Below are 55,970 nucleotides of genomic sequence, written 5' to 3' on the forward strand. Positions count from 1 at the left end.
CTTGCGGCCGACGATGTAGGTGTCGACGTCCTTGCCCTCAGCGCGCAGCCGCTCGGTGAGCCGCTCCGCCTGCTTGATGGCGTTCGAGGAGTAGCCGCCGGCCAGACCGCGGTCGCTCGTGATGAGCACGATCGCGGCACGGGTCGGCGCCTCGACCTCGGTGGTCAGGGCGTGCCTGGTGTTCGAGCCGGTGGCCACCGCGGTCACCGCACGGGTGAGCTCGGTCGCGTACGGCATCGATGCCGCCACCTTGCGCTGCGCCTTGACGATGCGCGAGGCGGCGATCATCTCCATCGCCTTGGTGATCTTCTTGGTCGCCGTGATGGCACGGATGCGACGCTTGTAGACCCGGAGCTGCGCTCCCATGAGTCAGGTCCCTTCCGTCGTCACTTGGAGACGTTGACGGCCGGTGCGTCCTCGCCCAGGAGCTTGCCGTCCGAGGTCTCGAACTGGCGCTTGAAGGCGGTGATGGCGTCCGCGACCGACGTCAGGGTGTCGTCCGACATCTTGCCGCCGTCGGCGATGGAGGTGAGGAGGTCCTTGCGCTCGCGGCGCAGGTGCTCCAGCAGCTCCGACTCGAAGCGACGGATGTCGTTGACCGGGACGTCGTCCATCTTGCCGGTGGTGCCGGCCCAGACGGAGATGACCTGCTCCTCGACGGGCATCGGCTGGTACTGGCCCTGCTTCAGCAGCTCGACCAGACGCTTGCCGCGCTCCAGCGAAGCCTTCGAAGCGGCGTCCAGGTCGGAACCGAAGGCGGCGAACGCCTCCAGCTCACGGTACTGGGCGAGGTCCAGGCGCAGACGGCCGGAAACCTGCTTCATGGCCTTGTGCTGGGCGGAGCCACCGACGCGGGAGACCGAGATACCGACGTTCAGCGCCGGGCGCTGGCCCGCGTTGAACAAGTCGGACTCAAGGAAGCACTGGCCGTCGGTGATGGAGATGACGTTGGTCGGGATGAACGCCGACACGTCGTTCGCCTTGGTCTCGACGATCGGCAGACCGGTCATCGAACCGGCACCCATGTCGTCGGACAGCTTCGCGCAGCGCTCCAGCAGACGGGAGTGCAAGTAGAAGACGTCACCCGGGTAGGCCTCACGGCCCGGCGGGCGGCGCAGCAGCAGCGACACGGCGCGGTAGGCGTCGGCCTGCTTCGACAGGTCGTCGAAGATGATCAGGACGTGCTTGCCGGCGTACATCCAGTGCTGGCCGATGGCGGAACCGGTGTACGGCGCCAGGTACTTGAAGCCGGCCGGGTCGGACGCCGGGGCGGCGACGATCGTCGTGTACTCGAGCGCGCCGGCGTCTTCCAGGGCGCCGCGAACGGACGCGATGGTCGAGCCCTTCTGGCCGATGGCGACGTAGATGCAGCGAACCTGCTTGTTCACGTCGCCGGAGCGCCAGTTGTCGCGCTGGTTGATGATCGTGTCGACGGCCAGGGCGGTCTTGCCCGTCTGGCGGTCACCGATGATCAGCTGACGCTGGCCGCGGCCGACGGGGACCATCGCGTCGATGGCCTTGTAGCCGGTCTGCATCGGCTCGTGGACCGACTTGCGGACCATGACGCCGGGGGCCTGCAGCTCGAGGGCGCGGCGGCCTTCGGTCGCGATCTCGCCGAGACCGTCGATCGGGTTGCCGAGCGGGTCGACGACGCGGCCGAGGTAGCCCTCGCCGACGCCGACGGAGAGCACCTCACCGGTGCGCTGCACCGGCTGGCCCTCCTCGATACCGCTGAACTCGCCGAGGACGACCGCACCGATCTCGCGCTCCTCGAGGTTGAGGGCGAGACCGAGGGTGCCGTCCTCGAACTTCAGCAGCTCGTTCGCCATGGCGGAGGGCAGGCCCTCCACCTTCGCGATGCCGTCGCCGGCAACGCTGACCGTTCCGACCTCCTCGCGCGAGGCCGCGTCCGGCTGGTACGACTGGACAAAGTTCTCCAGTGCGTCCCGGATCTCCTCCGGCCGGATCGTGAGCTCCGCCATCTGGGTTCCCTGCTCTCCTTGTTGGGCCTGAAGCTTCTTAGGGGTCTGGGGGCGACCCCCAGGAATCTTCTGCAAGTTCTGCACGGCCCAACCGGGCCGCTAGGAATGCTTTGTTCTTTTGGTGGCTGGTCAGCCGGCCATGCGGCGGGACGCCTCTGCGAGGCGGTCCGCGATGGTGCCGTCGATGACCTCGTCGCCGACTCGCACCGAGATCCCGCCGAGGACCTCGGGGTCCACGTCGAGGTTCAGGTGCATCTGGCGGCCGTACAGCTTGGCCAGCACCGCACCGAGGCGCGCCTTCTGCACGTCGCTGAGCGGAACCGCGCTGGTCACGGTGGCGACCATGCGGTCACGGCGCTCGGCGGCGAGCTTGGAAAGGGACTCGAGTCCCGCTTCCAGGCTACGTCCACGCGGGTGCGTGACAAGACGGATCACCAGGCGCTCGGTGACGGCGTTCACCTTGCCGCCGAGCAGGCTGCGCAGCAGCTCGCTCTTGGCGGAGGCGGTGGCCGCGCGGTCGGTCAGCGCGGAACGCAGCTCGGTGCTCGAGGAGACGATCCGGCCGAACCGGAACACCTCGTCCTCGACGTTGTCGAGCGCGTTGCCCTGCTGGGCCGCCGTGAGGTCGGCGGTGGCCGCCAGCTCCTCCAGCGCGTCCACCAGGTCGCGGGACTGCGACCAGCGGGACCGGACCATGCCGGACACCAGGTCGAGGGTCTCCCCGCCGACCTGGGCGCCGAGCAGTCGCCCGGCCAGCTCGGCCTTGGCCTCGCCGGACTGCGCCGGGTCGGTGAGGACCCGACGCAGCGAGACCTCACGGTCGAGCAGCGCGGTAACGGCAGCCAGCTCACCGGCGAGCTTCGCCGCGTCGACGGACGTGTTGTCCGTCAGCGCGTCGAGACGCTCACGCGCGGAGGCCAGTGCCTCGCGGCTCGCTCCGTTCATCGGGCCGCCTCGGCCTTCTCCTCAAGCTCGCTGAGGAAGCGGTCGATGGTGCGGCTCTGTCGGGCGTGGTCCTCAAGGGACTCGCCGACGAGCTTTCCGGCCAGGTCGGTGGCGAGCTTGCCCACGTCCTGACGCAGCGCCTGGGAAGCGGCCTTACGGTCCGCCGCAATCTGGGCGTGGCCGGCAGCGATGATCTCCTCACGCTGCCGCTGGCCCTCTGCGCGCAGTTCTTCCTTGAGCGCAGTGCCCTGCTCCAGCGCATCCTGGCGCAGGCGCGCGGCCTCGTGCCGGGCTTCGGCGAGCTGGGCCTTGTACTGCTCCAGGACGCTCTGGGCCTCGGTCTGGGCGGATTCCGCCTTCTCGATACCGCCCTCGATGGCCTCGCGACGCTCTTCCAGAACCTTGTTGATGTTCGGGAGGAGCTTCTTCGCGAGGAAACCGAAGACGATGACGAAGGCGAGCAGACCGATGACGAGCTCGGGGATCGGCGGGACGAGGGGGTTACCCGGCTCCTCGGCCGCGAGAACCAGGAGGTTCACATCAGTGCCTTTCGTCGATTCGGACTAGTCGTGGGGTTCGTCAGCTGTAGACGAACGGCATGACCAGACCGATGAGGGCGAGCGCCTCACAGAAGGCGAAGCCGAGGATCTGGTTGGCGCGGATCAGACCGGCAGCCTCGGGCTGACGAGCGAGAGCCTGCGTGCCGTTACCGAAGATGATGCCGACGCCGACACCGGGGCCGATGGCCGCGAGACCGTAACCAACGGAGCTGAGGGAGCCGGTGACGGCGGCAAGGGTCTGGGACATGCCAGTTCTTCCTTCTCTTTCACGGACCGGTGGGGGTTGGCCACCGGACGACTGGGGGTTTGCGGAGCGGGCTGCGCTCAGTGGTGCTCGGCGACCGCACCCTGCAGGAAGCTGCAGGCCAGGAGCACGAAGACGTAGGCCTGAACGGCCTGGATGAAGAGCTCGAACGCGGTCATCACGATGACCATGACGAACGACACGCCCGCGTAGGCGATGCCGATCCCGTTCAGCAGGTACCAGCTGGCGATGGTGAACAGCAGCAGCAGGGTGTGCCCGGCGAACATGTTCGCGAACAGTCGGACCGCGTGGGTGAAGGGGCGGACCAGCACGTTCGAGAAGAACTCGATCACCATGACCAGCGGCAGGATCCCGCCGAGGGTCTTGTCGTAGCCGGTGATGTTCTTGAAGCCGCCGACGAAGCCGTGACGCTTGAAGGTCACCGACATCCACATGACGTAGATGACCGCGGCGAGACCGGCCGGGTACGCGATGACCGCGGTCACCGGGAACTGGGCGAGCGGGATGATCGACCAGAGGTTCATCATCCAGACGAAGAAGAACGTCGCGACCATGAAGGGGACGTACTTCTCGCCTTCCTTCTTGCCCAGCGTCTCGTAGACGATGCCGCGGCGCACGAAGTCGTAGCCGGCCTCGGCGACCATCTGCAGCTTGCCCGGGACGACCTTCGGCTTCCGGAACGCGGCCCAGAAGAAGCCGACGATGATGACCGAGCCCAGCAGGGCCAGCAGCATCGTCTTGTTGAAGTACAGGCCGCTGTCGTCACCGAAGATCGGCTTGAACAGGAACGAGTACAGGGTCGGGCCCGGGAAGCCGCAGCCAGTGCCGTCTTCGAAATGACAATTGATCTCGAAGGCGAGCGTCATGTCAGCAGCACTCACCGCAGGGCTCCTTCAGCGTGGCGCATAGGTACGGCAACCTCGTTGTGTCGGCGCGGCGCGCGGCCGCGGTTCGGCACTGGACTGGTGTAACGGATGGTGGGGCGGCAGTCAGGCATCGAGCCTCGCGATGGAACAGGCGTCAGCTCAGATGCCCGCGCCCGCAGTGCCGCAGTTGGCACCGGACGATAGCAGGATCTCGAACGCCCACTTATCCCGGCCCTACCCTTCACGACTTCGGCCCCGGATTTTCGGGCTTGTCGCCCTTCACCGAGTCCGGTTCGACGTAAAGAATCTTGGCCTTCATATGAGCACGCGTCTGCGCGCCGATCCACACCAGGGTGGTGGCGACGAGCGTGATCGCGAACGCCTTGGGATTGAACAGGGTGGTGTTCTTGAACACCGCGACGAACACGAAAAGCAGCAGGATCTGGGCCGTGTAGAGCATGAGCCCCATGGCCTGGAAAAGATGCGGGAGTGACTTCGCCGTGCGCTGCAGAACGACGAATCCGATGCCCATGAAAAGAATCACGACCAGCGTCGCGACGACGGCCCCGACCGCACCCTTGCCTCCGACGACCAACGCGCTGATCGCTGCGGCGAGAGCGCCGGCGACAGCCGTGGGTACGGCGGCTTGCAGGAGGGATCGGACGTCATCTGACCGCATGGCGGTTTGCTCCGCGTGATGGTGGGGGCACGGGACTCGTACGGGACGAGCGTAAGCCCGGTCCGAGAGAGAACCTCGGGCCAAGGGACCGTCGCACTACGGTCCTTCGGCTCTGTCGCCGGGTTTAGTGAACGGTATCACAAACTATTTGATGAGAGCTTTACCTGCCCGGTGTGCTGACTGTCACACATGAGAGGGACCCTGCGCGTGTGTGCGCGACAGGCATGCGGGTTGTCTGGTAAAGGGCATCCATGTCCGACATGCGATGCCGCTGTCAGCGGGTGGATTCAGCCTTACGCCGGTCGGGGAAGCGCGAACGGGGGCCCACGGCGGTCGCCCCGTTGACGCCGGAGACACCCGCCGCGATCGGCCTGGCGGGCTGCGGCTCCGCGCCCGAGGCATCCAGCGCGGCCGCTTCCGCGGCTGCCTCGGCCGCCCGTGCGGCGTGCCGGTAGCGCGGCGGAACCAGAGCCTCCGCCCACCGCGGGGTGCGGGGGGTGAAGCGCGGCAGGAGCAGCAGGAGCAGACCCACGGCGCTCAGCGCGGCGATCGCCAGCACGATCCACATGGTGGAGGAATGCACCGAATACGCCACCGTGCCGAAGGCGATCAGCCCCGACCAGAAGTACATGATCAGGACCGCGCGGCTGTGCGAATGCCCGAGCTCCAGCAGCCGGTGGTGGAGGTGCCCGCGGTCGGCCGCGAAGGGCGACTGGCCCTTCCACGTACGCCGCACGATGGCCAGGACCAGGTCCGCCATCGGGATCGCGATGATCGTCAGGGGCAGGATCAGCGGGATGTACGCGGGGAGCATCGCGTGCGTCGCGTTGCGCTCGCCCTGCGCGTACAGGGCGAGGGCGTCGGGGTCCACCTGGCCCGTGATGGAGATGGCGGCGGCGGCGAGCACCAGGCCGATCAGCATCGAGCCGGAGTCGCCCATGAAGATCCGCGCGGGATGCATGTTGTGCGGCAGGAAGCCGAGGCACATGCCCATCAGGATGGCGGCGAAGAGGGTGGCGGGCGCCGCCGACTCGATGCCGTAGCCGAACCAGATCCGGTACGCGTAGAGGAAGAACGCCGCAGCGGCGATGCAGACCATGCCGGCGGCCAGGCCGTCGAGGCCGTCGACGAAGTTCACCGCGTTGATGGTGACCACCACGAGGGCCACGGTGAGCAGGTTGCCCTGCCACTGGGTGAGCGAGACCGGGCCGAAGAAGGGGACCGGGATCCACAGGATCGTCAGGCCCTGCATGACCATCACGCCGGCGGAGATCATCTGGGCGCCGAGCTTGATGAGTGCGTCGATCTCGAACTTGTCGTCGAGGACGCCGACGAGCCAGATCAGGGCCGCGCCGGAGAGCAGGGCGCGCGGTTCGTTCGACAGCTCGAAGACGCCGTTGAGGTTCCGCAGGTGGTCGGCGACCAGCAGGCCCGCGCACAGACCGCCGAACATGGCGATGCCGCCCAGCCGTGGCGTGGGCTCTCGGTGCACGTCGCGGGCACGGATCTCCGGCATGGCCCCGGCCGCGATCGCGAACTTCCGCACGGGCCCGGTCAGCAGGTAGGTCACCGCGACCGTGACGCAAAGCGTCAGCAGATATTCACGCACGGGCTGCCCCAGATGTATCGCCGGCCATCTCAGCCCCACACATTAGCTGCGATGTCCCCTCCCCCGAGGACGCGAGGGGGCCGTATCCCGGTTGCACTACGCCCCTCTTGTCCTGATTACTCCCCGTAAGGGGGAAATTCGAGTGCCAGCTCATTGACCTCCGTACGAGTCTTCGCGCCGTCTTCGCGCAGCCCCGCGGCGAACAGCGCCGCGATCCGGCGCATCTCCGCCTCCCCCATCCCCTGGGTGGTCACCGCGGCCGTTCCCAGCCGGACGCCCCGCTGGTCCCCGTACGGGAGGGCGCAGGTGTCGAGGACGATCCCGGCGGCGGCCAGCCGGCCGCGGGCGGTCGGGCCGTCCATGCCCAGCGGCGCCGGGTCGGCGGTGATCAGATGCGTGTCTGTGCCGCCGGTGGTGATGGTGAAACCGTGCTCTTCGAGGGCGCCGGCCAGCACCCGGGCATTGGCGACGACCCGGTGGGCGTAGGTGGTGAAGGCCGGCCGGGCCGCCTCGCCGAAGGCCACGGCCTTGGCGGCGATGGTGTTCATCTGGGCGCCGCCCTGGGTGAAGGGGAACACCGCCCGGTCGATGCGCTCCGCGAACTCCGCCCCGCACAGGACCATCCCGCCGCGCGGCCCGCGCAGCACCTTGTGCGTGGTCGCGCAGACGACGTCGGCGTAGGGCACGGGGCTGGGCGCGGCCCCGCCGGCCACCAGCCCGATCGGATGGGCCGCGTCGGCGATCAGATAGGCCCCGACCTCGTCGGCGATCTCCCGGAACGCCGAGTACTCGGGGTGGCGGGGGTAGGAGATGGAGCCGCACACGATCGCCTTGGGGCGGTGCTCGCGGGCGAGGTCCTGCACCTGCCGGTAGTCGATGAGACCCGTCTCGGCGTCGACCCCGTACCCCACGAAGTCGAACCAGCGCCCGGAGAAGTTGGCGGGCGAGCCGTGGGTGAGGTGGCCCCCGTACGGGAGCCCCATCGCCAGCACGGTGTCCCCGGGCCGCAGCAGCGCGGCGTACGCCGCCAGCACGGCGGAGGAGCCGGAGTGCGGCTGCACGTTCGCGTGCTCGGCCCCGAACAGGGCCTTGGCCCGCTCGACGGCGGTCTGCTCGGCCAGGTCGGCGTATTCGCAGCCGCCGTGGTACCGGTTGCCGGGGTACCCCTCGGCGTACTTGTTGGCGAGCGGCGATCCCAGTGCGGTGAGCACGGCCGCGGAGGTGAAGTTCTCGGCGGCGATCAGCTGCAGGCTCCCGGCCTGCCGCCGCCGCTCCCCGTCGAGCACGTCGGCCATCTGCGGATCCTGCTGCCGCAGCAGGTCCGTGGGCTGGGTGATGACGCTCATGGCACGACTCCAGGTGGTACCGGGTACCAGCCACTGTAGGCCCGCACCCCGCACCGCGCCCTGCGGCACCGCCGGTGGCCGCGGCCCGCGGGGTCAGCGTGAGGCCGTGACGCCCGTCAGGGCCGTGACCACGGGGTCCAGCGCCTGGTTGATCTCGTCGCCGATCGACCGGAAGAAGGTGATCGGCGCCCCGTACGGGTCGTACACCTCGTCCGCGTCCGGCGAAGGCGCCAGCAGCCACCCCCGCAGCGCCGCGGCGGCCCGCACGAGCGCCCGCGCCCGCTCCGCCATGCCGTCGTCCAGCGGCGGCAGCGTGGCCGGATCTATCGCCCGCACCAGCCGGGTGAACTCCTTCAGCGTGAAGGTCCGCAGCCCGGCGGAGTGGCCCATCGAGATGACCTGCGCCCGGTGGTCACGGGTGGCGGTCAGGACCAGGTCGGCACGTATGACGTGCTCGTCCAGCAGCTCGCGCCCGGTGAAACCGGAGGCGTCGGCGCCGAAGTCCGCCAGGACGGCGGCCGCATTGGCCTCCATCGGGGCGCCCTCGTGGCCCCACGTGCCGGCGCTCTCCACGATGAGGTCGCCCGTCACGATCCCGCCCAGCCGGTGCGACAGGGCGTGCCTCGTCAGCCGCTCGGTGATCGGCGAGCGGCACACGTTGCCGGTGCTGACGTGGAGTATGCGGAAAGCGTTTCCCCCAGCTATGCCACGCCCCTCAGGGCTCACGGGGCGACCTCGAGGTCGGGTACGACCTCCCGCAGCTGCTCGGCGCTGAGCGCGCCCTCCCGCAGCAGGACGGGAACCTTCCCGGTGACGTCGACGATCGACGACGGCTGGATGCCGGGCGTCGGGCCGCCGTCCAGGTACACGGACACGGAGTCCCCGAGCATCTCGCGCGCGGCGTCGCAGTCCTCGGGCGCCGGCTGCCCGGACAGGTTGGCCGAGGACACCGCCATCGGGCCGACCTCGGTCAGCAGCTCGATCGCGACGGGGTGCAGGGGCATGCGGACGGCGACCGTGCCGTCGGTGTCCCCCAGGTCCCACGCGAGGGACGGCTGGTGCTTGGCCACCAGCGTCAGCGCGCCCGGCCAGAAGGCGTCGACGAGCTCCCACGCCTGCTCGGAGAAGTCCGTGACGAGGCCGTGCAGGGTGTTCGGGGAGCCGATGAGCACCGGGGTGGGCATACCGCGCCCGCGCCCCTTGGCGGCGAGCAGGTCGTGGACGGCCTCCGGGCTGAAGGCGTCCGCGCCGATCCCGTACAGGGTGTCGGTGGGCAGCACGACGAGCTCGCCGCGGCGCACGGCGGATGCGGCTTCACGCAGACCCGTCTTACGGTCCGTCGCGTCGTTGCAGTCGTATCGCCGGGCCATCAGCGGGCCTCCTCGTGCAGCAGGGGGGTGGCGGGAATCGTCGCGCCGGTCACGGCAGTGCCTTGCGCGCGGTCGCGAAGCGGGGGCGGTTGTTGAGGTCCGGGTGGTCGGCCGCGTCGGCCCAGCCCCGCTCCTCGGCGAAGATCCACGGGACCTGGCCGCCCTGGGTGTCGGCGTGCTCGATGACGACGATGCCGCCGGGCCGCAGCAGCCGGTGGGCGGTGCGTTCGATGCCGCGGATGGTGTCGAGGCCGTCCTCGCCGGAGAAGAGCGCCATCTCCGGGTCGTGGTCGCGGGCCTCGGGGGCGACGTACTCCCACTCGGTGAGCGGGATGTACGGCGGGTTGGAGATGACCAGGTCGACCTGGCCGTCGAGCTCCGGCAGCGCGCTCAGGGCGTCGCCCTGGTGGACGGTGACCCGGGAGCCCTCGGCGTTCTTGCGGGTCCACCGCAGGGCGGCCTCGGACAGCTCGACCGCGTGCACGCGCGAGCGCGGCACCTCCTGCGCCATGGCCAGCGCGATCGCGCCGGAGCCGGTGCACAGGTCCACGATCATCGGCTCGACCACGTCCATCGCCCGGACGGCGTGTATGGCCCAGTCGACGACCGACTCGGTCTCGGGCCGGGGGACGAACACCCCGGGTCCGACCTGGAGCTCCAGGTACCGGAAGAAGGCGCGGCCGGTGATGTGCTGGAGCGGCTCGCGCGCCTCGCGGCGGGCGACGGCCTCCCAGTAGCGGGCGTCGAAGTCCGCGTCCTTGACGTGGTGCAGTTCCCCCCGTTTGACGCCGTGCACGAAGGCCGCGAGCTCCTCCGCGTCGAAACGCGGTGAGGGCACGCCGGCGGCGGCCAGCCGCTGGGTGGCCTGGGCCACCTCGGCAAGCAGCAAGTTCACGCTGGTCCTCCGGGCTGCTGTCGAACGGGGGGTGAAGCAGGGATCAGGGTCAGTGCGCGGCCGCGAGCTTGGCTGCGGAGTCGGTGTCCACGCAGGCCTGGATGACCGGATCGAGGTCACCGTCGAGCACCTGGTCCAAGTTGTACGCCTTGAAACCGGTCCGGTGGTCCGAGATCCGGTTTTCCGGGTAGTTGTACGTACGGATCTTCTCGGACCGGTCCACGCTGCGCACCTGGCTGCGGCGCACGTCGGAGGCCTCCTGCTCGGCGGCTTCCTGGGCGGCGGCCAGCAGGCGCGAGCGCAGGATGCGCATGGCCTGCTCCTTGTTCTGGAGCTGGCTCTTCTCGTTCTGGCAGGAGGCGACCACACCGGTCGGGATGTGCGTGATGCGCACGGCCGAGTCGGTGGTGTTGACGGACTGGCCGCCGGGGCCGGAGGAGCGGTACACGTCGATGCGGAGGTCGTTCATGTTGACCTCGACCTCGACCTCCTCGGCCTCCGGGGTGACGAGCACGCCGGCGGCGGAGGTGTGGATGCGGCCCTGGGACTCGGTGGCCGGAACGCGCTGGACGCGGTGCACGCCGCCCTCGTACTTCAGGCGGGCCCACACGCCCTGGCCGGGCTCGGTGGCGCCGTTGCCGCCCTTGGTGCGGACGGAGACCTGGACGTCCTTGTAGCCGCCGAGCTCGGACTCGGTGGCGTCGATGATCTCGGTCTTCCAGCCCACCCGCTCGGCGTAGCGCAGGTACATGCGCAGCAGGTCGCCGGCGAACAGCGCCGACTCGTCGCCGCCCGCGCCCGCCTTGACCTCCAGGAGCACGTCCTTGTCGTCGCTGGGGTCGCGCGGGACCAGCAGCAGGCGGAGCTTCTCGGTGAGCTCCTCGCGCTGCTGGGTCAGCTCCTTGACCTCTGCGGCGAAGTCCGGGTCGTCGGCCGCGAACTCCTTGGCCGTCTCGATGTCCTCGGCCGACTGCTTCCAGGCACGGAAGGTCGCGATGATCGGGGTCAGCTCCGCGTAGCGCTTGTTCAGCTTGCGCGCGTTGGCCTGATCCGAGTGGACCGAAGGGTCGGCGAGCTTCTTCTCAAGATCGGCGTGTTCGCCGACCAATTCCTCGACCGCCTCGAACATCGGGGGCTCCTGTGGTGAAAGTACGAACGGGGTGACTTGGCGAGACGACGACAAAGGCGCCGGTCCGGCCGCCCCCGAGTGGACAGGGGGCGGCCGGTGACCGGCGCCTGGGTCGCGCTACTTCTTGGCCGCACCCTTGCCGAAGCGCGCCTCGAAGCGGGCCACGCGGCCACCGGTGTCGAGGATCTTCTGCTTGCCCGTGTAGAACGGGTGGCACTCGGAGCAGACCTCGGCTCGGATGGAGCCCTCGGTCAGGGTGCTACGGGTGGTGAACGACGCGCCACAGGTGCAGCTGACCTGGGTCTCGACGTACTCGGGGTGAACTTCGCGCTTCAAGGTGTCTCCTAGATTCGGGAGGGCGCCGGGTCGCAGGAGCCGAATTGCGCACTGCGTGAACCGGGGCCGACAGACCAGTCTGCCAGGACCGGGCTGCCTGTCAAAATTCTGAGGACGCCTCCCTCAACGGAGGGGGGCCGGCATCTATTCCGCGCCCCCGCGGATTCCGTTCGAAAGCCGCCTGAGCAGGGGCTCCCTACTGGACGATGCCGCCGACGGTGCCCTTGTCCCCCATGGACTTCTCGGTGGCCTCGGCCGGGACCGGCTGGTCCGCGAGCAGCGCTTCCCAGACGAGCTTCGACTCCTTCGTCAGCGGGGCGACGCGATCGGCGTCACGCGGGTCCACCGTCACCGGCAGGGTGATCATGTGCATGTTCTGGGCCTCGATGCCCTGCAGGCCCTGGGCGAAGCCCATGAGGGACTTCACGTCGCCGAGCGCCTTGTCGGTGGTGATCGCCTTGGTCGCGGAGTCGGCGAGGTCGACCAGCCGCTTGGGGTTGTCGAACACCCCGATGCTCTTGACCTGCTTGATCAGTGCCTTGATGAAGGCCTGCTGGAGCTGTATTCGGCCCAGGTCGCTGCCGTCGCCGACGCTCTTGCGGGTCCGGACGAGGCCGAGGGCCTGTTCGCCGTCGAGGTGGTTCGGGCCGGCCGCGAGGTCCAGGTGGCTGGCGCCGTCCTTGATCGGCTTGGTGGTGGTCACGTCGACGCCGCCGAGGTTGTCGATGATCTTCTTGAAGCCCGTGAAGTCGACCTCGATGTAGTGGTCCATCCGGATCCCCGACATCTTCTCGACGGTCTTGACCGCGCAGGCGGCCCCGCCGATGGTGTACGCCTCGTTGAACTGCTTGCGCGGGCCGCCCGGGTCGGTCTTGCCCTTGCCGGTGGGGCATTCGGGACGGGCCGTCATGGTGTCGCGCGGTATCGACACGACACTGGCCTGCTTGTGGCCCTCGTAGAGGTGGACGATCATCGCGGTGTCGGAGCGGGCCGAGCCGCCGTCGTCCTGGCCGTACTCGCCATTGGCGCCGCCGCGGGAGTCGGAGCCGAGGACCAGGATGTCCATCGAGCCGTTGTCGACGTTCTGCGGGCGGTCGGTGCCGAGGGCCTGGTCGATGTCGACGGTCTTCAGATTGCCGTTGAGCTTGAAGTAGAAGTAGCCGAGGCCCGCGCCTCCCAGCAGGACCACCCCCGCCGCGCTCCACGCGGCGATGACGAGAGCCCTGCGGCGCTTCGGCGGCTTGCGTCGGCGCCGGCCCGCGGCACGTCGGCCGCGGCCCTTGCTGTCCTCGGTCATGCTGTCCTCAGTCCCTGAGTCCGGTCCCCTGGTCCGTTCCGGCCCGCCGTCCACTCCGCGGGCCCCTCTCACACAGACGGGTGAACGTCCTGCAGGGTTCCAGGGGCGGGGTGTGGTGAAGCCCGCACCGGTGCCCGTGGAGCCGTGTGGAGCCCCGTGGAGGCCCCTGAACGCCCGGCAGCCCCCGCCGCTGGTGCGACGGGGGCTGCCGGGGTGATGCCGTGTGTCAGGCGTCATACGCCCGACGCCGACCTCAGTCGTCGTTCTTGCCCGACGGGGTCGTCTTCGCGATCTGCATCAGGAACTCGGCGTTCGACTTCGTCTGCTTCATCTTGTCGAGCAGCAGCTCGATCGCCTGCTGCGAGTCGAGCGCGTGCAGCACCCGGCGCAGCTTCCAGACGATGGCGAGCTCCTCCGCGTTGAGGAGGATCTCCTCCTTGCGGGTGCCCGACGGGTCGACGTCGACGGCCGGGAAGATGCGCTTGTCGGCGAGCTTCCGGTCGAGCTTGAGCTCCATGTTGCCGGTGCCCTTGAACTCCTCGAAGATCACCTCGTCCATGCGCGAGCCGGTGTCGACCAGCGCGGTGGCCAGGATGGTCAGCGAGCCGCCGTCCTCGATGTTGCGCGCGGCACCGAAGAAGCGCTTCGGCGGGTACAGCGCGGTCGAGTCGACACCACCGGACAGGATGCGGCCGGAGGCGGGCGCCGAGAGGTTGTACGCACGGCCCAGACGGGTGATGGAGTCCAGCAGGACGACCACGTCGTGACCCAGCTCGACGAGACGCTTGGCGCGCTCGATGGCCAGCTCGGCGACGGTGGTGTGGTCCTCGGCCGGGCGGTCGAAGGTCGAGGAGATGACCTCGCCCTTGACCGACCGCTGCATGTCGGTGACCTCTTCCGGACGCTCGTCGACCAGGACGACCATCAGGTGGCACTCGGGGTTGTTGACGGTGATCGCGTTGGCGATCGCCTGCATGATCATGGTCTTGCCGGTCTTCGGCGGGGCCACGATCAGACCGCGCTGACCCTTTCCGATCGGCGACACGAGGTCGATGATGCGGGTGGTCAGCACGCCCGGGTCGGTCTCCAGACGGAGCCGGTCCTGCGGGTAGAGCGGGGTCAGCTTCTGGAACTCCGGGCGGCCACGGCCGGATTCGGGCGCCATGCCGTTCACCGAGTCCAGACGCACGAGGGCGTTGAACTTCTCGCGGCGCTCGCCGTCCTTGGGCTGACGGACCGCACCGGTGGTGTGGTCACCCTTGCGCAGGCCGGCCTTGCGGACCTGGGCGAGGGACACGTACACGTCGTTGGGACCGGGCAGGTAGCCCGAGGTCCGGATGAACGCGTAGTTGTCGAGGATGTCGAGGATGCCCGCGACGGGGATCAGCACGTCGTCGTCGGCGACCTGCGGCTCGCTCGGCGCGAACTCGTCGCGGCCACGACGGCCACGGCGGTCGCGGTAGCGGCCGCGACGGCCGCGACGGCCGTCCTCACCGTCGAAGTCGTCCTGGGGGCCGTTGTCCTGGCGGTCCTGACGGCCCTGCTGGCCCTGGCCCTGGCTCTGGCCCTGGCCCTGGCCCTGACCGCGGCCGCCCTGCTGCTGGCGGTCCTGACGGTCGGCGCGGTCCTGACGGCCGCCGCCCTGGCCGCCCTGCGGGGCCTGACCCTGGCCGCTCTGGCCCTGGTCGTCGGCCTTGGCACCACGGTCACGGCGGTCGCGCTGGCGGTCGCCGCGCTCGGCGCGGTCACGGCGGTCGCGACGGCCGCGGCCCTCGCCGTCCTGACCCTGCGCCTGGCCGGCGGAGACCGCCGTGGCGTCGGCCTTGACCTCGGACTGCGCCGGGGCGGCGGTCACGGTCTCGGTCTTCTGCTCGACCTGGACCGCGACGGGGGCCGAGCCCTCGGGGCTGCCGGAGGGGGCCGTGGCGCGACGGCGGCGGCGCTCGCCGGCCGGCGCGTCCTCTCCCCCGCTCTCGGCTGCGCTCGAGCGGGAGGGGCCCCCTGCCGGCTGGCCCGGGATCTCGATCTGCGCCTGCGCGGCAGGCTTCTCGGCGGGCGCCTCTGCGGCGGCCTCACCCGTACGGGCCTTGCTGGTGGCGCGGCGCTTCGGCTTGGCCTCGGCGGTGTCCCCGGCGGCGGAGGCCGCGGCCTTGGGAGCTCCGCTGCCCGCCTGCGCCTCCTTGATGACCTCGATCAGCTGGCTCTTGCGCATCCGCGCGGTGCCCCTGATCCCGAGGCCCGACGCGACCTGCTGCAGCTCGGCCAGGACCATGCCGTCAAGGCCGGTGCCGGTGCGTCGACGCTTGGGTGCGGCGCCCGCGGCGGGGGCACTGGTGTCGACAGAGGTGTCGGCAGCGCCCATCAGATCGGTGGTGTCGCTCACGAAGGGTCCTTCCCTGGAGCGGACGTCGGCCTGTCTGGCTCGGCGACCGGTTGTGCTGTCCGACAACAGTCCTAGGTGTGGACCGTGCCGGGGCGGTGGTCCGCCGATAGAGATACGGCGGGAGAGAAACGTGCATGGGTGGTTCCGGCGAGAAGCCCCCGAGCTGAAAGCGTGGGAATGTCACGCCGATTCCGGAGCGTGCTCGAAACTGCTGGAAGTGATCAAAGCAGTCGGGGAGGCTCCCGGAAGAAATGTGGTCCCGGATGGGGACACTGAGCACCGAGCCATGGCGGCTTCCGATGCGCACTTGAGACTAACACTACCGGATCCAATAGATATTCCCCCTCTCAATCACCGGCAATCGCGCCCTTCCGCGCGGGCGGCCTGCCCTGGCCGCCCGCCCCTGACCGGCTGCGCACCCCACCGGAACGGCCTTAGCCGCCCTGGGTGCCCAGCGGAAGTACGCTCGCGCCCGCGGCGTCGAGGGCGAGCCGGTTGGCCGCCCATCCCTCGCCCGCGAGCTGCGCGACCTTGTCGGCCGCGCCGTTGTCGACCAGCGCGAGGACCGTGGGGCCCGCGCCGGAGATGACCGCGGGGATCCCGTCCGCCCGCAGTCGGTTCACAAGTGCGACGCTCTCGGGCATCGCCGGGGCCCGGTACTCCTGGTGGAGCCGGTCTTCGGTGGCGGGCAGCAGCAGCTCGGGACGCCTGGTCAGGGCTTCCACGAGCAGGCCCGCACGGCCCGCGTTGACGGCCGCGTCCACGTGCGGGACGCTGCGCGGCAGCAGGCCGCGCGCGGTCTCCGTCAGGACCGGCTTGGACGGCACGAAGACCACCGGAACGATGGATTCGGCAGGCTCCATTCGGATCGCCTTGGCACTGCCGCCGTCCATCCACGCCAGGGTGAATCCGCCGAGCAGACAGGCGGCGACGTTGTCGGGGTGTCCCTCGATCTCGGTGGCGAGCTCCAGCAGCGCCGCGTCGTCGAGCCTGGCCTCGCCGCCTATGGTCACGGCGCGGGCGGCGACGATGCCGGCGCAGATCGCGGCGGAGGAGGAGCCGAGGCCGCGGCCGTGCGGGATCCGGTTGGCGCAGACGACCTCAAGGCCGCGCGGCTGTCCGCCCAGCAGGTCGAAGGCGGTGCGCATGGCACGTACGAGCAGGTGGCTCTCGTCCCGCGGGAGGGTGTCGGCGCCCTCGCCCGCGATGTCGATGTTCAGGCCGGAGTCGGCCACCCGGACGACTACGTCGTCGTAGAGCCCCAGGGCCAGGCCCAGGGCATCGAAGCCCGGGCCGAGATTGGCACTGCTGGCGGGGACGCGCACCCGTACGGCGGCGGCGCGGAACGCTGGACCGGCCATCGTCCGATGACACTCCTTGTGACTGTGCGAGATCTTCGCTCTTCGCTGGCTCGCTGCGAATGTACTGGAGAACGTACGACACCCGAAGGCCCTCGGGGCAGCACCGCAGTCATATGCGCGGTGGCGGATGTAAGTACAGCGTATCGAAGGAAGGTTCTCTCGCGACATAGGGCGCACAGGAGGCGCACGATGCGTGTCGCGGACTTCGACGGCTTCGGCTGCACTTTTGTCGTCGTACGGGGTGAGTTGCCGGGTTCCGGAGGGCCTCGGAAGCCCTCCGGAACCCGGCTCACACGTGGCGTGCGTTACCACCGGGACGACGCGGGGACCGGGCATTGCCGGGTCCCCGCACCGCGGATCCGGCCTAGACCAGACCCAGACGGATGGCCGCGGCCTCGGCGTCCACCGGAACGGTGACCGGCTGCGGAGCGCCGGCGATCGCCCAGTCGGGGTCCTTCAGGCCGTTGCCGGTGACGGTGCACACGATCTTCTGACCGGGGTCCACCAGGCCCAGCTCGGCGGCCTTGAGCAGGCCCGCCACCGAGGCGGCCGAGGCGGGCTCGACGAAGACGCCCTCCTGCGCGGCCAACAGCCGGTAGGCGGCCAGGATCTGGCGGTCGGTCACCTCGTCGATGAAGCCGCCCGACTCGTCGCGCGCCTGCAGGGCGTAGTCCCAGGAGGCCGGGTTGCCGATGCGGATCGCGGTGGCGATGGTGTGCGGCTCCTTGACGATCTCGCCGCGCACGATCGGCGCGGAGCCGGAGGCCTGGAAACCCCACACGCGGGGCGTACGGGAGGACAGGCCGTCGGCCTTGTACTCCTTGAAGCCCTTCCAGTACGCCGTGATGTTGCCGGCGTTGCCGACGGGCAGCACGTGGATGTCGGGGGCGTCGCCGAGCGCGTCGACGATCTCGAACGCGGCCGTCTTCTGGCCCTCGATGCGCACCGGGTTGACCGAATTGACCAGCGCGACCGGGTAGTTGTCGGAGAGCGCGCGGGCCAGGTTCAGGCAGTCGTCGAAGTTGCCGTCCACCTGCAGGATCTTGGCGCCGTGCACGAGGGCCTGGCCCATCTTGCCGAGCGCGATCTTGCCGCGCGGCACGAGCACCGCGGAGACCATCCCGGCGCGCACCGCGTACGCGGCGGCGGAGGCCGAAGTGTTGCCGGTGGAGGCGCAGATGACCGCCTTGGCGCCCTCCTCCTTGGCCTTGGTGATCGCCATGGTCATGCCGCGGTCCTTGAAGGAACCGGTGGGGTTGGCCCCCTCGACCTTCAGGTGGACCTCGCAGCCGGTGCGCTCGGAGAGCACCTGCGCGGGGACGAGGGGAGTGCCACCCTCGCGGAGCGTCACCACCGGAGTGGAGTCCGTCACCGGCAGGCGGTCCCGGTACTCCTCGATGATGCCGCGCCACTGGTGGGTGCGATTGCTGCTCATGGGTCCTTACTCCCCTTCAACACGCATGATGCTGGCGACACCGCGGACGGTGTCCAGCTTCCGCAGTGCCTCGACGGTCCCGGAGAGGGCGGCGTCGGGCGCGCGGTGAGTGACGACGACGAGGGAGGCCTCGCCGTCCTTGCCCTGCTGGCGGACCGTGTCGATGGAGACACCGTGCTCCGCGAAGGTGGTCGCCACCTGGGCGAGGACGCCCGGCTTGTCCGCCACATCGAGGCTGATGTGGTAGCGCGTGACGACGTCCCCCATGGGGCTGACCGGCAGCTGGGTGTACGCGGACTCGCCGGGCCCCGTTGCCTCGGCGAGCTTGTTGCGGGCGACGGCGACGAGGTCGCCGAGGACCGCGGAGGCGGTCGGCGCGCCGCCCGCGCCGGGCCCGTAGAACATGAGCCGCCCGGCGGCCTCCGCCTCGACGAAGACGGCGTTGTACGCCTCGCGGACGGAGGCGAGCGGGTGGGTGAGCGGGATCATCGCCGGGTGGACGCGGGCGGTGACGGACTCGCCGTCCGCGGCGCGCTCCAGGATGGCGAGGAGCTTGATGGTGCAGCCCATCCGCTTGGCGGAGGCGAAGTCGGCGGCGCTGACCTCGGTCATGCCCTCGCGGTACACGTCGTCCAGGCGGACGCGGGTGTGGAAGGCGATGCCGGCCAGGATCGCGGCCTTGGCGGCGGCGTCGTAGCCCTCGACGTCGGCGGTCGGGTCGGCTTCGGCGTACCCGAGGGCGGTGGCCTCGTCGAGCGCCTCCTGGTAGCCGGCGCCGGTCGAGTCCATCTTGTCGAGGATGAAGTTCGTCGTGCCGTTGACGATGCCCATCACCCGGTTGATCTTGTCGCCCGCGAGCGACTCGCGCATCGGGCGGACCAGCGGGATGGCGCCGGCGACGGCGGCCTCGTAGTACAGGTCCAGCCCGTGCCGCTCGGCCGCCGCGTGCAGCGCGGCGCCGTCCTGGGCGAGCAGCGCCTTGTTCGCCGAGACCACGGAGATGCCGTGCTCGAAGGCGGTGGTGATCAGGCCGCGCGCCGGCTCGATGCCGCCGATGACCTCGATGGCGATGTCGATGTCACCGCGTTTGAGGAGGGCGGTCGCATCGGTGGTGATCAGGGAGGGGTCGATGCCCTCGCGCACCTTCGAGGGGCGGCGCACCGCCACACCGGCGAGCTCCACGGGCGCGCCGATCCTCTGCGTGAGGTCGTCGGCGTGCGTCGTCATGATGCGAGCCACCTCTGAGCCGACCACTCCACAGCCCAGCAGCGCCACCTTCAGCGGACGCGTACGCATCATTCGACCTACGCCTTTCGATCTTCCATCAATACCCCGCGCACGGTTTGCGCGAGGGGTGGAACCAGTCTCACTCAATGGACAGCAGTTTCCATCCTCGGTCCAGTGAGTGAGACACCAATTTCATTATCCGAGGTCGAGACGCAGGAGATCTTCCTCCGTCTCCCGGCGGACGATGACTCGGGCCTGTCCGTCACGCACGGCGACGACGGGCGGGCGCAGCGCGTGGTTGTAGTTGCTGGCCATGGAGCGGCAGTACGCGCCGGTGGCCGGGACGGCGAGGAGGTCGCCGGGGGCCAGGTCGGCGGGCAGGAAGGCGTCCTTCACGACGATGTCGCCGCTCTCGCAGTGCTTGCCGACGACGCGTACGAGCATGGGCTCGGCGGTGGAATTGCGGGAGACGAGGGAAATCGAGTACTCGGCGTCGTACAGGGCCGTCCGAATGTTGTCGGACATCCCGCCGTCGACGGAGACGTAGGTGCGCAGCCCCTCCAGCGGCTTGATCGTCCCCACCTCGTAGAGGGTGAAGGCGGTCGGGCCGACGATGGCGCGGCCGGGCTCCACGGAGATCCGCGGGGCGCGCAGTCCGGCGCTCTCGCACTCCCGGGCCACGATCTCGTGCAGGGCCTTGGCGATCTCGTGGGGCTCGCGCGGGTCGTCGTTCGAGGTGTAGGCGATGCCGAGCCCGCCGCCGAGGTCGATCTCGGGCAGCTCCACGCCGTGCTCGTCGCGCACGGCGGCGAGCAGCCGCACGACGCGCTTGGCGGAGACCTCGAAGCCGGCCATGTCGAAGATCTGCGACCCGATGTGGGAGTGGACGCCGAGCAGCTCCAGGCTGTCGTGGCCGAGCGCGCGCCGCACCGCCTCGGCGGCGGACCCGTCCGCGACGGCGATCCCGAACTTCTGGTCCTCGTGGGCGGTGGCGATGAACTCGTGGGTGTGCGCCTCGACGCCGACCGTCACGCGGATCTGCACGGGCTGGCGCACGCCGAGCTCACGGGCGATGTGCGCGACGCGGGCGATCTCCTGGAAGGAGTCGAGGACGATGCGTCCGACCCCGGCCTCGACGGCCCTGCGGATCTCGCCCTCGGACTTGTTGTTGCCGTGGAAGGCGATGCGGGGGGCGGGCATCCCGGCGGCGAGCGCGGTGGCCAGCTCACCGCCGGAGCAGACGTCGACGTTCAGCCCCTCTTCCTTCAGCCACTTCACGACGGCCTTGGAGAGGAACGCCTTCCCGGCGTAGAAGACGTCGGCGTCGGGACCGAAGGCGTGCGCCCAGGCCCGGCACCGCGCCCGGAAGTCCTCTTCGTCGAGGAAGTACGCGGGCGTACCGAACTCCTCGGCGAGCCGGGTCACTTCGATGCCGCCGACGGACACGACGCCCTCGTTGTCGCGCGTGACGGTCCGCGCCCAGACCTTCTCGTCCAGCGCGTTCAGGTCGGCGGGCGGCGGGGAGTAGTGGCCCTCGGGCAGGACGTCGGCGTGGCGGGGTCCGGCGGGGTGCGCGGAACGGCTCATCGGTATCTCTCTTCGCGGTTCACAGTCGTGTCGGTGCGTCCATGCCGAGCAGGGCCAGGCCGCCGGCCAGCACCGTCCCGGCGGCTTCGGCAAGTGCCAGCCGGGCGCGGTGGGCGGCCGAGGGTTTCTCGTCACCTTGGGGCAGTACGCGGTATTGGAAGTCGAGCAGCGCGTCCGCCACCTCGACGAGGTCCCGGGTGAGCCGCTCGGGCGCACGGTGGTGCGCGGCGGCTTCGAGGGCGAGCGGGTGGTCGGCGAGGGCGCGCAGCAGCGCGGGCGCGTCGGAGACCTCCCCGGTCTCGGGGCGGAAGCCCAGCTGGTCGGCGTTCCGGAGCAGCGCCCGGCTGCGGGCGTGGGCGTACCGCACCCGGAAGAACTCGTTGGCCTCACCCTGGAGGAGCAGCAGCTCGGAGAAGACGGGGGTCTCCCGGGGCGGCACGGAGAGCATCCGCCAGTGCGCGGCCGCGGCCCCGTACCGGGCGACGACGTCGGAGTCCCGCTTGGCGAGGGGGGCGACGGGCAGGCTCTCGGGCAGATCGCGCCCGGTGCCGCCCTGGGCGCACACGAGCCGCAGGACGGCACGGCGCACAACGCGCTCGCGCAGCCCGCCCTCGGTCTCGTCGTCGAGGGAGGCGAACATGGCCCCGCCCCGCACGTCCCGGATGACGATGTCGCGCATGACGGCGTCGCGCACGACATCGGGGGCGGAGGGCGCGGACAGCACGAAATTGAGGAACCCGGCTCCCGTGACCTCGACGTGCTCGATGCCGGACTCCGCGCCGAGCCGGCGGGCCAGTACGTCCGCCACGTCACGGGGCGGGCAGCCGGCCGCCTTGGCGACCTGGAAGGCGACGGGGGTGGCGTACTCCCCCACCCCACCGGGCCGGGTCCGCTCGATCACGACCCGCTCGGGCGCGGCCGCGGCGGCGGCCAGCTCCCCGTCCACGACGGCGCAGCGCACGGCGCGTACGACGCAAGGGGAGAGGTCTGCGGGGGTCACGGGACCAGCCTAGGGGAGACGCCGCGTCATCCCACGAAGGGTTTCGCCATGTGAACAGGAGGCCGGGGGCTCAGCCCCTCCCGCGTCCGGCGGGCGCTCCCTTCCTCCCGTCGCGCCGGTCCTTGCGCTCGACCAGCCTGCGTACGACGCGCACGAGCTCGGCGGGCTCGAAGGGCTTCGCGAGGAAGGCGTCCACCCCGGCCGCGATCCCGGCCTCCACCTCCTGCTGCGTGCAGGCGCTCACGATGGCGACGGGCACGTCCCTGGTCCGCGGATCGGCCCGCAACTGCGCGGCCGCCCCGAACCCGTCCAGCCGCGGCATGACCACGTCGAGCGTGATCACATCGGGGCACACACGATGGACCACGTCCAGACACTCGGCACCATCGTTCGCGGTCACGACCTCGAAGCCCTCCAGCTCGAGATTGACCTTGATCAGCTGCCGGATGACCTTGTTGTCGTCGACAACAAGCACCCGGCCTGAGACGCCTGGCACAACTCGAGAGTAGGTCGAGCCGGGCCCCCGCGTCCGGGTTTTTGCCACTTCCACCCCCTGCGGGCGACCCACCCCCTCCTCCCCCGGAAACCCGTTCCTGATCACCCCACGGAAGCTGGTAGTGTTCAACCCGTCGCCGCAACACCAGCGACCGCGCCCCCGTAGCTCAGGGGATAGAGCAACGGCCTCCGGAGCCGTGTGCGCAGGTTCGAATCCTGCCGGGGGCACTTCGCAGGAAGTGCCCAAAGACCCCGCCATCAGCGCCTCAGCTGAGACGGGGTCTTCGCGTATGCGCGGCCAACTGCCATGCTGTGCAGCCGTATGACCGTGCCGTGGCCCGGGGGGATCTCGTGGATGTGAATACGCTCGCCGTCGCGCTCATAGGGGTCGGGGGGACGTTGGGCGGCACTTTGGGTGGGGCGGTGCTCAGCCAGCGGGCTGTGCGGGCTCAGGCGGCGGAGCAGAATCGGCGTGCCGACCGCGAGCGTGACGAGGGGCGCGCCGAGCGGGCGTTCGAGGCCAAGCGTGAGCTCTATGCCCGGCTGAACACCGCGGCTCGCGCCTACCGGGTCGCCGCCCGGGACACCGTCGAAGCCGCCGAACGCGGTGAGGGCGTCGATCCGGCGTTGCTCGACGCCGCGAAGGAAGCCTGGGCCGAGCAGTACTCCCAGGCGCAGATGGCACTGTCGAACGAGGTCCTGGACGTGGCCTCGGCGCTCAACAGGTCGCTCGGAGTGGGGTACTCGGTCGTCAAGGACCTGCCGGACAGTCCCCGGCTCGACGAGGCGTACCGGCGGGCCAAGACGTGGTTCGGCGGCTCGCTGTCCGACGGCGTGTATCTGCTGCGGGTCACCCTGCGCCATGACCTCGGTGTGGAGGTCGAGCCCGGCTTCGAGCAGTCCCGGACGCGGATGCTCGCCGCGCTCGGCAGTGCGCGGGACAGCCTCGCGCACGCACTCGCCGCGGAGCGAGGCGCTGCCCGCGCCGGTCATGCGGCGAGCCACGCCCTTCGGTCGCGGGCGACGCCGTAGATCTGCTCGACCTGAGGTGAGCTGAACACTCCCGAGAGAGGGGCGAGGGCGGAGACCTCCCGTTCCTGGTAGACGCGGATCGTGAGCTGCGTGGCGACGACGTCGAGCGTGAGGACGTCGACGAAGACCAGGACCGGTACGACGGGCACGGCGAAGTCGCAGTGCTCCTCGAGCACCTTCCGCGCGCGGTCGGCCTCCGACCGGCTCTTGATCCCGTACGGCTGGGCCTTGCCGCCGTTGATCTTCACCATGTCGTCCCCGACCCAGACGGTCTTCCGCGGGTGCCGCTTCGTGTTGACGGTGAAGACCCCGCCGGGGCCGATGAGCAGGTGGTCGATGTCGACCTGGCGCGGCAAGGGCACGGAGTGCAGGACGCGCCACCCCTGACGGGTCAGCCGGTCCAGTTCCACCCCGACCCGGCGCTCGCCCGCCAGACCGCTGCGCCACGCGTCCCCGTCGGTCCCGCGCCGGAGCACCCGGGCGACCGCACGCCCCAGGAGACCGGGCCCCGTCCGGCCGAGCCGCTTCCGCAGCTCCTCACCGGGGCGGTTGGAAGCGAGGTCGTACTCCGGTGTCAGCGGGGGCAGCGTCGGCCCGGGGACGGTTTCCGGGGAATCCGACGGAACGTAGGCCGCCCGGCGGGCCAGCGCGTCCAGGACGGCGTCACCGTAGCCCATGCGCAGGAACGTGATCCCTCCTGTCGTACGGTCCACCCACGCCACCGCCGTCCCGTCCGGCAGGTTCACGTACAGACGATCGTGCCCGTACCGCTTCCACGAAGTGACCCGCAACTCGTCCACCCGTCCCCCTGACGCTCACCGCGACCCTCCAGCCATGGCACCAGCGGCTCCCCACCCCCACAAGAGCGCCGGGGGTCAGGTGAGGGTGTTGGTGAGGTGGGGGCCTATGTAGCCGACGAAGATGCCGTGGGTGGCGCAGGAGGCGTCGTGGTAGTGGAGGCGGGGGGCGACCGTGTTGCCGCCGCCGATTCTGATGTGCGCGCCCATGAAGACCCTGCGGGTGGGGTCGACGTGGTCCGGTACGGGGAAGGTGCGTTCCTTGCGCCAGTCGGTCTTGCTCTTCACCGACTTCGACTCGTCCCGGATGATCTTCCGGGGGGAGATGGCGTGCATGCCCTCGGGCACGTCCTCGCACCACTGCTTGAAGTCACGGGAGGTGTCGCCGCCGGCCGCGGCGTCGGCGTAGTCGCTGAGCGCCAGCAGGGCGTCCCACGTCATGCGGCCCCAGGAGGAGCCGTACGCCTGGTCGTCGAGTTCGAGGGTGATCTTGCGGGAGCCGGTGAAGTGGACGCGGGGCATCTCGGCGATCCGGGCGAGGATCTCCGCGAAGGACGCCGGTCCGGCAGGTCCGGGCTCGACCGGCATGTACGCGGCCTCGCCGGCGTGGAGTACCAGGAGCCTCTTCTGGAGGGCCCGTACCTGGGCCTTGGCGCGCTGCAGGTCCCGGTACTGCTCGTCGTACTCGACCGTCAGCAGCGATTCGCCCTGCCGAGCGCTCTGCAGTTCCTGCTTCAGGTCCCGGATCTCGTCGGCCCGGACCCGCTGCTCGCGCCCCGCCTCCTCCAGGATCTCGAAGAGGGCGTGGTTCTCGTCCTTCAGCCGTTCCAGCTCGGACGTCCCGACGCCTTCCTTGGTGCGGGCGCGCAGGAGGGGTACGGAGTCGAGGGCCGGCGGCAGCGGGGCGTGGGTCGCCAGGCTCTGCGGCAGCTGGGCGAGGAGATGGCGGGCCCGCGCCGGGCTCTCGGTGACGGCCTTGCGGGACATCACGCGGTGGCGCTGCCCGTCGGCCGCCCAGGCCGGGTCCACTCCCGGCAGGTAGGTGCGGATCCCGCCGGCGAAGACCTGGTGGTGTTCCAGGGCCCGGTTGAAGTGCGGCTCGGCCTCGGGCGCGAGGACGTAGAGGACGGCGAGGCCGGCCAGCGGGCGGACCAGGGGGTCCACGGTGCCTTCCAGCCACGCGTCGAAGTCCACGCCGTACGGGGTGCTGGCCACGACGACGGGCAGGCGCCGCCGCTCGTCGCACAGCTCGTCGATGACGGAGTCGACGTCGTCGACCTCGATGACCTGCGGCATCCGCGTCACGTCGGCCAGCCCGTCGCGCGCCTGGAGCACGTCGAGCAGGTTTCCGGCGAGCCGGGGGGTCTTGGCCGGTACGGGAAGGGCGTGCGGGTCGTCGGGAAGGTGCTCCACGTCCAGCTGGACCCAGGTCGGGCCGGCCCCGGCCTGCCGGATCACGACGGTCGTCTGCCAGGTCCCGTCCGGGGTGGTCTCCCGGAGCCGCCAGCGTCCGTACGTTCCCGACGCCCCGGTGGCGGAGTCGTGGTCGAGGGTCACGCCCCGGGCTATCTCGTTGCGCCCCTCGGCGAAGGCGTCGATGTCGTACTGCTTGGGCGGCTCCTTCAGCCAGTTCCGCAGCCGGTCGTCGACCTGGGCTCCGGTTCCGACGTAGTCGAGTCCGCTGGTGACGACCATGCGGTAGCGGCGGGTGTCCACGTGGGGCGTTCCTTCCTTGCATACAGACCGCGGTACTGGCTGCCGTCAGGGCCCGGTGGGGGACGCGGCGGACGGCATGGCGCGCAGGAGTTCCGTGACGTCGGCGTGCCAGGCCTTCACCTCGGCCGGAGTGGGCGGCAGTTCGTAGGTGTGGTGGTGGCAGGCGGCGCTGAGGGCGGACCAGACGACGTACCACTGGCGGGCCACCGAGGGGCTCACGTACCAGTCCAGGCAGAGCGCCTTGGTCCGGCCCCTGCTGTGGACCATGCGGGGGCTGACGCTCCGCCAGAAGTCGTCCATGGCCTCGTCCAGGGCCAGCCGCAGCAGGGCGGCCGCGGCGCGGGCGCGCAGTCCGGGCGCGAGCGTGGGCGTCGTACCGGGCGGGGGCGTGAGCAGCTCGCCGGCGGCGGCCACGAGGGGGTGCGGAGGGCGGGTCACCGGTGCTGCACCGCCCGCGCGAGCCGCTCGGTCTCGCGTACCAGGTCCAGGGGGGCTCGGGACGGGGCGGGGGCCTGGTGGGCGCCCGCGTTGCACCGCTCGATCAGGACGCGCGCCCACGGGCCGTGGTCCTGGGCGACCGCGGCGAGCACCTCGGCCGGCGCCATCGTGCTGTCGTAGAAGGCGAGCGCGGCCAACTCGGTCAGTTTGTACGTCCTGCCGATCCTCGCCTCGACCTCGTCGTGGCTGTGCCCGTCGGCGCGCAGCCGGCGCCGCGCCGGCTCCAGGTAGGCGGCCTCCAGCGCTCCCCGGCACATCTGGGGCAGCACCCGGTCGGCGACGTCCGGCGGCAGGTTGCGGTCGCTCGCCACGGCCCGGGCCTCGCCCAGGGCGAGGGAGACCGGGTCGTCGGTCCGGGTGACCCGGACGACGGAGTCGGTCTGCCGCGAGACCTGCATGATCGTCGCGGGGACGCGCAGTTGACGGATGGCCTGCTGGAGCCGGGTGTCGTGGGTGAAGACGACCACTTGCCGGTTGCGGGAGTGGAGTTGGAGGACGCGGGCGAGTCCTTCGACCTTCTCCGGGTCCATGGACTGCACCGGGTCGTCGATCACGAGGAAGCCGTAGGGGCTGTCCGGGTGCGTGGCGCGCGGGAGGAACAGCGAGAGCGCGAGCGAGTGGAGTTCGCCCTGGCTCATCACGCCGAAGGCGGGCGCGTCGATGGTGTCCACGGAGGCGTCGAGCACGACCTTGCGCTGGTTGGCGGTGCCCGCGAGGCTGATCGAGCCGAGCGAGACGCTGCTGCGCTCGCACAGCAGCTTCCAGATGGTCTGCGACTGGTCGGCGAAGGGCCGCAGCCGTTCCTCGCGCAGTTCGTCGGTGACCTTCCTCAGCCACGCGCGCCCGTCCTTGATCTGTTTGACGAGCGGCCGGGCCGCCTCCGCCTTCTCCACCTCGCGCAGGCATTCGGTCAGGCGCAGGGCGAGGGGCTGCCACCGTCCGTCCTGTTCCGCGATCCGGTCCACGGCCTCCTCGCTCAGCTGCCGGCAGGCGTCGGCCATCGCGGCCGCCACGCGCTCGATCCGGTCCGCGAGTGCGCGCGGGTCGGTGACGTCCCGGCAGCCGGCCCAGTCGTGCCAGAGCGAGGCGAACGGCGAGGCATCGCCCTGGAGCCAGCCCGGAACCGGCTGTACGAGGTCCCGTACGGCCCGCACCGCGGCCGCCAGGCCCGTACGGGCGCTCTGCGCCTCGGCGGCCTCCCGCCGGAGCCGTTCCACCTGGTCCCGGGCGCGCGCGGACCAGCCCTCGTCGAGGCGGCTTTCGCCGCCGCACACGGGGCAGTCGCCGGATCGCGGGTGGCGGCGGCGGTGGTCCAGGGCGCGCTCCAGCAGTTCGATGAGCTGCCGGGCGTCCTCGGCGGCGCCGAACCGGGCGTCCTCGGCGACGGCGGCGGCCTCCCGGAGCCGGGTGACCGCGCCCGCGACCTCGTGCGGGTCGGGGCCTTCGAGGCCGGCGAGGCGGCGCAGCCGGGCGAGTTCGGCGCCGTCCGTCGCGATCTGGCCCTTGAGCAGCGCGCGTAACCGGTCGAGGTCGGGGTGGCGTCCGCCGAGCGCCGCCGCGGCTTCGGCGGCCCGCGGGTCGTCGGACTCCGACAGTTCGGCGATGACGGCGCGGACCAGCTCGGTGGCCCCCGTGACCGTGTCGGTGAGCTTCTTCGCGCGGGTCCGGGCTTCGGTGTCGGCGTCGGCGAGCAGGTCCAGACCGAGGATCTGCGCGAGCGCGTCGTGCAGGGCGCTCATCCGCCCGGTGATCATCGCGCCGAGCTCGCTGTAGGAGAGGAACGGCCGGTAGGTGACGAGGTCTTCGGCGTCGATGACCTCGCGGGGGTCCTGCTCGGGCCCGCCGGGGCGGTGGACCACCGTCCGGGAGTCTTCCAGGCCGTTGCCGTGCCAGCTCCTGCGCACGGTCAGCGGAGCGCCGCGGGCGTCGCCGCGCCCGCCTCCGTGGCCGTCGTCGTCGCCGTGGACGTCGCGGTCGCCGTCGAGGCAGAGCTGCACCGACACCTGCGGAGCGCTGTGGTCGTGGAGGTTGCGCCAGCCCTGCTTCCAGATCTGAGTACGGTCCAGCCAGCGGAAGTTGTCCCCGGTGAGCACGATCTCCGCCGCCTCGGCGAAGCTCGACTTCCCCGAGCCGTTGCGGCCGGCGATCACGGTGAGGCCGGGGCCGGGTTCGAGGTCGAGCGTCGCGGCCGGCCCGATGCCGCGCCAGCCGGCGGCCGAGATCGACCGCAGGTACACCGGCCCGGCCCGACCGCCGCTCCTGGTCCGCACCTCGGGCAGCAGCCCGGCCACGAGCTCCCGGGTCGCGGGGGCCAGCCCGGACGCCGCGAGGCGGCCGAGTACCAGGTCGCGGAGGGAGGGCTGGGGCTGGTCACGCACGGCGGCTCCTTGCGGTGGCACGGGTCCTGGTGACGACACGGGTCCTCGGCGGCACGGGGCCTGGGGGCGGCCCTGGTCGAGCTGTCCGCCCATGGTGCCCGAGTCCACCGCCCCCGCGAGGCGGAACCGTCCAGCGCGCACGCGAAGCCTCCGGCCGGTACCCGCCGGGCCCGGTCCCGCCGTTGCGTGCGGCGGTTGCGTGTCACGGTTCCGGTGGTCTGTACGAGGGAGGTGGGGCGGGGTCTGTGGGTTTGGGGGGTGGGTAGGGATGGGGGGCGTGCTTAGGGTGGTTCTGAGCCCGCATTGTGCCGTTGACCTGGCGCTTTGCGGGGAGTGAGCTCGGAGTGGATGGGGCGGCACAGATGCGTGAGCTGGTGGAGACGGCGCGGCAGTGGGTGGCCGAGGGGCGGGCGGGGTACCTGGCCCGGCCCGTGACCGAGCAGGGGTTCGGGCCGCGGGATCCGGCCGGGGCCGTGCTCGTCGATGCGCGGGGGGAGTGCGTCGGCGCCCTGTACCGGGGCGTCTTCGACGCCGAGCTGATCGCCGAGGCCGGGGCCCTGCGGCCCGGGGACACCGCACGGGTGTGCGAGGTGTCGGTGCGGCTGGCCGAGGCCGTGGAGGCGAAGCTGACGTGTGGCGGGCAGGCCGAGGTGCTGCTCCAGCCGCTGTCGGCGATCCCGGCCGAGTGGTGGGAGCTGCTCGGCGAGGGGGTCGGCGCGGCGTTGGTGACCCGGCTGAACGAGGCCGCCGACCAGGCCTCCAGTGAGGTCGTACGGGCCACGGACGTCCCGCGCGACGATGCCGGGCGGCGGGCCGGCGAGCTGCTGGCCGTCCGGCGGCCCGGGCGGGACGCGCTGTACGGGCAGTCCGGGCTGGTGCTGGTCGAGGCGCACCCGTCGGCCCCGTACGTGGTCATCGGCGGCAACGGCGAGCTGGCCGAGATCATCGAGCGGCAGGCGCTGCTGCTGGGCTGGGAGGCCGCGCTGGTCACCGGCCGGGAGGAGGCCGCCAAGCTGATCGAGGCGCGCCGGGACGCGGCGTGCGTGGTCATGCTGAGCCACGACGAGGAGTTCGACGTGCCGACGCTACGGGTGGCGCTGGACGCGGGGGTTCCGTACATCGGGGCGCTCGGGTCGCGGCGCACGACGGCGCGGCGGCGGGAGGGGCTGATCTCCGCGGGGGTGAGCGAGGCCCGGCTGGCCCTCGTCCACGGCCCGATCGGCCTGGACCTCGGGGCCCGTACGCCGGCGGAGACCGCGCTGGCGATCTGCGCCGAGATCCTGGGGGTCCTGGGAGCCCGCACGGCGGGCGCGCTGCGGGACTCCGAGGGGCCCATCAACTCCTAGTTCCGCTCTGCCTCGCCGGCGTCTCGCGTCCGCGTTCCGCCCCTGGTGCCGCACGGCCCCCGGGGCGGAAGTGCGCGTATCCGGGCAATGTGAGCGAAACTGAGCAGCATGGACACGATCCTGAGCGTGGACGCGATCCTCAGCCACATCGCGTGGTTCCTGTTCGTCGGACTGGTCGTCGTCGCCCTGCTGCTCGGCGGATTCAAGCTGGGTCAGCGGGTGCGGGCCAAGGAACCGCCGCCGCCCACCACCGCGGAACAGCCGAACCTGCCGAACGGCGGGGCGGTCTACGAGGTCCGCGAGGAGCGGGATCCCGTGGAGATCCCCGAGGGCGGCCTGAGGCCGCATGAAATGCAGGGCTACGGAAACTTCGGCTCCACGACCTCCACCCATCCGGACGAGGTCAGGAAGGAGCGCGAGTCCGGATACAAGCTGCCCGAAGGCCCGGGCCCGCACCCGCAGCCGGGATCTCCCCCGGACTCGGGACGCGGCGCACACGCCTGACCCGGGGCTGCCACCATCGGCGCACCCTCTGACCCGCGCGCCCCGCGCGGGTCAGAGGTCTGACCGCAGTCGGAGCACTTCCGGGGGCGGGTGCCGGGTCGAGGTGTGCCGGACCTCCGCCGTGAGCGGCGGGTCGAGCGGCCGGAAGGGGACCTCCCCGAGCCCGATCGCCGTCACCGTGGCCGTGGCCGTGGACGCGGCCGTGGACGCGGCCGTCGCGGAGGGAGCCGCGCGCGAGGCCAGTTCCGCGGCCACCTCCGCGCGCAGCGCCGCCGTCAGCGGGCTCGACACCAGCGGGGCTTCGTCCCCGACCGGCAGGACGAGCACCAGGGCGAGCGGCCGGCGCGCGGTCCCCGTGTAGCCGACCACCGCCGCGTCCCGGACGTCCGTGTGCCGGAGCTTCTGCCAGCCGCGCCGCCCGGCCGGGTAGGCCTGGTCCAGCCGCTTGACGACCAGTCCCTCGATACCGCTGGCGGGCAGGGTCTCGTACCAGGTGGCGGCCAGTTCCGGGTCGGTCGTCATCGGTACGGGCTGCAGCGGCGGCCCGAGCGGCAGGAGCAGGTCGACGAGGAGCGCGCGTCGGCGCTCGTACGAGCGGGCGCGCAGGTCGAGCCCGGCCAGTTCCAGTACGTCGAAGGCGGCGTACGAGGCCGGCAGGCTCTGGGCGAGTACGGCGGCCCGCGCGGCCGTGGCCGCCGCCCGCCGCTGGACGAGGGCGAAGTCCGTACGGCCGGCGTGCCAGACCACCACCTCCCCGTCGAGGACCGTCGCGGCGGGCAGTTGCAGCGCGGCCGCGGCCAGGTCGGGGAAGGCACTGGTCACGATGCGGCCGGAGCGCGCCTGGAGGACCACCTGCTCGGCCGTGCGCACGATCACCAGCCGGTGGCCGTCGAACTTCGGCTCGTACGCCAGCCCCGCCGCGCGCGGCAGGGTGCGTACGGCCGCGGCCAGCGCGACCCGGATCACGGCGGGCCGCCGGGCAGGCTGCCGGCCCGGTCCGGGTCGGTCAGCGGGGCGAAGAGGTCCCCGTCACGCTCCAGACGCGGCGCGATGTCGTCGGCGAGGAAGACCAGGGCGGCGGGGGTCCGGCAGGCCTCGACCTCCTCCCAGGACACCGGCGCGGACACGGTCGGGCGGGCCCGCGCGCGCAGGGTGTACGGGGCTGCGGTGGTCTTGGCGGCGGCGTTCTGGCTGTGGTCGACGAAGACCTTGCCGGGGCGCAGGGCCTTGGCCATGCGGTGCACCACCAGGTCGGGGAGCTCGCGCTCGGCCTCCTGGGCGAGCTGCTTCGCGTACGCCGACACCTGCGCGGACGGGGTCGGCTCCAGCGGCACGGCCAGGTGCATGCCCTTGGAGCCGGAGGTCTTGGCGTAGGCGTGCAGGCCGTCGGCGGCGAGCCGCTCGCGCAGCCAGAGCGCGGCGGCGCAGCACTCGACGACGGTCGCGGGCGCGCCGGGGTCGAGGTCGAGGACCATCCGGTCGGCGACGGCGGGGCTGCCGGCGGGCCACTGGGGGGTGTGGAGCTCCACGACGAGGTTGGCGGCCCACATGAGGGAGGCCATGTCGGCGATGACCACCTGCTCGGCGGACAGGTCGTCGGAGCGGGGCACAGGGGTGGTCTTCACCCAGTCGGGTGTGCCGGGCGGCGGATTCTTGGTGAAGAAGAGCTGGCCGTCCGGTCCGTCGGGATAGCGCAGGAAGGACACCGGCCGGTCGTGGACGTGGGCGAGGAGCGGGCCCGCGACGGTGGCGTAGTAGTGGAGCACCTCGCCCTTGGTGAAGCCGGTCTCCGGGTAGAGGACCTTGTCGAGATTGCTGAGCGCGATGCGACGGCCCTCCACCATGGTGATCGGCGTCATACGATGAGACTGCCACGAAACAGGAGGAACCGTGCGATCCATATGGAACGGGGCGATCTCCTTCGGCCTGGTCAGCATTCCGATCAAGCTCGTGAACGCCACCGAAAGCCACTCGATCTCCTTCCGCCAGATCCACCTCGACGACGGCGGGCGGATCCGCTACCGCAAGGTGTGCGAGCTGGACGGCGAGGAGGTGCCGAGCGCCGAGATCGGCAAGGGGTACGAGGAGGCCGACGGGTCGGTCATCCCGATCACGGACGAGGACCTGGCGCAGTTGCCGCTGGCGACCGCGAAGACGATCGAGATCATGTCGTTCGTGCCCGCCGACGAGATCGATCCGTTGCAGATGGACGCGGCGTACTACCTCGCGGCGAACGGGGCGACGGCGGCCAAGCCGTACACGCTCCTGCGGGAGGCGCTGAAGCGCAGCCGGAAGGTCGCGATCGCCAAGTACGCGCTGCGGGGGCGGGAGCGGCTGGGCATGCTGCGGGTCGTCGACGACGTGATCGCGATGCACGGGCTGCTGTGGCCGGACGAGATCCGGGCGCCGGAAGGAGTGGCGCCTGAGGTCACGGTGTCGGTGCGGGAGGCCGAACTCGACCTGGCGGACGCCCTGATGGCGACGCTGGGCGAGGTGGACATGGCCTCGCTGCACGACGACTACCGGGACGCCGTGGAGGCGATGATCGCGGCGAAGGCGGGGGGCGGGTTCGAGCCGGTGGAGGCCGAGCGGGAGCCGGCCGGGGGCCAGGTGATCGACCTGATGGCGGCGCTGGAGAAGAGCGTGCGGGCGGCGAAGGCGTCTCGGGGGGAGGGGGATGCGGATGCTGCGGGTGCGGGTGCGGGTGCCGCGGATGCGGGTGCCGGGGGTGAGGTGACTCCGCTACGGCGCAAGGCGCGGGGTGCGGGTGCGGCTGCGCCGAAGACGGTGGGCGGGAAGAAGTCGACGGCGGCTTCGGCGAAGAAGACGTCGGCGTCGGCGTCGGCCGCGACGAAGAAGAAGTCGACCACGGGCAAGTCGTCGGCCACGAAGTCCACTTCGGGTGCGGCCGCGGCCGCGAAGAAGTCGGGGGCGGCCGCGAAGAAGTCGGCGATGCCTCGGAAGCGGTCCTCCGCCTGAGGGGGCGGGGCGCGGGCGGGGCCTGCGGCGCTCTCCCCTACCCGCCCCTTCCCGAACTGGGGCTCCGCCCCAGACCCCGCGCCTCAAACGCCGGCGAGGCTGGAATTTGCGCGGCGCAGCCGGAGGGTGCGGTCGGCGGGCTACGTGGAGGGGAGCCAGGTTCTTGTGTCCCGGGCTTGGGCGAAGAGGGTTTCGATTTCTGGGGGTTTGAGGGTGGTGGGGGATCCCGTGAGGTCCGAAGTGGCCGTCGGGGAGTGGAGGATGCGGATGTCGCGGACCGTGGGGGCCTTGTCGATGCGGGACGCGTCGACCAGGGCCAGGGACGGGGTGACGCGGGCGGTGAGGGCCAGGGAGGCGCGGGCTGCCGCGCGGCGGAGCCAGCGGGGGTCCGGGCGCGGTTCCGTACGGCCCACCGTGAGCAGGAGGTCGCCGACCACCGCGCGCTGACGGCGGCCCGGGACCGTACGCACGCAGAAGATCCCGGCCGGCCCGATGAGCAGGTGGTCGATGCGACCCAGGCCCGGCAGCGGAACGCAGTGCAGGATCCGCCAGCCGTCCGGCTCCAGGGCGTCGAAGGCGTCGCCCATCCGCTGCTGCGCGGTGAGGTCCTGGCGCAGCCGGTGCCGGGCGCGGGTGCCGGCCGAGCCGTGTTCGAGGTCGCCGAGCAAGGTCTCGCCGGGCCGGTTCGGGGCCAGGTCCGCGTCCGGTGGGAGGGCGAGGCGCCGCAGGTCGGCCGCCGTGGGGACCGGGGGCGGGCCGATCGAGACGGTCCCGCTCAGGTAGGGGCGCAGCACCGCCAGGATCGCCTCGCGGTGGTCGTCCGCGAGGACGCTGATCCGGTTGGCCTGCCTGTCGTACCAGGCAACCGCCTGCCCGTCGGGCAGGTTGACGTACAGCCGGCCGCGGCCGGGCCGGCCGCTCGGCAATACCTTGAGTCCGCGCATCGCCCTCACCCCCGCCGTCCATGGGAGCAGCCGGAACGCCGCACCACAATCCCTCGGTTGTGTAACGACTCCGACGGGACGTTGCGGCTTCGCTGTTACACGTCCGGGGCTCGGCCGCAACGGCCGGCGCCTAGGTTTGTCCCACCTGGACGCGCCAGGGCCCGACCAGCACGAGCACCAGTACGAGCACCAGCACCAGCACCGAAGGGCTTCCCGTGAGCACCGTCAGCCGCCGCCGCACCCTCGTTCGCGCCGCCGCCGTGACCGCATGTGCCGCGAGCCTGCTGGCGCTGCCCACCGCCGCCGCGCTGGCCGAAGGGGTGCCGGCAGCCTCGTCCGCGCACTCCGCGGCACCGCAGCGGACCCTGGTCAAGAGCCTCTCCCTCGCGGACGGCGCGTCCACGGCGAAGGTCTACCGCCTCGCCCAGGGTGCGTACCAGGCCGAGATCCTGGCCGCCGACGGTTCCAAGGCGACCACGCTGACCAGCCACGACGGCGTCACCGACTTCGGCGCGGCCGGGGAGCTGCACGCCTCGCTGGACTCCTCCGGGCAGCTGACCTCCTGGGTCGGTGACACCACCGCGCAGGGCGGCGGGCACGTCGTCGCGGGCGACGGGCACAAGACCGGTACCCGCAGCGGGCACGTGGTCCCCGCCTCGGCTCCGCAGCGGCCCGCCGCGAGCGGCCTCCGGGATCTCACCTCCGGGCCGGCCGACGCGCAGCGCCTGAGCACGCTGGCCGACGGACCGGGCGAGGGCGTGCTGCTGCTCGCGGCCGGCGGCGGTATCGCGGCCGTCGGCGCCGCCGGGCTCGGCTTCGCGATGCTGCGCCGAGGGCGCACGGACAACTGACCTCCCAAAGGGGACGTACCTCCGCATATGGTTGACGTCATCGGTCGGCATCGGTCGACATCGCCGGCGTCGTAGTGCGGAGAGGAGGGCACGGGGACCTGTGAAGAGGCTTCGCACCTTGGGCCCCTCCCTGCCGGCCCTGGCTCTGCTTCCGCTGCTGGCCGGCTGCGGCGACACCGGCGGGCTGGTCGCGGCCGGCGCCACGCCGACCGCGAGCGGGCCCGTTCACCTGTGGCCCGACCGTACGGGGGCGTCCGTACCGCCCGCCGATCCGGGCGGGGCCCCGCCCGAGTACGTGAAGGGGATCCAGCCCGTCCACGACCGTGACGTGCACGGCGTCGATCCGGTGGCCCTCGTCCAGGCGGAGCTGCGGGCCCACCCGAACACCGAAGTCGGCGCCGACGGGATGCCGGCCGAGACGGCGGCCGCGATCAGGGCGTGCGCGAAGGACGGGGAGGGCGGGGAGGGCGGGGGCGCGGAGCCCGAGGCGTGCCCGGTGCTGACGCCGTACTACCGGGACCTCACGGGCAACGGCAAGGACGAGCTGATCGTCGGCATCGAGTTCCCCGATCGGATGATGTCCGTACGGGTGTACACGGCGGACCCGGACGGACGGCTCAACCGGATCATGGCGACCACGCAGACCGTCATCTCGGTGGAACTGGCCGGGCGGGACGTGGTCCTGCGGGTGCCCAGCGGGAACCACGGCTACGAGCTGATCACCGCGTGGTCCTGGGACGAGAAGCAGCTCACCATGCTGCCGACGCGCGAGCAGATCGTACGGGTGCCCGCGAGTGGGCAGGGCCCGGCGGACCGCGGCCCCGGATCCGGCCTCGGTCCCCACCCCGGCCGCGGATCCGATCCCGAGCCGGTCCGGCCGTGAGACCGAGGCTGCCCGCCTGGACGGCCACGCTGACCTGGAAGTCGGCGTGTTTCATCGTGGTGATGTGCTGCTCGCTGGCGGCCGTGCTGGGTGTGCTCGTCCACGTGGAGGTCACCCGGCAGACGGTGGCCACGGCCCGCGAGAAGGCACTCGGCAAACTGCACGACGGCTCGCGCGCGTACGAGGCGGGCGAGGCCCTGCCGCGCGATACGGGGCTGGATCCCGTGGGCCTGCCGCCGGCGCTGCGGGCGCTCGCCGTCAGCGGGCAGCGGGGGACGGTCGTGGCGGAGTACCGGGGCCGCCCCGTGATGTGGGCGGCGGCTCCGGCGGACGGCCGGGCGCTGGCGACCGCCGTGGACTACGGGCAGAGCGCGCGCACGATCAGCGGCCTGGACAAGGCGATCATCGGATCCTCGCTGCTGGCGATCGGCGGCACGCTGCTGTTCGGCGCGTTCGCGGTGACCCGGGTGACGCGGCGGCTGCACCAGACGGCGACCGTGGCACGACGGATCACCCAGGGCGACCTCGACGCGCGGGTGGACGACCCGCGGACGAAGGACCCCTCGCGGCACCAGGACGAGGTGGCGACGGTGGCCGGGGCGCTGGACACGATGGCGGGCAGCCTCCAGTCGAAGCTGGAGAGCGAGCGGCGGTTCACGGCGGACGTGGCGCACGAACTGCGCACACCGCTGACGGGGTTGCAGGCGGCGTCGGAACTGTTGCCGGAGAGCCGGCCGACTGAGCTGGTGCGCGAGCGGGTACGGACGATGCGGCAGCTGACGGAGGACCTGCTGGAGATCTCCCGGCTGGACTCGGGCAGCGAGGCGGTCGAGACCGACCTGCACCAGCTGGGGCGGCTGGCCGGGCGGGTGGTACGGGCTTCGGGGACGGACACGGAGGTGGTGATCGTCCGGGACGCGCACGTGGAGACGGACCGGCGCCGGCTTGAACGGGTGCTGGGCAACCTGGTGGCCAACGCCCACCGGCACGGGCGCCCGCCGGTCGTCCTGACGGTGGACGGGCCGGTGGTGACGGTACGGGATCACGGCGACGGCTTCCCCGACTACCTCCTGGCACACGGCCCGCAACGCTTCCGCAGCGGCGGCGGCAAGGGCCACGGCCTGGGCCTGACGATCGCGGCGGGCCAGGCGGCGGCGATCGGCGCCCGCCTGGAATTCCGCCAAGCCCCCAACGGCGGCGCCCAGGCCACCCTCTCGCTACCCGGCTCCTGACCGAAGGCCCGCCAGGCCCGACCTCGACTCCCCTACCGGGGGCTTGGCTTGCGGGGCTCGGCTCCTGCCGGAGGCTAGGTGAGCGGGCACCTCCCGCTAGACGGACGGCGATACGGCTCCCGTGCCGGGGCGCGGCTGGAAGTTCGACGGCACGAGCGCGCGCTACCCGCACCGGGTGCCGGCCGGGAGACTTGGCGGGGCGATGGGCTCTCAACCGGGCCCTGCAGGGAGTCGGCGCGCGGATCGTTTACCTGAGCGCGACGCCGGGCGGTGGCGCGGGTGCGCCTCCGGGGTCTGGGCGCGCGGTCTGCGCCGAGCTCCGCGTACGACCCTGGCGCGCGCCGGAGGGACACGGTCGGGGTCGGGTGTGTGTCGGGGTGATCCCCGCAGGGCGCCGAACGCCTCGGGGCCGATCTCTCCGACCCCTCGTCACGTTCGGCGTCCGAGGAGACGCCCCGGCGCGCGCCCGGCCCCGGCCGTGGCCCGACCTGGAAACCTTGGCCGCGTACGGACGACGTGGCCCGGCCCTTACACGGCCGCGCCCGAGGCCGAGCCCTGTCGAGGCCCGACCTGGACTGGGCCTGACCTGCCCGGAAGCCTTGGTCGGCGGGCAAGCGACGGGGCCCGGCCCTTGCTCGGCACCGGCCGTGGCCCGACCTGGACTGGGCCTGACCGTGCCCGGGGTGCGGCCCGGGCCGCCTCAGGGGCGGGGGGGTTTGGTCCAGGGCCAGCGAAGTTTCGGCTTTTGGCCTGACGGGCGGAACTCGTACTTCCAGCCCTTCTGGAGGCCCAGTCGCTTCGAGTACCCCGACGGAACGCGTTCGTACAGCAGCACCGTCGTCGGCCCGTCCGGCACCGGGACGGGGATCTCGTACCACTTCGGCGGGTGTCCGGTCAGGCCGAGGATGATCGGGAGGACCCGGCCGTCCATCGGGCCGCCCTCGAACGGGGTCGGTTGGCTTCTCACCCCACCAGTGTCACAGCAGGTGGGCGGCCTCGGAGACCACCGGGATCACACGGCGGGCCAGCACCCCGACCGGCCCGTCGGCCGATTCCAGCGCGAGCGCGGCCCGCGCGGCCGCCGCGGTTTCCGGGTCGGTGGCCGCGGTGGCCGTCAGCAGGGCGATGAACTGGTCCAGCAGCCAGTCCCGGAGCCGTTCGACCTCCGGCTGCTTGCCCTCGTCGATCCAGATCAGGGAGGCCGCCTCGACCGCCGTGATCCACGTACGGACCATCATGCGCAGCCGGGGGCCGGGCGCCGGGACGCCCAGGTGGACGAGGATCTGGTCCGCCGCGGCCCGGCGGATGCCGTCCACCGTCGCCGTCGTGCGGGAGGTTTCCACGACGCTGCCGCCCTGGAGGAGCGCGGAGAAGCCGGCGTCGTGTTCGTCGACGAAGGCGAGGTAGCGGTCCAGGGCCCGGGCCAGGCGCTGGGTCAGCGGCCCTTGCTGGGGTTCGGCGAAGCAGAGTTCGAGGAGGTCCGCCGCCGAGCGGAGGGCGGCCTCGTAGAGCTGCTGTTTGCCGCCCGGGAAGTAGCGGTAGACGAGCGGGCGCGAGACCCCGGCGGCCTCCGCGACGTCGTCCAGCGAGACCTCCTCCGGCGCCCGGTGCGCGAACAGCGAGAGGGCCGCGTCGAGGAGTTGGGCTCGCCGCTCCTCGACGCTGAGCCTGCGGTAGGCGCGTACGGTCATGACCGCAGGGTAGCCCCACGGCCGCCGCCCGGGCCCGGTCCGTCCGATCTCCACCGGCCGGCCTGTACCCGGACACGGCACGGGCCGGGCCCGGACGAGGCACGGGCCGCGCCCGGCCAGGGCCTACGCCAGCAGTCCCGAGCTCTTCCACAGCCTCCGGCCGACTCCGCGCAGTACGCCGATGTCGTCGAGGAAGTCGGTGAGCCGCTTCGCGCCGGTCTGCATGACCTCACGGCGGTGGCCGCTCGCCCTGACCTGGGCGACGGCCTCGCGCCGGTCCAGGCCGACGTTGTCGTAGACGGCCGGGTTCACGAAGGCCAGCGAGAAGACGCGGGCGGCCTCGCCGCAACTGATCCGGGTGAGCTCCTGCTCCCAGCGCGGGGCGGTCAGCATCTGGCGGCGCAGTTCCTCGCGCGCGTACCGGACGTGCCGGGCCTCCTCGATGACGTGGATCCGGGTGACCCCGCGGACCAGCGGCTGGACGCGCTCGTCCGGGAAGGTCAGGCGCTGCATCCAGTCGAGTATCTCCTCGCCGAGGAGGGTGCACGCGAAGGAGCCGGGGGTGGTGGAGACCGTCTTCAGGATCCGCGCGAGGTTGTGGTTGACGCGGGAGACCGGGTACTCAGGGCTGCCGCTCTGCTTGATCATGCGGGCGAACATCATCGAGTGGCGGCACTCGTCGGCGATCTCGGTGAGTGCGTAGCGCACGTGATTGCTGGTCAGCGACTTGTCGTAGATGTGCCGGACCATCAGCTGCATCAGGATGATCTCGAACCAGATGCCGAGCGAGCCGAGCGCCGCCGCCTCGTGGCGGGACAGGTCGATGCGCTGCTCCTCCCCCATCTTCTTCCACAGCGGGGTGTCGTAGAGGGAGAGCAGTTCGGGCGGCCAGTAGTACTTGCCCTCGATGGCGGGGGCGTCCCAGTCGAGTTCCTTGTCGGGGTCGAAGGAGTGCTTGGCCGAGGATTCGAGCAGTCGCTCGGCGATCTGCTCCCGGTCCTTCAGCAGGCCGAGGGCGTCCCTGAGCGCGGCTCGTTCGGTCACGGTCGTCATGGTTTCGGACACCTCGTGGTCGAGTTACCGGCGGTCATTCCTTATGAGACTGCCTGTCAGCAAGGTCGTCAATCCCCCGCGCACGACTTGTTGACCCCGTGTCTACCAACGTGTGACCCTGCCAACTGTCCGGTCCCGCACGGCAGTACGTGAGACGAGGGGGCGTCAGTGTCGACGCACGAGCTCTACACCGAGGACCCGGGCGAGGCCGTCTGGCAGATCCCCGCCTCCGGCTCCGCCCGCTTCAGCTGGGAGTACGAGGACGGCCGCGAGCGGCTCCTCGCGCTCTACCAGAAGGGCAAGGACAAGCAGTGGGACGGCGCCAAGCGCATCGACTGGGGCATCGAGGTGGACCCGTACGATCCGCTCGGCACTCCCGACGAGGCGCTGCCGCTGTACGGGACGCGGCACTGGGCCAAGCTCACCGCGAAGGACAAGGGCGAGCTGCGCCGGCACTTCACCGCCTGGAACTTCAGCCAGTTCCTGCACGGCGAGCAGGGCGCGATGGTGTGCGCGGCCCGGATCGTGGAATCGGTGCCGGACCTCGACGCGAAGTTCTACTCCGCCACGCAGACCATGGACGAGGCCCGGCACGCCGAGGTGTTCGGACGCTTCCTGCACGAGAAGGTCGGGATGCTGTACCCGATCAACGACAGCCTCCAGGGGCTGCTGGGCGACACCCTGCGCGACTCCCGCTGGGACATGCCGTACCTGGGCATGCAGGTGCTCATCGAAGGGCTGGCGCTGGCCGCCTTCGGCATGATCCGCGACACGACCGCGAAGCCGCTGCCGAAGCAGTTGCTGGCGTACGTGATGCAGGACGAGGCCCGGCACGTGGCCTTCGGGCGGATGGCTCTGCGGGACTACTACCGGCAGCTCACGGACGCCGAGCTGCGCGAGCGCGAGGAGTTCGTGATCGAGGGCTGCCATTTGATGCGGGACCGGCTGCTCGGGGTGGAGGTGCTGGAGAACTTCGGCATCCCGGCGAAGGAGGCGGAGCAGCTCAGCGAGCAGTCGGAGTTCGTGCACCTGTTCCGCAGGCTGCTGTTCAGCCGGATCGTGCCGTGCGTGAAGGACATCGGGCTGTGGGGGGAACGGCTCCAGCGGGCCTATCTGGACATGGGGGTCTTCGAGATGGGCGACTCCAACCTGGACCTGCTGATGAGCCAGGACGAGGAGATCGCGGAGGTCCTGGACCGGGAGCGGTTCGCGGCGGAGGAGGCACTGCGGGTGGCGGAGGTCGAGGCCACGGTCCGGGAGGGCGCAACGGAGTCCGCCTCCGACTAGGCCGGGAACCAACGCCGGGGCGGGGGCCGGGGGCCGGGGCGGCGCCGCCCCTGGGCCAGGCCGGGCCAGGCCGAGCGGGAGCCAAGGCTCGGGCCAGGCCGGAGCCGAGGTCAGGAGCGACGCTCGGGCCAGGGCTGAGCCAAGGCCAGGCCGGGGCCAGGCGGGCGGGCGGGCGCCAAGGCTGAGCCGTGCCGGGGCCCGGTACGGGTGGGCCGGTTGTGCCGGGGCCGGGCGCGCGCCGGGGCGTCTCCTCGGACGCCGAACGTGACGAGGGGTCGGAGAGCTCGGCCCCGAGGCGTTCGGCGCCCTGCGGGGATCACCCCGACACACACCCGACCCCGGCCCAACCGGCCCGGTTCGACCCCAGCCCCTACGGCCTCCCACCCCCGCCCCAACCGGCCGGCTCGGCACCAGCCCGGCGGCCTTCCACCCCCGCCGCACCAACTCCCTCCTCGCCGCACCATCCAGCCCCTCCGCACCATCCAGCCCCTCCGGCGATTGAGGAGCGGGGTGCGGGGCGGAGCCCCGATCTTTGAGGGGCACCAGCCGATCCGGCTGTACCCAACCCCGCCGCACCATCCGGCCTCGTCGGCGATTGAGGCGCGGGGTCTGGGGCGGAGCCCCGGTGTTTGAGCCGCGCCGTCCAACCCGCCGTGCCATCCGGCCCCGCGGGTGGGGCGCCGGGTCGGGCTTGTCGGCGACTGGGGGGCGGGGCGGAAGCCCGGTGGGGGTTACGGGTTGGGGGTCAGTGCGGCCTGCATCACCGCGCGGGCGATCGGCGCGGCCGCGCTGTTGCCGCTGATGTCGCCCCGGTCCGCCGCCGCGTCCTCGACCACCACCGCCACCGCGACCGCCGGCAGCGGCGAGCCTTCCGCCTTGGCCCAGGAGATGAACCAGGCGTACGGGGTCCCCGCGTTGCCGACGCCGTGCTGGGCCGTGCCCGTCTTGCCACCGACCACCGCGCCGGGGATCGCCGCGTTCCGGCCCGTCCCGTTCTCGACGACCTTCACCATCAGGTCCTGCATCCGCAGCGCCGTGGCCGGGTTCATCGCCCGGCCCAGGCTGCGCTGGTCCCCGCGCCGGACCGGGGAGCCGTCGTCCTGGGTGGTGCGTTCCACCAGGTAGGGCGACTTGAGCTCGCCGCCGTTGGCGACCGCCGCCGCCACCATGGCCATCTGGAGAGGGGTGGCCTTCGTGTTGAACTGGCCGATCGAGGACAGCGCCAGCTGGTCCTGGCTCATGTCGGTGTCGAAGTTCGACCGGGACACCCAGGAGGGCACCCGCAGCCCCTGCCCGTTGAATCCGAAGCGGCCGGCCGCCTCCACCATCGCGCGCAGCCCGACCTGTACGCCGATCTTCGCCATCACCGTGTTGCACGACCACTGCACCGCGTCCGCCATCGAGGCGTCCTCGCAGCCCGTGGCCGCGTTCGGCAGGAGGGTGCTGGTCCCGGGCAGCGGGTAGGGGTCGGGGGTCCGGGTCGGCGCGTCCACGTCGGTGACCACGCCCTCGTCGAGCGCGGCCGCCGCCGTCACGATCTTGAAGGTGGAGCCGGGCGGGTACGTCTCGCGCAGCGCCCGGTTGAGCATCGGCTTGGCCGGGTCCCCGTTCAGGCGTGCCCAGGCGTCCTTCACCCGCGCGCCCGTCCCCGACAGCTCCGCCGGATCGTACGAGGGGCTGCTGACCAGCGCGAGGATCCTGCCGGTGGCCGGTTCGACGGCGGCCACCGCCCCGCGCTTGCCCGCGAGCCCGGCGTACGCGGCCAGTTGCATGCCGGAGCGGACGGTGGTGGCGGCGTTCCCTCCGGCCGGGCGGCCGCGGGCCAGGTCGTACCAGAGCGGGAAGGCCGAGAGGCCGGGGTCCGTGCCCGACAGGACGGCGTCCTCGGCGCGCTCCACGAAGCTGGTCCCGTACGTCTGGGAGGAGAAGCCGGTGACGGGCGCGTAGAGCGGGCCGTTGGTGTAGGTCCGCTCGTAGCGCAGCAGCTGGCCGCTGTCGCGGGAGCCGGTGACGGGGCGCCCGTCGACCAGGATGTCCCCGCGCGGCTTGGCGTAGCGCTCGATGGCGGGGCGTTTGTTGGCCGGGTTCGCGCCGTAGGCGGCGGACTCCCAGACCTGCACGCGGGCGAGGTTGACCAGCAGGGCGACGAGCAGCAGCGCGCAGAAGTACGCGCACCAGCGGATGTAGCGGATCACTCGGCCGCCTCCTGCGCGGGACGGGGTCTGCGCGCGCTGTCGCTGAGCCGGACCAGCAGGGCGACGATGATCCAGTTGGTGACGACGGAGGAGCCGCCCTGGGCGAGGAAGGGCATGGCCATGCCGGTGAGGGGGATCAGCCCGGTGACTCCGCCCGCGATGACGAAGACCTGGAGGGCGACGATCGAGGCGAGCCCGGTGGCGAGCAGCCGGCCGAAGGGGTCGCGCAGGGCGAGCCCGGCGCGGAAGCCGCGGGCCACGAGGAGTCCGTAGAGGAGCAGGATCGCGGCGAGGCCGACGAGGCCGAGTTCCTCGCCGGCGGTGGCGAGGATGAAGTCCGATTTGGCGGCGAAGCCGATGAGGAAGGAGTGGCCGTGGCCGAGCCCGGCGCCGAGCAGGCCGCCGGCGCCGAAGGCGAAGAGGGACTGGGCGAGCTGGCCGGGGCCTTCGCCGCGCTCGATGGAGGCGAAAGGATTCAGCCAGTCGTTGACGCGGCTGTGCACGTGCGGCTCGAAGGTCCCGACGGCGTACGCGCCGAGGGCGGCGAGCAGCAGCCCGATCGCGATCCAGCCGATCCGCCCGGTGGCGGTGAACAGCATGATCACGAACAGTCCGAAGAACAGCAGCGAGGTCCCCAGGTCCCGCTCCAGGACGAGCAGGCCGACGCTGAGCAGCCAGATCGCGAGGATCGGGCCGAGGACGCGGCCGGGGAGCAGACGGAGCTTCCAGAAGAGCCGGCGGCCGGTGAGAGCGAGCGCGGTGCGGTTCGCGGCGAGGTAGGAGGCGAAGAACACGGCGAGCAGGATCTTGGCGAACTCCCCGGGCTGGAAGGAGAGTCCGGCGAACCGGATCCAGATGTGCGCGCCGTTGACCGCCGGGAAGAAGACGGGGATCAGCATCAGCACGAGGGCGGCGGCCACCGACAGGTAGGCGTAGCGCTGGAGTACGCGGTGGTCGCGCAGCAGCACGACGACGAGGACGAACAGCGCCAGGCCGAGGGCGGACCAGCGGAGCTGGTCCCCGGCGGTGAGGTGGCCGGGGGTGGTCGCGTCGAGGCGCTGGATGAGGACGAGCCCGAGCCCGTTGAGCAGGACGGCGATCGGCAGGACGAGCGGATCGGCGTACGGGGCCCTGAAGCGGACGGCGAGGTGCGCGAGGAGCGCGGCGGCGGCGAGCCCGCCGGCGTACCGGGCGGCGAGGCGGGGGGCGTGACCGGTGGTGGCGAGGCCGACGTAGAGGTGGCCGAGGACGGAGACCAGGACGGCGCCGGCGAGGAGCGTCAGCTCGACGCCGCGACGCTTGGGGGCGTGGGCGTCGGGGGGCGGGGGTGCGGGCTCCGTCACCTTCGCCGTCAGAGCGGTCATACGCGAAACGTAGCAAGCAGACGGATGGTATGTCCGCTTATGTCATAGTGTGCCGAAGAGTCGTCAAAAACGGTCACACGTGAGGAGCCGAGGCGTATGGGACCCGTGGAATTCATCGTCCTCGCCTTTCCGGAGGAGCAGCTGCGGGTCCCGGCGATCGAGGCCGTGATGGGGCTGCGCAAGACCGGGGTGGTCCGGCTGATCGACGGGCTCGTGGCGACGAGGACCGCCTCGGGTGACGTGCTCGCGGCGGAGTTCGACGAGTTCGTGGAACTGCACGGGCTGCTGACGGGGCGGGACGCGGCACGCCTGATCGGACCGGAGGACGTGCAGGAGGCGGCGGGGCTGCTGGAACGCGGGAGCTGCGCGCTGCTGCTGGTGGTCGAGCACGTGTGGGCCGAGGACGCGGCGGTCGCCGTACGGGCGGCGGGCGGGCGGATCGTCGGCTCGGTCCGCATCCCGCCGGACCGGGTCCCGGCGGACCCGCGGGCGGGGGTGGCCTGATGTTCATCCGGCCGATGGGAGTGACGGTCCGGCCGGCGCAGCGGCCGGCGGGGCACCCGCTGCTACGGGGCCTGCTGGCGCGGGCGGCCGGGGCGGTGGAGGACACGACGGGCGCGGTGGGCCCGGCCGACGCGGCGCCCCGGGACCTGTCGGCGCGGGTGGTCCGGGCCGCGGAGGCCCCGGGCGGACCGCCGGCCGAACCGGAGGAGGTGCCGGAGCCGGTGGACTTGGCGCGAGGCGCGGCGGAGGGCCCGGCGGAAGAAGAGGAAGCCATCCGGACGGGTTTACCGGCGGGCTCGCCGACAAGCGCGTCGACTCCCATGGTGGTGGAACTGCGGCAACTGGCCGACCTGGCCCGCGAGGGCCTGCTGACCCCGGAGGAGTTCACGAAGGCCAAGGCGCGCCTGCTGCAAGGCTGACGCCGCCCGGCCGCATCACACGGCGGGACCCTTCACCCCGCGGCGCCCGGACACCAGGGCGGGGACGACCGCGCAGACGGCGGCGGCGAGCGTGAGGCCCGCCACGGCCGGGTTGACGTAGCCGGGGACGGACTCGGCGGCGTAACTCCCGCCGCCTGTCGTCTCGCAGACGAACCGGAGGGGCACGTAGTCCACGGAGTAGTCGACGACCTTCGCGGCCCGCTCCTCCTGCCCCGGTGTCCGGCAGGGCAGCAGCGGCGACGACGAGGCTCCGCCGTCTTCCGCCTCGACCACCGCTCCGGCGACGTGGAGCAGCCCCCACGTGTAGAGCCCGGCCGCGACGGCACCCAGCAGCGCGGCCACGTTCCGGTGCCGGCCGCGGCGGCCCAGGGTGGCGACGCCGTAGCCGAGCAGCCCGAGGGCCACGACCGGTGCGGCCGGGATGAGCAGCAGAAGCAGGAGCGCCATCGGCGGAGTCCATCAGAACGGCCGCACGAGCACCAGGGCGGACCGGCGGTCGATCAGTCGCCGGCCGGCGCCGCGAAGGTCTCGACGGGGCCGAATTCGCCGAAGGTGGCCTTGTTGGAGGCCGGTACGCCCCGCATGTCCATGCGCTGCTCGAAGCGGAGGGCGCGGCCCTGGCTGTCGATCCACTGGTCGATGTCGAAGCCGGTGACGCCCTTGGCCTTCATCGAACGCTGGGTGCGCGGGTCGACGGACGCCACCTGGTCGATGCCGAGGTGTCCGGTGAGGTGGTAGGCGGGAGTCCCGCCCTGGTCCTCCATGCCCTTGCGCGCCGAGGGTCCGATGGCGAGCAGCAGCTTGGCGTATCCCGCGTAGTCGGCCTGGTTGCCGCCCTCGGAGCGGGGCATCTTCATCCAGCCGCTGCCGCTCGCGGTCGGGTTGCGTACGTAGGTGGCGTCCGTCGTCGTGACGGTCTCCATCCAGACGGCCTGGGCGTCCGGGGCCGCGCCCGGGGAGCGGACCTCCATCCGGCCGGTGAACCGGGTGCCGAGGTTGGAACGGCCGGTCGTGGTCGAGATCTCCTGGCCCGCGGCCTCGGTGACGATCTTCACGGAGGCCGCGTACGGCGCCTTTCCGGCCTCCGCGAGGGCGGTCTCCGGGTCGAACGCCCCGGCGACGGGTGCGGCGGAAGTGGCCGCCGGCGCCGCCGGAGCGGCCGCCCCGCCCGACGTGTCCTTGCATCCGGACAGTGCGGTGAGGGCGACCGCCACGGCGGCTGTGGAGATTACGGCGCTGCGGCGCATGGCAAATGTCCTCATCGCCGGTCAGCTTCCCACGTCACCTCCCCGACCTCGAATCGGTTTTCGAGGTCGGGGACCGGAGGCCGACGTGGGCCGGATTCGACTACTTCCAGCGCTGGTAGTTTCCGCCGTTGCAACCGAGGGTGTAGACGTCGCCCCCGCTGTTGCTGTCGAGGCAGCGCCCGGTCGCCTTGTTCTGCAGGTACCAGCCCTTGGAGTCCTTGAGCTCGTACCAGCGCTGCCAGTTGTTGCGGTTGGGCGCCAGCTCGTACACGTCGCCACTCGCGTCGCTGTCGAGGTTCTTGCCCTGGGTGGCGTTCAGCTCATTCCAGGTCACGCCGTCGTCGGTGCGCGTGTCAACCCACAGGTGATTGCTCCAGCACTGCCCGCCATAAGGGTTGTCTCCATTGTGCAGGAGACACTTTCCCGTGGCCACGTTCTCCCACGACACCTTCCCGACCTCGACAGCCGTAGCGGAGCTTGCCGCTCCGATTATGAGCGTCGACGCGGCCGCCATTGTGCCGACGGCCGACAGAACTCGTTTCGCAATCAACTGAGATACCCCCGCTTGATGTGGATCGATTTCGGCCCCCGCAAGAAAGGGGCCTGGAACGCTCCGGGAATTTAGCACGACATTCTCAGGCCAGCAAGATCGTTTCTACGAGGGAGAACACGCCGCGGACGATATGAGTCCGCTTTTCCATCGTTGCGAATAGGGATAATTTGCCCAGCATGGGCATTCTCATCCCATCTGGCAGTGTTTCCACCGGTCTGGCACGTCCTCGGCGCCACACGGTCGCCCAACTACCGTCCCCAGCTGGGGAGTCGACACGGCTCCTGCGAGCGCAAACCACCGCGACGGTCAAGATCACGAGTGCTATCCTCTGGACTCCGGCTGGAAATGGACGCAATTCACGAATGAACCTCCAATGAAAGGCGCTCGACAATGAGGGCGAAGTCCCGTCATTACGCAATTCCCCTCCTTGTCGCCTCCATCGCAATCGCTGGATGCGGCGGGACCGGGAAGACGAAGAAGGACGAGATCGAGGAGCCCTCCATCCCGTCGGGCGTTGTCGGAGCACCGGGAGATCCCGCCAAGCCGATCAGCTTCGATATCGGAGGAGCCGCCCTCCGTCCCGGCGGAACCCTTTCCATGCCCTTGGACGCGTACATCCCCCAGGCCGACCGAGTGCAGCTGTTCCGCGCCCTCGATATTCTGGATCGGGAATGCATGAAGGAACAGGGCGTGGATTGGCCCGGCCAGCCGCGAGAGCAGGGCATCAATCTTCCGGTCGAGGCCGAGTACGGCGTGATCGATCTCGACTGGGCCAAGCTTCACGGATACGAGGTGCCCCCCTCGCCGGACGCCGCCGGTCAGGCGAACACCCCGCCTCCGGCCGAGCTGTCCAGCGCTGCCGTTGCCGCGTATTTCGGCAACCCGCAGAAAAAGGAACCCGGTTGCGAGGGCAAGAGTCAGCAGAAGCTTTCCACGTCGAAGTCCGAGGCGGCCTACCAGTACGTGCGCGGGCTCCAGGACAAGGCCCACAGCAGGTCGATGAACGACAGCCGCGTACGGGCGGTGAATGCTGAGTGGAGCAAGTGCATGAAGGATGCGGGGTTCTCGTATCCCGACCCCATGGCCGCGGCCACCGACAAGGTCCTGCTGGGCAAGGGCGGTGTGCCCTCCACCACCCAGGAGAAGACCGCGGCGGCAGCGGATGCCACCTGCAAGCGCGTGACGCAGTACGTCCAGATCAGGGCGGTGGTGACGGCCGCCTACCAGAAGGGCCTCATCGAGACCAACGCCGAGAAGCTCCGCGAAGGCCAGGGCGAGTGGACCCAGGTGCTCGAAAGGGCGAACGAGGTCCTGCGGGGCAAGCAGTAGGGATCCGGCGAGCCGGACCGTGCAACGCGGGCTCCGTCTCCCATTGCGGGCGGCCGGTCGCCCGACGCGGAAATGAACACTGGTCAGGGAGGGGATCTTGATGGGGCCTGACGACGCCGACGACGCGACGCGACACCGGGTGGACGCGCAGCCGGAGCAGGAGCCGATGCCGATGCCGATGCCGACGGTGGAACGGGCCGATCCGACGGCCTCGGGGATCGGCCGCCGACGCAAGGTGCTCGGGGCCGTGGTGGTGGCCGCCGCCCTGTTCTCCGTAGCCGGTGTCGGTGTGGGTTCGATCATCAAGTCCCCGGCGCAGGCCGCCGCGGACAAGGCGGCGCCCCCTCCGTCGGTGCTTTCGGCGGCGCTGGAGAAGCGGGTGCTGAAGGACACGGTGACGATCAGGGGGACGGTCACCGCGGACCAGTCGGTGCAGGTGACCGGGGCGGCGGCGGGCGCGGCCGGTGGCGGCGCAAAGCCCGTGGTGACCAAGGTGAACGTGAAGGCCGGGGAGACCGTCGCCCCGGGCAAGGTCCTCGTGGAGACCTCCGGGCGTCCCGTGTTCGCCCTCCAGGGCGCCCTGCCGGTGTACCGGGACCTGAAGCCGGGAGCGACCGGGCAGGACGTGGCGCAGTTGCAGCAGGCGCTGACCGCGCTGGGGCACAAGACGGGCGCGGACGCCAAGGGGACGTTCGGGCCCGGGACGAAGGCGGCGGTGCAGGCCTTCTACGCCACGATCGGCTACGACGTCGTCCCCGCCAGCCCCCAGGACAAGGAGCAGGTGGAGGGCGCGCAGACCGCCGTCACGCAGGCGGACCGGGCGTTCACCTCGGCGAAGGAGGCCTGGGAACGGGCGAAGAGCGGGGCGGCCGGACAGGCCACCCCCGCGCCGGGCGCCACGGAGGGCGCCGCCGCCGGGCCCGCGGCCGGCAAGTCCCCCGACCCGAAGACCGGTTCGGCCACGGGCGGTACCGCCTCCGGCGGTGGCGGTGGCGGTGGCGGTGGCGCGGATCCGGTGAAGGAGGCCAGGCGGGCGATGGACTACGCGGCGGAGGACCTGGCCAAGGCCAGGACCAAGCTGAGCGAGGTACAGGCGGCGGCCGGGCCGATGGTTCCCGCCGGTGAGGTGGTCTTCCTCAAGGGCTTCCCGGCGAGGGTGGACGCGGTGACCGCGACCGTGGGGGCCGCGGTCGGGGAACGACTGCTCACCGTATCCGCCGGGGACCTGGTGGTACGGGGCATGCTCGCCCAGCACGAGAAGGGCATGGTCCGCCCGGGCCAGAAGGTGCAGGTCCTGTCCGAGTTGAGCGGTGTGACGGCGACCGGCACGGTGCTGTCGGTGGCGGATGCCCCGGCCCCGCCGCCGGCTCCGGGCGGCGGGCAGGACGGCGCGCAGGGTGGTACGGCCGCCGGGTCCGCCCAGGGGTACCTGATGATCGTCAAGCCCGACGGCATGCTGGACGTCGCACTGGCGGGCCAGGACGTGCGCGTGACGGTGGAGGCCGCGGCCTCCTCGGGTCCGGTCCTGTCGGCGCCGGTCTCGGCGATTTCCGCGGGAGCCGATGGCCGCACGTCGGTGACCGTGTTGTCCGGCGACGGCACGCGGCGCCGGGTGGAGGTCACCCCGGGGATGTCCGCCGACGGGTTCGTGGAGGTCTCGGCGGCCGCGGGCGGGCAGTTGGCCGAGGGCGAGAAGGTCCTCGTGGGCGAGAAGTCCGGCGCGGGCGCGGGTGCGGGTACGAGGTCGAGCCGGTGAGCTTCCTGTCCAAGACCGGCGCGGACGCCCTGGCCGGCCCCGAAGCGACCGACGACACGGCTCGCGGTACGGCTCCGGGTACGGCTCCCGGCGCGGCCCCACCCGTCATCCGGCTGGAGCACGTGGGGCTGACGTACCCCGGGCCGCCCCCGGTCGCCGCACTCAAGGACTGCGAACTGACCCTCGCCAGAGGCGAGTACGCCACCGTCGTCGGTCCGTCCGGCTCCGGGAAGTCGACCTTCCTGAACGTCGTGGGGATGATCGACGCACCCACCTCGGGCCGCTACCTGCTCGACGGCATCGACACCGGGACCCTGCGGGACGCGGACCGCACCGCGCTGCGCGGGCAGCGGATCGGGTTCGTCTTCCAGGCCTTCCACCTGCTGCCGCACCGCTCGGCGCTGGAGAACGTGATGCTGGCGATGGTCTACAACGGCACCCCGCGCAAGGAGCGCGGCAGTCGCGCCCGTGCGGCGCTGGTCCGTGTGGGCCTGGGGCACCGCATCGACGCCCTGCCCACACGGCTGTCCGGCGGCGAGAGGCAACGGGTCGCGATCGCCCGCGCGCTGGTCGCCGCCCCCTCCCTGCTGCTGTGCGACGAGCCGACGGGGAACCTGGACACCGTCACCGCGGGCTCGATCCTGGAACTCCTGGACGAGTTGCACGCGGACGGGATGACCATCCTCGTCATCACCCACGACCTTCAGGTGGCGCGGCGGGGGCAGCGGACGGTGTCCATTCGCGACGGTGTGCTGAGCGAGACGGTGCGGGTGGGCACATGAGAGGGAGAGGGCTGCCCCGCCGCCGCAACCGTTTGATACCCCCGTCCCGGTTCGCCGCGGCCGACCTGCTGTCCGAGTCCCTCGCCGGGGTGTTGCAGCGCCCGGCCCGCTCGGCGCTGACCGCTCTGGGCACGATCCTCGGCGTGGGCACCTTCGTGGCCATCCTCGGGCTGACCGCGACCACGTCCTCGCAGATCGACGCCCGGTTCAACGAGCTGACGGCCACCGAGGTCAACGTCGAGGACACCGCCGGAGCGGGCGACGCCACCTCGGGTGTCATCACCCCGAACGCCTTCCCGCCCGATGCCGACCTCCGTGTCGGCGCCCTCAACGGGGTCAAGGCGGCGGGGGTGTACTGGCCCGTCGCCCTGCACGGGGCGTCGGTCCGCTCCGCACCCCCGGGTGTCGACGCGCCCGCCCAGCAGATGCAGGTGGTGGCCGCCTCCCCCGGTGTCCTGGAGGCGGCGGGGACCCGGCTGAAGACCGGCCGCACCTTCGACCGCTTCGCCGGCGACCGCGGTGAACAGGTCGCCGTCATCGGCGAGGGCATGGCCTCCCGTCTCGGCATCACCACGCTGGAGACCAGCCCCGCCGTCTTCATCGAGGGGCAGCCCTTCACCGTCATCGGCATCGTCGACGACGTGGACCGGAAGGCCGACCTCCTGCTCTCCGTGGTCATCCCATCCAGCGCGGCGGAGAAGATCTGGGGAGGGCCCGGCTCCGGCAACCGCGCCAAGATGCTCGTCTCCACCGAGCTGGGAGCGGCCACCCAGGTCGCCGGAGAAGCGGCCCTCGCCCTGCGCCCCGACCACCCCGAGTACCTCAAGGTCATCCCGCCGCCCGACCCCAAGGCACTGCGCGGCAGCGTCACCTCCGACCTCAACCAGCTGTTCCTGCTGCTGGCCACCATCTGTCTGGTCATCGGAGCGGTCGGCATCGCCAACACCACGCTGGTCGCCGTCCTGGAGCGCACGGGCGAGATCGGGCTGCGCCGCGCGCTGGGCGCGCGGGGCCGGCACGTCACGGTCCAGTTCCTCGCCGAGTCCGGCGCCCTGGGCACCCTCGGCGGCCTGGTCGGCACCTCCCTGGGGACCATGACCGTCGTGGGTGTCGCCGTCGCCCGTGACTGGACCCCGGTCATCCACCTGGAAACGGTCGCCGCGGCCCCGGCGATCGGCCTGGTCACGGGTCTCCTCGCCGGGCTCTATCCGGCGTGGCGCGCCGCGAGCATCCAGCCGGCCGAGGCGCTCCGCCGTTGACCCCGGGCGGGTGACCCTGCGGCGGGAAACCCCGTAGGCGATTCCGCCGGGCTCCGCTCCCCCCGCCGGGTGGCCGGCTCCCCCGACCTGCCGCCCGGCTCCCCCAACCGGGTGGCCGGCCGTCGACCGGCCGCCCCGCTGGGCGATTTGTCATACCGGGCGTGGCAGCATCGGGCGCCTCGGAGGTGATCCCATGTCACATCGGCCGCTTCGCGCCGCCTGCATCGCCGCAGTGCTCCTCGTCGCCGGTCCGGTCCCGCGGGCCGGTGCCGAACCCGCCCGACCCGAGGCGGAGTCCGTCGGGGTCCTGCTCACCCGACTGCAGGGGCTCTACCAGAAGGCCGAGGAGGCCACCGAGGCGTACAACGCCACCGAAGTCGCCCTCAAGACGGGCCAGGAGGAGGAGCGGCAGCGCACCGCCGACCTCGGCCGGGCCCGTACCGACCTCGACTCCGAGAGGGCCCTGGTCGGAAAGCTGGCCCGGGAGCAGTACCAGGGCACCCGGGGCCTGTCCCCCTACGCCCGGATGCTGCTCGCCGGCACTCCCCAGGCCGCCCTGGACCAGCGCCTGCTCACCGCCCGCGAGGGCGCGCGGCGGGCCGGCGTACTGGACCGGCTCGCGCGGGGCGAGAAGAAGGCCGACGAGCTCGCCGTACGGGCCCGCAAGGCGCTGGACACCCGGCAGACCCTGGCGGCGCGGCAGAAGCTCCACAAGGACGAGGTCGCGGCGCAGCTCAAGGAGGTCGAGCGGGTGCTCGCCTCGCTGACCCCCGAGCAGCTGACCCGGCTCGGGGCGCAGGAGGACAAGAACACCGCGGCCGCGCAGCGCGATCTGCTGGACTCGGGCCGGCTCCCCATGCGTACGGGCACCCCCACGGCGGCCGGTGGCGCCGCCCTCACCTACGCGGCGGCCCAGATCGGCAAACCGTACGTCTGGGGCGCCGAGGGCCCGGGGTCCTTCGACTGCTCGGGGCTCACCTCGCAGGCCTGGGCCCACGCCGGGCGCACCATCCCGCGGACCAGCCAGGAGCAGTGGGCGCAGCTGCCGAAGGTGCCGCTGGACCAGCTCCGCCCGGGGGACCTGGTGGTCTACTTCCCGAAGGCCACGCACGTGGCCCTGTACGTGGGCGAGGGCAAGGTGATCCAGGCGCCGCGTCCGGGGGCGAAGGTGAAGGTCTCGCCCCTCGCCGCGAATCCGCTCCTCGGCGCGGTGCGCCCGGACGCCGGCGGCACCCCGCTCGCGGAGTTCACTCCCCCGGTCCTGCCGGGGGCGGACGCGACGGGCACGGCGGGGGACGACGACTCCGGCTACTCCTCGGAGGAGGCACCGGCGGCGGCGCCCGCGGCGGCATCCGCGGCGGATTCCTCCGGGGAGTCCGCCGACGATTCCTCCGAAGAGTCCGCCGAAGCGGCCGCCACCGACGAGGCGACCTCCGCCACGTAGTCCGCCGCGTCCTCGGGGTCGTAGAAGTACGTGTCGAAGTCGGCCGGGTTGTCGAAGCCGTTGGCGAATCGATCCGCCACCGGCTGGAGCTGCCCGGCCGCGCCGATCAGGTTGAGCACGTGCTCCGGCGGGACGCCCAGCATGGCGTTGGTCCACTGGGTCACCGGCTTGCCCGTCGTGAACCAGAACTTGTCGAAGGTCGCCTTCATCCACGCCTCGTCGAACGGGTTGTCCCCGTGCATCAGGATCGAGGAGAGGTACGAGGCCGCGCACTTGGCGGCGGAGTTCGAGCCCTGCCCGGTGATCGGGTCGTTGGCGACGACCACGTCCGCGACGCCCAGCACCAGCCCGCCGCCGGGCAGCCGCCCGATCGGGTTGCGGACCACCGGCGCGTAACGCCCCGCCAGCGTTCCGCCCGCGTCCGTCAGCTCCACCTTCGTCGCCCGCGCGTACTCCCACGGCACGAACTTCTCCATCAGCTCCAGCGTGAGCGCCAGGTGCTCCGCCGGGTCCTTGATCCCCTTGAACGCGTCCAGCGGGCCGCCCGGGAGGCCCTCCCAGAACAGGATGTCCGCCCGGCCCGAGGTGGTCAGGGTCGGCATCACGAACAGCTCGCCCACACCCGGGACCAGGTTGCAGCGCACGGCCTCCGTCTCCGGGTGCTCGGCGCGCGGACCAAGGCCGTGCACGTACGAGACGGCCAGCGCGCGCTGCGGGGCGTCGTAGGGGGAGCGCGCCGCGTCCCGCCCGAACATCGACACCAGCTCGCCCTTGCCGGCGGCGACCAGCACGAGGTCGTACGTACGGGAGAAGTAGTCGAGGTCGGCGACGGACGCGCCGTGGACGACCAGCTGCCCGCCGCGCTGCACGAAGGCGTCCAGCCAGCCGGCCATCTTCACGCGCTGGTCGACGGATTGCGCGTACCCCTTGAGGCGGCCCAGCCAGTCGACGGCGCGGCCGGTGTCGGGGGCGGCGACGGAGACGCCGAGGCCCTCGATCTTCGGAGCCTGCTGCTCCCAGAAGTTGATCCGGAGGTCGCGCTCGTGCCGGAGCGCCGTGTCGAACATGACTTGCGTCGACATCACCCGTCCGGTGCGGATCTCGTCCGCGGTCCGGTTGGACATGAGGGTGACCTCGTA

The 55,970-nt window shown here is 71.6% G+C and carries 53 protein-coding genes, 1 tRNA gene and 1 pseudogene (2 of these 55 cut by a window edge); 17 read left to right on the plus strand and 38 right to left on the minus strand.

The genetic code is table 11. The annotated features are described in order from the left end of the window. The 22 genes from ACFYZ4_RS20320 to ACFYZ4_RS20425 form a co-directional block, all read right to left on the minus strand. Positions 1-366 carry the 5' end (the start) of a F0F1 ATP synthase subunit gamma gene (locus ACFYZ4_RS20320; protein WP_351293209.1) on the minus strand. It extends 552 nt beyond the left edge of the window, so the window shows 366 of its 918 coding nt (coding positions 1-366); the start codon lies at positions 364-366; the stop codon falls past the left edge of the window. A gap of 20 nt (positions 367-386) precedes the next feature. After that, a complete protein-coding gene (gene atpA / locus ACFYZ4_RS20325) occupies positions 387-1,982 on the minus strand; it encodes a F0F1 ATP synthase subunit alpha (RefSeq protein WP_351293206.1) in 1,596 nt (531 codons plus the stop codon). Between the two features lie 129 nt (positions 1,983-2,111). Further along, the gene (locus ACFYZ4_RS20330; protein ID WP_351293204.1) at positions 2,112-2,927 is read right to left on the minus strand and encodes a F0F1 ATP synthase subunit delta; all 816 of its coding nucleotides are present in this window, start codon (positions 2,925-2,927) and stop codon (positions 2,112-2,114) included. After that, a complete protein-coding gene (locus ACFYZ4_RS20335) occupies positions 2,924-3,466 on the minus strand; it encodes a F0F1 ATP synthase subunit B (protein WP_351293201.1) in 543 nt (180 codons plus the stop codon). The genes ACFYZ4_RS20330 and ACFYZ4_RS20335 overlap by 4 nt, the downstream gene beginning before the upstream one ends. A gap of 40 nt (positions 3,467-3,506) precedes the next feature. Then, the gene (gene atpE / locus ACFYZ4_RS20340) at positions 3,507-3,734 is read right to left on the minus strand and encodes an ATP synthase F0 subunit C (RefSeq protein WP_030386954.1); all 228 of its coding nucleotides are present in this window, start codon (positions 3,732-3,734) and stop codon (positions 3,507-3,509) included. Between the two features lie 77 nt (positions 3,735-3,811). After that, positions 3,812-4,618: a F0F1 ATP synthase subunit A gene (atpB, locus tag ACFYZ4_RS20345; protein ID WP_351293260.1), complete on the minus strand. Its 807-nt coding sequence runs from the start codon at positions 4,616-4,618 to the stop codon at positions 3,812-3,814. A 241-nt stretch (positions 4,619-4,859) separates the two neighbouring features. Continuing rightward, positions 4,860-5,297 carry a hypothetical protein gene (locus ACFYZ4_RS20350; RefSeq protein WP_030708140.1) on the minus strand — a complete coding sequence of 146 codons (438 nt, stop codon included), beginning with the start codon at positions 5,295-5,297 and terminating at the stop codon, positions 4,860-4,862. A gap of 274 nt (positions 5,298-5,571) precedes the next feature. Next, positions 5,572-6,906 carry an MraY family glycosyltransferase gene (locus ACFYZ4_RS20355; RefSeq protein WP_351293197.1) on the minus strand — a complete coding sequence of 445 codons (1,335 nt, stop codon included), beginning with the start codon at positions 6,904-6,906 and terminating at the stop codon, positions 5,572-5,574. 116 nt (positions 6,907-7,022) lie between these two features. Beyond that, positions 7,023-8,252 carry a serine hydroxymethyltransferase gene (glyA, locus tag ACFYZ4_RS20360; protein ID WP_351293194.1) on the minus strand — a complete coding sequence of 410 codons (1,230 nt, stop codon included), beginning with the start codon at positions 8,250-8,252 and terminating at the stop codon, positions 7,023-7,025. A gap of 93 nt (positions 8,253-8,345) precedes the next feature. After that, a complete protein-coding gene (locus ACFYZ4_RS20365; protein WP_351293191.1) occupies positions 8,346-8,978 on the minus strand; it encodes a protein-tyrosine-phosphatase in 633 nt (210 codons plus the stop codon). Further along, entirely contained in the window at positions 8,975-9,622 is a 648-nt protein-coding gene (locus ACFYZ4_RS20370) for an L-threonylcarbamoyladenylate synthase (RefSeq protein ID WP_351293187.1), read from the minus strand. Before ACFYZ4_RS20370 ends, ACFYZ4_RS20365 begins: the two co-directional genes overlap by 4 nt. 49 nt (positions 9,623-9,671) lie before the next feature. Next, positions 9,672-10,517 (minus strand): peptide chain release factor N(5)-glutamine methyltransferase, encoded by an 846-nt coding sequence (gene prmC, locus ACFYZ4_RS20375; RefSeq protein WP_351293185.1) that lies wholly within the window; start codon positions 10,515-10,517, stop codon positions 9,672-9,674. A 49-nt stretch (positions 10,518-10,566) separates the two neighbouring features. Next, entirely contained in the window at positions 10,567-11,646 is a 1,080-nt protein-coding gene (gene prfA / locus ACFYZ4_RS20380; protein WP_351293183.1) for a peptide chain release factor 1, read from the minus strand. 117 nt (positions 11,647-11,763) lie between these two features. After that, positions 11,764-11,982, minus strand: coding sequence for a 50S ribosomal protein L31 (gene rpmE, locus ACFYZ4_RS20385; RefSeq protein ID WP_351293181.1), 219 nt, complete (start codon positions 11,980-11,982; stop codon positions 11,764-11,766). A gap of 196 nt (positions 11,983-12,178) precedes the next feature. After that, positions 12,179-13,279, minus strand: a complete 1,101-nt coding sequence (locus ACFYZ4_RS20390) for an LCP family protein (protein WP_351293179.1) — start codon at positions 13,277-13,279, stop codon at positions 12,179-12,181. A gap of 253 nt (positions 13,280-13,532) precedes the next feature. Continuing rightward, a complete protein-coding gene (gene rho, locus ACFYZ4_RS20395) occupies positions 13,533-15,662 on the minus strand; it encodes a transcription termination factor Rho (protein ID WP_390784491.1) in 2,130 nt (709 codons plus the stop codon). A 434-nt stretch (positions 15,663-16,096) separates the two neighbouring features. Beyond that, positions 16,097-17,023, minus strand: coding sequence for a homoserine kinase (gene thrB / locus ACFYZ4_RS20400; protein ID WP_351293175.1), 927 nt, complete (start codon positions 17,021-17,023; stop codon positions 16,097-16,099). A 364-nt stretch (positions 17,024-17,387) separates the two neighbouring features. Next, positions 17,388-18,458: a threonine synthase gene (gene thrC, locus ACFYZ4_RS20405; RefSeq protein WP_390784492.1), complete on the minus strand. Its 1,071-nt coding sequence runs from the start codon at positions 18,456-18,458 to the stop codon at positions 17,388-17,390. A 6-nt stretch (positions 18,459-18,464) separates the two neighbouring features. Beyond that, positions 18,465-19,754 carry a homoserine dehydrogenase gene (locus ACFYZ4_RS20410; protein WP_351303552.1) on the minus strand — a complete coding sequence of 430 codons (1,290 nt, stop codon included), beginning with the start codon at positions 19,752-19,754 and terminating at the stop codon, positions 18,465-18,467. A gap of 126 nt (positions 19,755-19,880) precedes the next feature. Then, positions 19,881-21,272 (minus strand): diaminopimelate decarboxylase, encoded by a 1,392-nt coding sequence (gene lysA / locus ACFYZ4_RS20415; protein WP_351303536.1) that lies wholly within the window; start codon positions 21,270-21,272, stop codon positions 19,881-19,883. 19 nt (positions 21,273-21,291) lie between these two features. Continuing rightward, positions 21,292-22,272 (minus strand): ArgS-related anticodon-binding protein NrtL, encoded by a 981-nt coding sequence (gene nrtL / locus ACFYZ4_RS20420; RefSeq protein ID WP_351303538.1) that lies wholly within the window; start codon positions 22,270-22,272, stop codon positions 21,292-21,294. A gap of 70 nt (positions 22,273-22,342) precedes the next feature. Next, positions 22,343-22,840 carry a response regulator gene (locus tag ACFYZ4_RS20425; protein WP_351303555.1) on the minus strand — a complete coding sequence of 166 codons (498 nt, stop codon included), beginning with the start codon at positions 22,838-22,840 and terminating at the stop codon, positions 22,343-22,345. Positions 22,841-22,923: 83 nt separating this feature from the next. Between ACFYZ4_RS20425 and ACFYZ4_RS20430 the strand changes: the two genes are divergently transcribed. Together ACFYZ4_RS20430 and ACFYZ4_RS20435 are read left to right on the plus strand one after the other, a co-directional pair. Then, a tRNA-Arg gene (locus ACFYZ4_RS20430) sits at positions 22,924-22,995 on the plus strand. Between the two features lie 213 nt (positions 22,996-23,208). Further along, on the plus strand, positions 23,209-23,799 hold the full coding sequence (locus ACFYZ4_RS20435) for a hypothetical protein (RefSeq protein WP_390784493.1): 591 nt from the start codon (positions 23,209-23,211) through the stop codon (positions 23,797-23,799). Here ACFYZ4_RS20435 and ACFYZ4_RS20440 read toward each other — a convergent pair. The 4 genes from ACFYZ4_RS20440 to ACFYZ4_RS20455 form a co-directional block, all read right to left on the minus strand. Continuing rightward, complete coding sequence (locus tag ACFYZ4_RS20440) at positions 23,757-24,599, minus strand: nuclease-related domain-containing protein (protein ID WP_390784494.1); 843 nt, start codon at positions 24,597-24,599, stop codon at positions 23,757-23,759. The two genes, ACFYZ4_RS20435 and ACFYZ4_RS20440, sit on opposite strands and share 43 nt — an antisense overlap. 75 nt (positions 24,600-24,674) lie before the next feature. After that, positions 24,675-26,312, minus strand: coding sequence for a hypothetical protein (locus tag ACFYZ4_RS20445; RefSeq protein ID WP_384342822.1), 1,638 nt, complete (start codon positions 26,310-26,312; stop codon positions 24,675-24,677). A 45-nt stretch (positions 26,313-26,357) separates the two neighbouring features. After that, positions 26,358-26,750 (minus strand): hypothetical protein, encoded by a 393-nt coding sequence (locus ACFYZ4_RS20450; RefSeq protein ID WP_351583548.1) that lies wholly within the window; start codon positions 26,748-26,750, stop codon positions 26,358-26,360. Then, complete coding sequence (locus ACFYZ4_RS20455) at positions 26,747-29,188, minus strand: AAA family ATPase (protein ID WP_390784495.1); 2,442 nt, start codon at positions 29,186-29,188, stop codon at positions 26,747-26,749. The genes ACFYZ4_RS20450 and ACFYZ4_RS20455 overlap by 4 nt, the downstream gene beginning before the upstream one ends. Before the next feature lie 362 nt (positions 29,189-29,550). Between ACFYZ4_RS20455 and ACFYZ4_RS20460 the strand changes: the two genes are divergently transcribed. Further along, positions 29,551-30,534, plus strand: coding sequence for an XdhC family protein (locus ACFYZ4_RS20460; RefSeq protein WP_390784496.1), 984 nt, complete (start codon positions 29,551-29,553; stop codon positions 30,532-30,534). A 108-nt stretch (positions 30,535-30,642) separates the two neighbouring features. Beyond that, complete coding sequence (locus ACFYZ4_RS20465; RefSeq protein WP_351298558.1) at positions 30,643-31,038, plus strand: DUF6479 family protein; 396 nt, start codon at positions 30,643-30,645, stop codon at positions 31,036-31,038. A gap of 51 nt (positions 31,039-31,089) precedes the next feature. On the opposite strand, the gene ACFYZ4_RS20470 is transcribed toward ACFYZ4_RS20465, so the two are convergent. After that, positions 31,090-32,001, minus strand: coding sequence for an ATP-dependent DNA ligase (locus ACFYZ4_RS20470; protein ID WP_390784517.1), 912 nt, complete (start codon positions 31,999-32,001; stop codon positions 31,090-31,092). Beyond that, positions 32,001-32,897 carry a non-homologous end-joining DNA ligase gene (gene ligD, locus ACFYZ4_RS20475; RefSeq protein WP_390784497.1) on the minus strand — a complete coding sequence of 299 codons (897 nt, stop codon included), beginning with the start codon at positions 32,895-32,897 and terminating at the stop codon, positions 32,001-32,003. Before ligD ends, ACFYZ4_RS20470 begins: the two co-directional genes overlap by 1 nt. A 31-nt stretch (positions 32,898-32,928) precedes the next feature. Here ligD and ACFYZ4_RS20480 point away from each other — a divergent pair, with 31 nt between their 5' ends. Beyond that, positions 32,929-34,017, plus strand: coding sequence for a Ku protein (locus ACFYZ4_RS20480; RefSeq protein WP_390784498.1), 1,089 nt, complete (start codon positions 32,929-32,931; stop codon positions 34,015-34,017). Positions 34,018-34,157: 140 nt separating this feature from the next. On the opposite strand, the gene ACFYZ4_RS20485 is transcribed toward ACFYZ4_RS20480, so the two are convergent. Continuing rightward, positions 34,158-34,961, minus strand: coding sequence for a nuclease-related domain-containing protein (locus tag ACFYZ4_RS20485; RefSeq protein ID WP_390784499.1), 804 nt, complete (start codon positions 34,959-34,961; stop codon positions 34,158-34,160). Between the two features lie 215 nt (positions 34,962-35,176). Here ACFYZ4_RS20485 and ACFYZ4_RS20490 point away from each other — a divergent pair, with 215 nt between their 5' ends. The 3 genes from ACFYZ4_RS20490 to ACFYZ4_RS20500 all read left to right on the plus strand — a co-directional run bounded on the left by ACFYZ4_RS20490 (position 35,177) and on the right by ACFYZ4_RS20500 (position 37,927). Next, positions 35,177-35,812: a hypothetical protein gene (locus ACFYZ4_RS20490; RefSeq protein ID WP_351303765.1), complete on the plus strand. Its 636-nt coding sequence runs from the start codon at positions 35,177-35,179 to the stop codon at positions 35,810-35,812. A gap of 118 nt (positions 35,813-35,930) precedes the next feature. Further along, positions 35,931-36,695, plus strand: coding sequence for a hypothetical protein (locus tag ACFYZ4_RS20495; protein WP_390784500.1), 765 nt, complete (start codon positions 35,931-35,933; stop codon positions 36,693-36,695). Beyond that, positions 36,692-37,927, plus strand: a complete 1,236-nt coding sequence (locus ACFYZ4_RS20500) for a HAMP domain-containing sensor histidine kinase (RefSeq protein ID WP_351303771.1) — start codon at positions 36,692-36,694, stop codon at positions 37,925-37,927. The genes ACFYZ4_RS20495 and ACFYZ4_RS20500 overlap by 4 nt, the downstream gene beginning before the upstream one ends. Positions 37,928-38,627: 700 nt before the next feature. Here the strand turns inward: ACFYZ4_RS20500 and ACFYZ4_RS20505 are convergent. The 3 genes from ACFYZ4_RS20505 to ACFYZ4_RS20515 form a co-directional block, all read right to left on the minus strand. After that, a complete protein-coding gene (locus ACFYZ4_RS20505) occupies positions 38,628-38,894 on the minus strand; it encodes a hypothetical protein (protein WP_351303773.1) in 267 nt (88 codons plus the stop codon). 10 nt (positions 38,895-38,904) lie between these two features. Next, positions 38,905-39,618 (minus strand): helix-turn-helix domain-containing protein, encoded by a 714-nt coding sequence (locus ACFYZ4_RS20510; RefSeq protein WP_351303776.1) that lies wholly within the window; start codon positions 39,616-39,618, stop codon positions 38,905-38,907. Between the two features lie 123 nt (positions 39,619-39,741). Continuing rightward, positions 39,742-40,671: a diiron oxygenase gene (locus ACFYZ4_RS20515; RefSeq protein WP_351303779.1), complete on the minus strand. Its 930-nt coding sequence runs from the start codon at positions 40,669-40,671 to the stop codon at positions 39,742-39,744. A gap of 168 nt (positions 40,672-40,839) precedes the next feature. Here ACFYZ4_RS20515 and ACFYZ4_RS20520 point away from each other — a divergent pair, with 168 nt between their 5' ends. Continuing rightward, on the plus strand, positions 40,840-41,958 hold the full coding sequence (locus ACFYZ4_RS20520; protein WP_384342841.1) for a ferritin-like domain-containing protein: 1,119 nt from the start codon (positions 40,840-40,842) through the stop codon (positions 41,956-41,958). A 731-nt stretch (positions 41,959-42,689) separates the two neighbouring features. On the opposite strand, the gene ACFYZ4_RS20525 is transcribed toward ACFYZ4_RS20520, so the two are convergent. Continuing rightward, the gene (locus ACFYZ4_RS20525; RefSeq protein ID WP_390784501.1) at positions 42,690-44,153 is read right to left on the minus strand and encodes a penicillin-binding transpeptidase domain-containing protein; all 1,464 of its coding nucleotides are present in this window, start codon (positions 44,151-44,153) and stop codon (positions 42,690-42,692) included. Further along, entirely contained in the window at positions 44,150-45,517 is a 1,368-nt protein-coding gene (locus ACFYZ4_RS20530; protein ID WP_351292368.1) for an FtsW/RodA/SpoVE family cell cycle protein, read from the minus strand. The genes ACFYZ4_RS20525 and ACFYZ4_RS20530 overlap by 4 nt, the downstream gene beginning before the upstream one ends. Positions 45,518-45,613: 96 nt before the next feature. On the opposite strand from ACFYZ4_RS20530, the gene ACFYZ4_RS20535 reads away from it, so the two are divergent. After that, on the plus strand, positions 45,614-46,021 hold the full coding sequence (locus ACFYZ4_RS20535; RefSeq protein ID WP_351292370.1) for a DUF6325 family protein: 408 nt from the start codon (positions 45,614-45,616) through the stop codon (positions 46,019-46,021). After that, positions 46,021-46,440: an SHOCT domain-containing protein gene (locus ACFYZ4_RS20540; RefSeq protein WP_390784502.1), complete on the plus strand. Its 420-nt coding sequence runs from the start codon at positions 46,021-46,023 to the stop codon at positions 46,438-46,440. Before ACFYZ4_RS20535 ends, ACFYZ4_RS20540 begins: the two co-directional genes overlap by 1 nt. 15 nt (positions 46,441-46,455) lie before the next feature. Here the strand turns inward: ACFYZ4_RS20540 and ACFYZ4_RS20545 are convergent, their stop codons facing one another. The 3 genes from ACFYZ4_RS20545 to ACFYZ4_RS20555 all read right to left on the minus strand — a co-directional run bounded on the left by ACFYZ4_RS20545 (position 46,456) and on the right by ACFYZ4_RS20555 (position 48,042). After that, positions 46,456-46,908, minus strand: a complete 453-nt coding sequence (locus ACFYZ4_RS20545) for a hypothetical protein (RefSeq protein ID WP_390784503.1) — start codon at positions 46,906-46,908, stop codon at positions 46,456-46,458. A gap of 53 nt (positions 46,909-46,961) precedes the next feature. After that, positions 46,962-47,708, minus strand: coding sequence for a hypothetical protein (locus ACFYZ4_RS20550; protein WP_390784504.1), 747 nt, complete (start codon positions 47,706-47,708; stop codon positions 46,962-46,964). 100 nt (positions 47,709-47,808) lie between these two features. After that, positions 47,809-48,042, minus strand: a complete 234-nt coding sequence (locus tag ACFYZ4_RS20555) for a hypothetical protein (protein ID WP_351292378.1) — start codon at positions 48,040-48,042, stop codon at positions 47,809-47,811. A 91-nt stretch (positions 48,043-48,133) separates the two neighbouring features. Between ACFYZ4_RS20555 and ACFYZ4_RS20560 the strand changes: the two genes are divergently transcribed. From ACFYZ4_RS20560 to ACFYZ4_RS20585, 6 genes and pseudogenes are all read left to right on the plus strand, one after another. Next, a complete protein-coding gene (locus tag ACFYZ4_RS20560) occupies positions 48,134-48,262 on the plus strand; it encodes a hypothetical protein (RefSeq protein WP_351292380.1) in 129 nt (42 codons plus the stop codon). A 389-nt stretch (positions 48,263-48,651) separates the two neighbouring features. After that, the gene (locus tag ACFYZ4_RS20565) at positions 48,652-49,590 is read left to right on the plus strand and encodes a hypothetical protein (protein ID WP_351292382.1); all 939 of its coding nucleotides are present in this window, start codon (positions 48,652-48,654) and stop codon (positions 49,588-49,590) included. Between the two features lie 100 nt (positions 49,591-49,690). Next, positions 49,691-51,346 (plus strand): peptidoglycan-binding protein, encoded by a 1,656-nt coding sequence (locus ACFYZ4_RS20570; RefSeq protein WP_390784505.1) that lies wholly within the window; start codon positions 49,691-49,693, stop codon positions 51,344-51,346. A 107-nt stretch (positions 51,347-51,453) separates the two neighbouring features. Continuing rightward, a complete protein-coding gene (locus ACFYZ4_RS20575) occupies positions 51,454-52,128 on the plus strand; it encodes an ABC transporter ATP-binding protein (RefSeq protein WP_351292438.1) in 675 nt (224 codons plus the stop codon). After that, positions 52,125-53,387 (plus strand): ABC transporter permease, encoded by a 1,263-nt coding sequence (locus ACFYZ4_RS20580; RefSeq protein WP_390784506.1) that lies wholly within the window; start codon positions 52,125-52,127, stop codon positions 53,385-53,387. The genes ACFYZ4_RS20575 and ACFYZ4_RS20580 overlap by 4 nt, the downstream gene beginning before the upstream one ends. A gap of 856 nt (positions 53,388-54,243) precedes the next feature. Further along, positions 54,244-54,516, plus strand: a pseudogene (locus ACFYZ4_RS20585) (C40 family peptidase); the annotation flags it as partial. 179 nt (positions 54,517-54,695) lie between these two features. Here the strand turns inward: ACFYZ4_RS20585 and ACFYZ4_RS20590 are convergent. After that, positions 54,696-55,970, minus strand: partial view of a styrene monooxygenase/indole monooxygenase family protein gene (locus ACFYZ4_RS20590; RefSeq protein WP_390784507.1) — the 3' portion only. The gene runs 72 nt beyond the window's last position; 1,275 of the gene's 1,347 nt are visible here — the last part of the coding sequence; the start codon falls outside the window, past its right edge; it ends in the stop codon at positions 54,696-54,698.

The sequence above is a fragment of the Streptomyces sp. NPDC001513 genome, assembly GCF_042894695.1.
Classification (GTDB): Bacteria; Actinomycetota; Actinomycetes; order Streptomycetales; family Streptomycetaceae; genus Streptomyces.

Coding starts and splice junctions, on each gene's coding strand:
- ACFYZ4_RS20460 (WP_390784496.1), top strand. CDS start 29,551: ATGCGTGAGCTGGTGGAGACGGCGCGGCAGTGGGTGGCCGAGGGGCGG.
- ACFYZ4_RS20580 (WP_390784506.1), top strand. CDS start 52,125: ATGAGAGGGAGAGGGCTGCCCCGCCGCCGCAACCGTTTGATACCCCCG.
- lysA (WP_351303536.1), bottom strand. CDS start 21,272: ATGAGCCGTTCCGCGCACCCCGCCGGACCCCGCCACGCCGACGTCCTG.
- ACFYZ4_RS20510 (WP_351303776.1), bottom strand. CDS start 39,618: ATGACCGTACGCGCCTACCGCAGGCTCAGCGTCGAGGAGCGGCGAGCC.
- atpA (WP_351293206.1), bottom strand. CDS start 1,982: ATGGCGGAGCTCACGATCCGGCCGGAGGAGATCCGGGACGCACTGGAG.
- thrB (WP_351293175.1), bottom strand. CDS start 17,023: ATGGCCGGTCCAGCGTTCCGCGCCGCCGCCGTACGGGTGCGCGTCCCC.
- ACFYZ4_RS20570 (WP_390784505.1), top strand. CDS start 49,691: ATGGGGCCTGACGACGCCGACGACGCGACGCGACACCGGGTGGACGCG.
- atpB (WP_351293260.1), bottom strand. CDS start 4,618: ATGACGCTCGCCTTCGAGATCAATTGTCATTTCGAAGACGGCACTGGC.
- ACFYZ4_RS20465 (WP_351298558.1), top strand. CDS start 30,643: ATGGACACGATCCTGAGCGTGGACGCGATCCTCAGCCACATCGCGTGG.
- prfA (WP_351293183.1), bottom strand. CDS start 11,646: ATGTTCGAGGCGGTCGAGGAATTGGTCGGCGAACACGCCGATCTTGAG.
- ACFYZ4_RS20530 (WP_351292368.1), bottom strand. CDS start 45,517: ATGACCGCTCTGACGGCGAAGGTGACGGAGCCCGCACCCCCGCCCCCC.
- ACFYZ4_RS20350 (WP_030708140.1), bottom strand. CDS start 5,297: ATGCGGTCAGATGACGTCCGATCCCTCCTGCAAGCCGCCGTACCCACG.
- thrC (WP_390784492.1), bottom strand. CDS start 18,458: ATGAGCAGCAATCGCACCCACCAGTGGCGCGGCATCATCGAGGAGTAC.
- ACFYZ4_RS20390 (WP_351293179.1), bottom strand. CDS start 13,279: ATGACCGAGGACAGCAAGGGCCGCGGCCGACGTGCCGCGGGCCGGCGC.
- ACFYZ4_RS20330 (WP_351293204.1), bottom strand. CDS start 2,927: ATGAACGGAGCGAGCCGCGAGGCACTGGCCTCCGCGCGTGAGCGTCTC.
- ACFYZ4_RS20535 (WP_351292370.1), top strand. CDS start 45,614: ATGGGACCCGTGGAATTCATCGTCCTCGCCTTTCCGGAGGAGCAGCTG.
- ACFYZ4_RS20540 (WP_390784502.1), top strand. CDS start 46,021: ATGTTCATCCGGCCGATGGGAGTGACGGTCCGGCCGGCGCAGCGGCCG.
- ligD (WP_390784497.1), bottom strand. CDS start 32,897: ATGACGCCGATCACCATGGTGGAGGGCCGTCGCATCGCGCTCAGCAAT.
- glyA (WP_351293194.1), bottom strand. CDS start 8,252: ATGAGCGTCATCACCCAGCCCACGGACCTGCTGCGGCAGCAGGATCCG.
- ACFYZ4_RS20565 (WP_351292382.1), top strand. CDS start 48,652: ATGAGGGCGAAGTCCCGTCATTACGCAATTCCCCTCCTTGTCGCCTCC.
- ACFYZ4_RS20410 (WP_351303552.1), bottom strand. CDS start 19,754: ATGCGTACGCGTCCGCTGAAGGTGGCGCTGCTGGGCTGTGGAGTGGTC.
- ACFYZ4_RS20370 (WP_351293187.1), bottom strand. CDS start 9,622: ATGGCCCGGCGATACGACTGCAACGACGCGACGGACCGTAAGACGGGT.
- ACFYZ4_RS20545 (WP_390784503.1), bottom strand. CDS start 46,908: ATGGCGCTCCTGCTTCTGCTGCTCATCCCGGCCGCACCGGTCGTGGCC.
- ACFYZ4_RS20515 (WP_351303779.1), bottom strand. CDS start 40,671: ATGACGACCGTGACCGAACGAGCCGCGCTCAGGGACGCCCTCGGCCTG.
- atpE (WP_030386954.1), bottom strand. CDS start 3,734: ATGTCCCAGACCCTTGCCGCCGTCACCGGCTCCCTCAGCTCCGTTGGT.
- ACFYZ4_RS20485 (WP_390784499.1), bottom strand. CDS start 34,961: ATGCGCGGACTCAAGGTATTGCCGAGCGGCCGGCCCGGCCGCGGCCGG.
- ACFYZ4_RS20550 (WP_390784504.1), bottom strand. CDS start 47,708: ATGCGCCGCAGCGCCGTAATCTCCACAGCCGCCGTGGCGGTCGCCCTC.